Origin of the sequence: Pollutimonas bauzanensis, assembly GCF_040393045.1 — a bacterium.
Taxonomy (GTDB): Bacteria; Pseudomonadota; Gammaproteobacteria; order Burkholderiales; family Burkholderiaceae_B; genus Pollutimonas; species Pollutimonas bauzanensis_A.
Map to the genome: position 1 here is coordinate 1 of NZ_JBEBUX010000017.1, position 41656 is coordinate 41656.

General features: G+C 55.9%; 32 protein-coding genes and 1 pseudogene. 8 read left to right on the plus strand and 25 right to left on the minus strand.

Features of this window, described 5'->3' with window-relative positions; translation table 11 throughout:
• Positions 1–67: 67 nt before the first annotated feature.
• From ligA to smc, 3 genes are read right to left on the minus strand one after another with little or no spacing between them, the layout of a single operon-like run.
• Positions 68–2155, minus strand: coding sequence for an NAD-dependent DNA ligase LigA (gene ligA, locus ABWO67_RS04455; protein WP_353148100.1), 2088 nt, complete (start codon positions 2153–2155; stop codon positions 68–70).
• The gene (locus ABWO67_RS04460; protein ID WP_353148103.1) at positions 2152–3168 is read right to left on the minus strand and encodes a cell division protein ZipA C-terminal FtsZ-binding domain-containing protein; all 1017 of its coding nucleotides are present in this window, start codon (positions 3166–3168) and stop codon (positions 2152–2154) included. Before ABWO67_RS04460 ends, ligA begins: the two co-directional genes overlap by 4 nt.
• A gap of 43 nt (positions 3169–3211) precedes the next feature.
• Positions 3212–6736 carry a chromosome segregation protein SMC gene (gene smc / locus ABWO67_RS04465; protein WP_353148175.1) on the minus strand — a complete coding sequence of 1175 codons (3525 nt, stop codon included), beginning with the start codon at positions 6734–6736 and terminating at the stop codon, positions 3212–3214.
• A gap of 259 nt (positions 6737–6995) precedes the next feature.
• On the opposite strand from smc, the gene lplT reads away from it, so the two are divergent.
• Positions 6996–8303 carry a lysophospholipid transporter LplT gene (lplT, locus tag ABWO67_RS04470; protein WP_353148105.1) on the plus strand — a complete coding sequence of 436 codons (1308 nt, stop codon included), beginning with the start codon at positions 6996–6998 and terminating at the stop codon, positions 8301–8303.
• A gap of 21 nt (positions 8304–8324) precedes the next feature.
• On the opposite strand, the gene ABWO67_RS04475 is transcribed toward lplT, so the two are convergent.
• Together ABWO67_RS04475 and tsaB are read right to left on the minus strand one after the other, a co-directional pair.
• Entirely contained in the window at positions 8325–9260 is a 936-nt protein-coding gene (locus tag ABWO67_RS04475) for a uracil-DNA glycosylase (RefSeq protein WP_353148108.1), read from the minus strand.
• Positions 9227–10471 carry a tRNA (adenosine(37)-N6)-threonylcarbamoyltransferase complex dimerization subunit type 1 TsaB gene (gene tsaB / locus ABWO67_RS04480; RefSeq protein ID WP_353148111.1) on the minus strand — a complete coding sequence of 415 codons (1245 nt, stop codon included), beginning with the start codon at positions 10469–10471 and terminating at the stop codon, positions 9227–9229. Before tsaB ends, ABWO67_RS04475 begins: the two co-directional genes overlap by 34 nt.
• Before the next feature lie 260 nt (positions 10472–10731).
• Here tsaB and ompR point away from each other — a divergent pair, with 260 nt between their 5' ends.
• The 4 genes from ompR to ABWO67_RS04500 all read left to right on the plus strand — a co-directional run bounded on the left by ompR (position 10732) and on the right by ABWO67_RS04500 (position 14113).
• Positions 10732–11466, plus strand: coding sequence for an osmolarity response regulator transcription factor OmpR (gene ompR / locus ABWO67_RS04485; protein ID WP_073106027.1), 735 nt, complete (start codon positions 10732–10734; stop codon positions 11464–11466).
• A 33-nt stretch (positions 11467–11499) separates the two neighbouring features.
• Entirely contained in the window at positions 11500–12894 is a 1395-nt protein-coding gene (locus ABWO67_RS04490) for a sensor histidine kinase family protein (protein WP_353148115.1), read from the plus strand.
• A 71-nt stretch (positions 12895–12965) separates the two neighbouring features.
• Positions 12966–13514: a peroxiredoxin gene (locus ABWO67_RS04495; protein WP_353148118.1), complete on the plus strand. Its 549-nt coding sequence runs from the start codon at positions 12966–12968 to the stop codon at positions 13512–13514.
• 80 nt (positions 13515–13594) lie between these two features.
• Positions 13595–14113 carry a carboxymuconolactone decarboxylase family protein gene (locus ABWO67_RS04500; protein ID WP_353148120.1) on the plus strand — a complete coding sequence of 173 codons (519 nt, stop codon included), beginning with the start codon at positions 13595–13597 and terminating at the stop codon, positions 14111–14113.
• Between the two features lie 59 nt (positions 14114–14172).
• Here the strand turns inward: ABWO67_RS04500 and ispF are convergent, their stop codons facing one another.
• Complete coding sequence (ispF, locus tag ABWO67_RS04505; protein WP_353148123.1) at positions 14173–14661, minus strand: 2-C-methyl-D-erythritol 2,4-cyclodiphosphate synthase; 489 nt, start codon at positions 14659–14661, stop codon at positions 14173–14175.
• A complete protein-coding gene (locus ABWO67_RS04510) occupies positions 14658–15407 on the minus strand; it encodes an IspD/TarI family cytidylyltransferase (RefSeq protein ID WP_353148126.1) in 750 nt (249 codons plus the stop codon). Before ABWO67_RS04510 ends, ispF begins: the two co-directional genes overlap by 4 nt.
• Before the next feature lie 29 nt (positions 15408–15436).
• Between ABWO67_RS04510 and mfd the strand changes: the two genes are divergently transcribed.
• A complete protein-coding gene (gene mfd, locus ABWO67_RS04515) occupies positions 15437–18895 on the plus strand; it encodes a transcription-repair coupling factor (protein WP_353148129.1) in 3459 nt (1152 codons plus the stop codon).
• Positions 18896–19070: 175 nt separating this feature from the next.
• Positions 19071–21317, plus strand: a complete 2247-nt coding sequence (locus ABWO67_RS04520; protein ID WP_353148132.1) for a TonB-dependent receptor — start codon at positions 19071–19073, stop codon at positions 21315–21317.
• Between the two features lie 20 nt (positions 21318–21337).
• Here ABWO67_RS04520 and serB read toward each other — a convergent pair whose 3' ends face one another.
• The gene (serB, locus tag ABWO67_RS04525; RefSeq protein ID WP_353148178.1) at positions 21338–22189 is read right to left on the minus strand and encodes a phosphoserine phosphatase SerB; all 852 of its coding nucleotides are present in this window, start codon (positions 22187–22189) and stop codon (positions 21338–21340) included.
• Positions 22190–22410: 221 nt separating this feature from the next.
• Between serB and ABWO67_RS04530 the strand changes: the two genes are divergently transcribed.
• A complete protein-coding gene (locus ABWO67_RS04530; protein WP_353148135.1) occupies positions 22411–24846 on the plus strand; it encodes a DUF3772 domain-containing protein in 2436 nt (811 codons plus the stop codon).
• Here the strand turns inward: ABWO67_RS04530 and ABWO67_RS04535 are convergent.
• From ABWO67_RS04535 to ABWO67_RS04615, 17 genes and pseudogenes are all read right to left on the minus strand, one after another.
• A complete protein-coding gene (locus ABWO67_RS04535) occupies positions 24843–25088 on the minus strand; it encodes a DUF2818 family protein (protein ID WP_353148180.1) in 246 nt (81 codons plus the stop codon). The genes ABWO67_RS04530 and ABWO67_RS04535 overlap by 4 nt on opposite strands.
• A 126-nt stretch (positions 25089–25214) precedes the next feature.
• Positions 25215–25376, minus strand: a pseudogene (locus ABWO67_RS04540) (DUF2818 family protein); the annotation flags it as partial.
• 8 nt (positions 25377–25384) lie between these two features.
• Complete coding sequence (gene nuoN, locus ABWO67_RS04545; RefSeq protein ID WP_353148183.1) at positions 25385–26872, minus strand: NADH-quinone oxidoreductase subunit NuoN; 1488 nt, start codon at positions 26870–26872, stop codon at positions 25385–25387.
• A 9-nt stretch (positions 26873–26881) separates the two neighbouring features.
• Positions 26882–28384 (minus strand): NADH-quinone oxidoreductase subunit M, encoded by a 1503-nt coding sequence (locus tag ABWO67_RS04550; protein WP_353148186.1) that lies wholly within the window; start codon positions 28382–28384, stop codon positions 26882–26884.
• The gene (gene nuoL / locus ABWO67_RS04555; RefSeq protein WP_353148138.1) at positions 28381–30384 is read right to left on the minus strand and encodes an NADH-quinone oxidoreductase subunit L; all 2004 of its coding nucleotides are present in this window, start codon (positions 30382–30384) and stop codon (positions 28381–28383) included. Before nuoL ends, ABWO67_RS04550 begins: the two co-directional genes overlap by 4 nt.
• A gap of 16 nt (positions 30385–30400) precedes the next feature.
• Positions 30401–30709 carry an NADH-quinone oxidoreductase subunit NuoK gene (gene nuoK, locus ABWO67_RS04560; RefSeq protein ID WP_353148140.1) on the minus strand — a complete coding sequence of 103 codons (309 nt, stop codon included), beginning with the start codon at positions 30707–30709 and terminating at the stop codon, positions 30401–30403.
• A complete protein-coding gene (locus ABWO67_RS04565) occupies positions 30706–31347 on the minus strand; it encodes an NADH-quinone oxidoreductase subunit J (protein ID WP_353148143.1) in 642 nt (213 codons plus the stop codon). Before ABWO67_RS04565 ends, nuoK begins: the two co-directional genes overlap by 4 nt.
• An 18-nt stretch (positions 31348–31365) precedes the next feature.
• A complete protein-coding gene (gene nuoI / locus ABWO67_RS04570; protein ID WP_353148146.1) occupies positions 31366–31854 on the minus strand; it encodes an NADH-quinone oxidoreductase subunit NuoI in 489 nt (162 codons plus the stop codon).
• Positions 31855–31871: 17 nt separating this feature from the next.
• Positions 31872–32945, minus strand: a complete 1074-nt coding sequence (gene nuoH, locus ABWO67_RS04575; protein ID WP_353148149.1) for an NADH-quinone oxidoreductase subunit NuoH — start codon at positions 32943–32945, stop codon at positions 31872–31874.
• The gene (gene nuoG / locus ABWO67_RS04580; protein ID WP_353148152.1) at positions 32945–35272 is read right to left on the minus strand and encodes an NADH-quinone oxidoreductase subunit NuoG; all 2328 of its coding nucleotides are present in this window, start codon (positions 35270–35272) and stop codon (positions 32945–32947) included. Before nuoG ends, nuoH begins: the two co-directional genes overlap by 1 nt.
• Before the next feature lie 15 nt (positions 35273–35287).
• Positions 35288–36655 carry an NADH-quinone oxidoreductase subunit NuoF gene (gene nuoF / locus ABWO67_RS04585; protein ID WP_353148155.1) on the minus strand — a complete coding sequence of 456 codons (1368 nt, stop codon included), beginning with the start codon at positions 36653–36655 and terminating at the stop codon, positions 35288–35290.
• Complete coding sequence (nuoE, locus tag ABWO67_RS04590) at positions 36652–37146, minus strand: NADH-quinone oxidoreductase subunit NuoE (protein ID WP_353148158.1); 495 nt, start codon at positions 37144–37146, stop codon at positions 36652–36654. The genes nuoF and nuoE overlap by 4 nt, the downstream gene beginning before the upstream one ends.
• 35 nt (positions 37147–37181) lie before the next feature.
• A complete protein-coding gene (locus ABWO67_RS04595) occupies positions 37182–38438 on the minus strand; it encodes an NADH-quinone oxidoreductase subunit D (protein WP_353148161.1) in 1257 nt (418 codons plus the stop codon).
• A gap of 2 nt (positions 38439–38440) precedes the next feature.
• Complete coding sequence (locus tag ABWO67_RS04600; RefSeq protein ID WP_353148164.1) at positions 38441–39052, minus strand: NADH-quinone oxidoreductase subunit C; 612 nt, start codon at positions 39050–39052, stop codon at positions 38441–38443.
• 41 nt (positions 39053–39093) lie between these two features.
• A complete protein-coding gene (locus tag ABWO67_RS04605) occupies positions 39094–39570 on the minus strand; it encodes a NuoB/complex I 20 kDa subunit family protein (protein ID WP_102072153.1) in 477 nt (158 codons plus the stop codon).
• A gap of 158 nt (positions 39571–39728) precedes the next feature.
• Positions 39729–40088 carry an NADH-quinone oxidoreductase subunit A gene (locus ABWO67_RS04610; protein ID WP_353148169.1) on the minus strand — a complete coding sequence of 120 codons (360 nt, stop codon included), beginning with the start codon at positions 40086–40088 and terminating at the stop codon, positions 39729–39731.
• 444 nt (positions 40089–40532) lie between these two features.
• Positions 40533–41633: a porin gene (locus ABWO67_RS04615; protein ID WP_353148172.1), complete on the minus strand. Its 1101-nt coding sequence runs from the start codon at positions 41631–41633 to the stop codon at positions 40533–40535.
• Between the last annotated feature and the right edge of the window lie 23 nt (positions 41634–41656).

A 41656-nucleotide genomic window follows, 5' to 3' on the forward strand; every position in this document is an offset into this window, starting at 1 on the left:
GAACTCGTCATAAATACGATGAACCCGTCACAAATACGAGAAAGCCGCAGCAAAAGCGGCTTAACACTCACATATCAAGCAGCGCCTTCAGCCCATCCTCATCAAGCACCGGCACCCCCAGTTCCTGAGCCTTGACCAACTTGCTGCCGGCATCTTCACCCGCCACCACATATGCCGTTTTCTTCGATACCGAGCCGCTTACCTTGCCGCCAGCCGCAAGAATATGGCGGGTAGCTTCATCGCGTGTCCAGGTAGGCATTGTTCCTGTCAAAACCAAGGTCTTTCCCGCCAAACGCTGCCTGCCTTCCGTTGCGACCACCTCGGCCTTGGCATGCACACCGGCGCGCGCCAACGCGGCAATGACCTCGCGATTATGCGCTTCCGCGAAAAACCTGACGATAGAACCCGCCACTACTGGCCCTACCTCGTTCACAGCCAGCAATGATTCTTCATCAGCCTGCACGACTGCATCCACCGTGCCGAAATGACGCGCCAGATCACGGGCGGTCGTTTCCCCTACATGACGGATACCCAGGGCATACAACAAGCGACCGAGCTCCGGTGTACGCGCCTGGTCCAGTGCCGCCACCAGGTTCTCTGCGGATTTTCGACCCATACGCTCGTAACCGATCAACTCAAGCACGTTTAGCGTAAATAAATCCGCCAATGACTTGATCCGCCCGCTTTCCACCAGTTGATCCACCAGCTTCTCGCCCAGGCCTTCGATATCAAGTGCCTTGCGGCCTGCAGCATGAATAATGCTTTGCTTGCGTTGGGCCGCGCAAAACAAGCCGCCGGAACATCGCGAAATAGCCTCGTCCTCGAGCCGCTCTACTGCCGACCCGCATACAGGACAATTCGCGGGTGTGATATATAAGCTGGTGCCTTCAGGCCGCAATTCCAACACAGGCCCAACCACTTCGGGAATGACGTCACCAGCCCGGCGTACGATGACTGTATCGCCCACCCGTACATCCTTGCGACGGATTTCATCTTCGTTGTGCAATGTGGCATTGGTAACCGTTACGCCGCCCACAAAAACGGGCTTGAGCCGAGCCACCGGCGTAATGGCGCCTGTGCGCCCCACCTGCACCTCTATGCCCAATAGTGTCGTCGTTTCTTCCTGAGCCGGAAACTTATGCGCAACGGCAAAACGCGGCGCACGCGCTACATAGCCCAGAACATCCTGGGCCGCCAGCGAATTCACCTTATAGACGACACCGTCAATATCAAACGGAAGTTGCGCGCGCTCGCTGCCTGTTTCAGCATAAAACGCTAACAATCCATCTGCGCCCTTTACCACTTGGCGGGCGCCATTGACCGGCAAGCCGAATTCCTCGAACCAATCCAGCATTTGCGCATGTGTCGGCCGCGGCATCGAAGGCAAGCCGGACTCCTGCTGGAAAAAATCAGTTTGCCCATCGTGCCGGATGCGGATTTCACCCCAACCATAGGCAAAGAAACGCAGCGGCCTCTGCTTGGTAATATTGGGATCAAGTTGACGCAGACTGCCCGCGGCAGCATTACGAGGATTCACAAAAATCTTTTCGCGACGGCGCTGCTGGGCCTGGTTCAACGCATCGAAATCGCTACGGTTCATCAGCACTTCGCCACGAACTTCCAGCACCTCGGGCGCATCGCCCCTTAAGCGCAACGGTACAGACCGAAGGGTACGGATATTACTGGTGATGTCTTCACCCGTTTGCCCATCGCCCCGGGTGGCCGCCTGGACCAGGCGCCCTTGTTCATAGCGCAGGCTGACCGCCAGGCCATCAAACTTAAGCTCTGCCACGTACTCGACTTGGCTATCGGTAGCCAAGCCAGCCCCGCGCAGCGTATCGGCCACCCGTTTATCAAATGCCACGACATCTTCAGGATCGAAGGCATTGCCCAGCGAGCGCATGGGCACCGCGTGTCGAACGCTTTTAAAGGCACCTGACGGCGCGCCCCCGACGCGCTGTGTCGGAGATTCTGGCGTAATCAGATCAGGATGTGACGCTTCCAGAGCCATAAGCTCTTGCATCAAGCGGTCGTACTCGGCGTCTGAAACGATAGGCGCGTCTTTTACATAATACTGATGATTATGCCGCTCGATTTCGGAGCGCAGAACGTCCAGCCGCTGCGCAACCGATCCGGCATGTGAACCAGTAGTCACGAAAATACCCTTACCGCCCGTTCAGTACCAGCCTCAAAACCTGCTTGGCCAAGCCGTGCGTATAAATCAAGAAGCTGTGCATCGATGGCATGATCGGTACCGTCGGGCAGCGGCCGACCCTGGTCATCGAGCAACACGGCGTTCAAGCGGCCTGCCAGGTCTCGGCCCACGCTCGCCATGCGGCTGAAAGCTTGTTCATCGGAGGGGCTATTAGGCAAATCCAGTAGCAAATCGATGCGATCCACACCTGCCGACTGCACGTCCTGAACAGGAACCCCATCGAACATGACTGTAAACCGGGGAATCCCAGTGTCAGCCATCCATGCTAACTGTGTGCCATAGGGCAAGAAACCCACCTCTTTAAGCACACGGGCGGCCTCGCTGACAGGCAGCGTCCCTTGCAATCTTAGTGTCAGGCCAACTTGCGCATCCAGTCCGGCGCATAGCGCGTCAAGCTGCTTGGCGTGCTGCATGACCTGTTCTTGCTCGGGGGCCTCGATGACGCCGTCAAAACGCTCTGCCAACCGTTGCGCCATAGACCACAAATGGGACCATTCAATATCCGTAAGCGGCCCGCTGCGATTAGCCAGCAATACCGACAACTGCATGGATACATAGTTTTCATTGGGCCGCAGGCGTGCCCGATGGCCGCCGCCCTCGCGTTCCGCAAAGATGCGCACGGGCTTGTTGCCCGCAGTATGTACGGACTGCACAGCGGCATGCAAAAGCTCTGAAGCCACAGGTTGCGCAAAACTGATGTCGATAACAACTTCAGAGCCGGGATCCACTTCGGCCGGATCATCCGCCGCCAACTCTTCCTCGGGATCGCGCAAGCCGAAACCCGGCTCACGCCTGCCGGGGGGTGCGGTCCCCATCAACGGGTCATGTTCCCGCTCGGGGAAGTGCTCTTGCATTTTTTGCCGTATGCGCCTGTCTTGCCACCAATTAAATAGCAGCACGACCAGGATCAATACAACGCCCAGCAGAATTAAACCGATTTGCAAATCACTCATTGTCAGTCCGCCGTATCACCAAATATTTATGCATAGTTTTTAATCAAACTTCGGCCAGCTGCAGGGCCGAGTCAATATCTACCGCCACAATGCGCGATACACCTTGTTCCTGCATGGTAACGCCTACGAGTTGCTTCGCCATCTGCATGGCAATTTTATTGTGAGAAATAAATAAAAACTGAGTCTGCTCGCTCATGTTGCTGACCAAATTGGCATACCGCTCGGTGTTTGCATCGTCAAGCGGCGCGTCGACCTCGTCGAGCAGGCAAAATGGAGCGGGATTCAACTTGAACAAGGCAAATACCAACGCAGTCGCAGTAAGCGCCTTTTCACCACCGGACAATAAGTGGATGGTGCTGTTGCGCTTGCCAGGCGGCTGGGCCATGACCTGCACGCCGGCATCAAGAATTTCGTCGCCAGTAATGGAAAGCTTGGCTTCGCCGCCCCCGAAAAGACGCGGAAACAGCTCACCGAAGTGGCCATTGACCTTATCGAACGTATCTTGCAATAGCTCACGCGTCTCGCGGTCTATTTTCCGAATGGCATCTTCCAGGGTTTCAATCGCTGTAGTCAGGTCCAGATGTTGTGCATCCAGAAAACCCTTGCGTTCCCGGGCGGTATTCAGTTCATCGAGCGCTGCCAAGTTGACTGACCCTAGTCCGTCGACCACGCGTGAAATTCGTTGCACTTCGGATTGCAGCCAATTTGCCCGCTGCCATTCATCAGGCTGCTCGGACAATAGTTGGCGCATCGCGTCGCGATCCACCTCGTGGGCATCCAGTTGCTCGGCGAACTGCTCTACCGCCAGGCGCGCCGCCTGCTCTTGCAGCTGTAATTCCATAATGCGGGCGCGACGTGGTTCAAGAGAGCGCTCCAGCGAGAGGCGCTCGTCATCGGCGCCTCGCAATAAGGCAGCCAGGTTATCCAGTTCAATACGCGCAAGATTCAGCGCTTCTTCACGTTCGGCACGAAGTTCCAGCGCATCTTGCAAGCCCGCCTGCGATGCAGATGCATCCAGTTCGAATAGTTCGCCCTGCAAGCCGTCCAATTCCGATCCGGCTCGGCCCGCCTGATCGGCAGCCAATTGCCAATTGCGTTTGAGCTCGGCGATGCGCGCCTGCAAGGTACGCTCGGCATACTCGGATTCATGTACGGTGCGCTCCAGATCGCGCAAATGCTGGCGCGCCTTTTCCGCTTGCAATGCCAGCTCTTCCCCCGAAATTTCGGCATCGGAAAATTGGGTTTGATGCTCGCCCAGACGGATATCGAACTCTTCGAAGCGCACTTCCGCTTCTTCTTTGCTTGCCAAGAGCTCTTCCGCCTGGAGCGCAATGTCAGCGAGATCTTCCCGAATACGTGCCGCACGCTCGCCGGACTGTTCAGCTTGCTGTTGCAAACGCGAGTGCTCTAGCTGGACGTCATGCAGACGCCGGGTCAGTTCCGATACCCGCATACGCGCCGGAGCCAACGCTTGGGAAACATGCTGCCAGGCAGATTCAGCGCGGCTTACGCCCGCCAGCGCCTGATCAGCAATCATTTGCCGGCCTTTCACTTCACGCTGCAGGTTCTCGATTTCTTGCTGCCGAGCCAACAAGCCCGCCTGCTCGGAATCGGGTGCGTAAAAACGTACGCTATGGGCGTCCACCACATGCCCTTCCTTAACGACGTAAAGGCCGCCAGGAGGCAGTTCGCCACGTTGGGACAGCGCCTTGGTCACGTCGGGGCAAACATAGACGTCTTGCAGCCAGTCGTTGAGCAAAGTGCGAAGATCGGGATCGGTAAGGCGTAGCAGCGCGCTCAATGGGCTCAGGCCGGGTGCCGGCGCACTGGCTGCTGCCGCAGGCGGGACCTGGTAAAACGCCAGCCGAGCCGGTGGCGCATCATTGACGAACGCACGGGCATGATCTAGCTGGCGGACCTCAAGCCCTGCCATACGCTCGCGAAGAACGGCTTCCAGCGCCGTTTCCCAGCCTGCATCGATATGCAGCTTTTGCCACAAGCGGCCTAAACGGGATAATTCGTGGCGAGCGAGCCATGGCTCCAGCGCGCCTTGCTTTTGCACGTCTTCTTGCAATTTGCTCAAGGCAGCCAGGCGCGCGTCCAGCCGTGACACCGCCTGCGACTCTTCCTGCGATGCGGCCTGCGCCTTACGGCGCTGCTCATCCAATTCAGGCAACTGGTCTTCCAGTTCGACCAGCTGACCCTGGGCTTCTTGCAGTTGTTCTTCCATGGCGGCGCTATCGCCGGCCAGACGGGCGATATTTTCCGGGTCTGGCGCATTCAGGCTACGCAATTCCTGTTCCAATCGCTCTTTACGCAATTCCAGTGCCTGCATCTGGCGATCCGCATCGCGCTGGGCCTGGGCGACCAGCGCCAATTCTTGTTCGACACGAGCCAGAACAGCGCGCATTTCATCGCGCGAGGCCGCAGCCAGCCGCAGTTTGCTCTCGACATCGGGCAAATGAGCCTGTGCGTCTTCGACGCTGGCGCGAGACTCTTCGGTGCGTGCGGTGGCGGCTTCCAGATCAGCCTCGGCCTGGGCTATTTGCTCGGTACAATGCGCTTGCTGATCGGCCCATTCCTGCATTTGCTCTTGCAATTGCGTCCGGCGGGACTGCACGCGATTGCGGGAATCCACCACATGGCGGATCTCTGCTTCCAATCGGCTGACCTGCGCCCCCGCCTCGAATAACAAGCCTTGCGCGGCATGCACCGCATCGCCCGCTGCATAATGCGCCTGACGCCGCGACTCTAGTGCCGACTCGCCAGCCCGCAGGCTGGCCGTGGCCGCCTCAAGCTCAGTCTGCGCCTGTTCTATGGCCAAAAATTTGCTTTGCTGATCTTGCCGCGCGTTGCTTTCTTTCAGCAACCAAAGGGCATGTTGTTTCAGTTCGCCCTCTTCCTGCAAGCCACGGTACTGGCGCGCAACTTCAGCCTGCGCCTCCAGCTTCTCAAGCTGGGTGGTCAGTTCTCGCAGAATATCTTCGACACGGGTCAGGTTTTCACGGGTATCGCCCAGACGACTTTCTGTCTCGCGGCGCCGTTCTTTATAGCGCGAGACGCCGGCAGCCTCTTCGAGGTATACACGCAGCTCTTCGGGACGCGCTTCGATCAGGCGGTTGATCATGCCCTGTCCGATAATGGCGTATCCCCGCGACCCCAGCCCCGTACCTAGAAAAATATCGTGGATATCGCGCCGACGCACCTGCTGACCGTTGACGTAATAGCTGCTGGCGCCATCGCGGGTCAGCACACGCCTTACAGCGATTTCCGCGTAAGTGCTCCATTGCCCGACGGCGCGGCCTTCGGTATTATCAAAAACCAGCTCGACCGACGCCCGGGCCGCCGGTTTGCGATGACCCGAGCCATTGAAAATGACGTCTTGCATGGATTCACCACGCAATTCCGAAGCCTTGGTTTCGCCCAACACCCAGCGAACGGCATCGATAATATTGGACTTGCCGCAACCATTGGGTCCGACCACGCCAACCAATTGGCTGGGCGTGGGTATTACTGTCGGCTCGACAAAGGATTTGAAACCGGCAAGTTTTATTTGGGTAAGACGCACAATAAGCGAGCAATAAAAAGGAAATAGCGCGACACGCCAAGCGTGCAAACGCGGCTACCAAAATGGCCCGGAAACCGGGCCTGACATTCTCACCTGCAATCGTCTCGTATGATAACGCACACTATGGGAGAATCGGGTCCCGGAAACAAATGCGCTATGATTTTCCGTTTGCACTGCGGCCCAAAGCTATACTCGTAGACATTTTTCGCAATCCGGCTGCCCCCTGGCTTTCCACTAACCATTCAATCGAGACTACACGTTGAAAAAAGGCTTTTATCTGGTCATGATAGCCCAGGCGCTTTCATCCGTGGCAGACAATGCGTTGCTTATTGCCGCCATAGCGCTCATAGCCGATTTACAAGGCCCCGACTGGATGGCCCCCATGATGAAATGGTGGTTTGCCCTGGCTTATGTCGCCCTTGCCGCCTTTGTCGGCGCCTTTGCCGATGCGTTCCCAAAAGGCAGGGTCATGTTCGCCACCAACGCGGTCAAGGTCTCTGGCTGCCTGCTGATGTTCAGTTGCCAAAGTCTTGGGCTGGACGATCAAGGGCAACTATTCATGGTGTTTTGCGCTTATACGCTGGTGGGCATCGGTGCCGCTGCGTACTCGCCTGCGAAGTATGGCATTGTCACCGAAATGTTGCCCCCAGAACTTTTGGTAAAAGGCAATAGCTGGATAGAAGGCCTGACCGTCTTATCGATCATTGCGGGCACCGTCCTGGGCGGCATACTCATCAATCCGGCAGTCTCGGATGTATTACTGTCCCATCTATGGATCAGTGCTTTGGTGCAGACACGCACAGAAGCCGCCATTCTTGTCATTGGCATGGTGTACTTGCTGGCGGCAACCACCAACTTGCTGATACCGCGCACCAATGTGCGCTACCCCAAGCAGCAAACCAACCCCGCCCGCCTGGTCTGTGACTTCATGGGCTATGTAAAAATACTTTGGCACGACAAGCTAGGCCAGATATCCCTGGCAGTCACCACATTGTTCTGGGGCGCGGGAGCTACGCTGCAATTCATTGTCATCGAATGGGGTGCGCGGCACCTGGGCTACCGTCTGGATCAGGCTTCGGTACTGATGGGCGTCGCCGCCGCAGGCACCGTTGCAGGTTCTATTCTGGCAGGCCGAGTACCACTAAAGCGCGCCTTGTCGGTGCTGCCCGTCGGCATCATCATGGGCTTCGCCGTCATGCTTATGCCGCTGGTCACAGAAGCCTGGGCGGTCTATACCGTCTTGCTGCTCATAGGCGGCTTATCGGGCTTCTTTGTCGTCCCAATGAATGCGATGCTGCAGCACCGCGGACACGTACTGCTTTCAGCCGGCCATTCCATTGCGGTGCAAAATTTCAACGAACAACTGAACATCCTGCTGATGTTGGCGCTTTATAGCCTGATGCTATGGCTTAACCTGTCCATCAACGCGATTATCATCATCTTTGGTTTGTCCGTATCGGCTTTGATGGTGGTCTTCATACACTGGAATAAGCTCAATCACCGTGCTAACCCGGGCCTGGAAAACACCATAGGCCAGCACGGCCACGGCCAGGCCCTCAAGCACTAAGAAAATGCAGCGGCGGGCCTGCTAATCCTGCAACATGGTGCGGGCAAGATTAAGATCTTGCCAGGCATCGGCCTTATGCTGCGGACGAAGCAATAACGACGCAGGATGGTAAGTGGCCACTAGCGGAATGTCTTGCCCCGCTTCGGTCTGCAGGTGGTGAACCTGACCGCGCAATTGATCCAGTTCGGTTTCGACGCCCAGCAGTGCCTGCGCCGCCAGATTACCCAAAGCCAGAATACGACGCGGCTTCAAGATCGCAATCTGGCGCTGTAGATAGGGCAGGCAGGCGGCGATCTCTGCCGGCTTGGGGGTGCGATTGCCCAGCGGCCTGCATTTGATCAAATTGGTCAAAAACACTGCCGAGTCCGGAAGAACGCCGATAGAAGCCAGCATTGCTTGCAACAACACGCCCGGCCGCCCTTGTAGCGGCAAGCCAACCTTGTCGTCGAGCTCGCCCGGCGCTTCCCCAATGACCATCCACTCTGGTGCCTGCACGGCGCCTGTGCCGAATACGGTCTGACTACGCCCCGCGTGGAGGTCACATGCCTGGCAAGCGGCGACATAGTCAGCCAGCGCATCCCAATCGTCCGGCATGGCTTCCGCCCGAACCGGCGTGTCGACCACTGTACTTTTTCCTTTGGCGCCTGCTGCGAGCCGCCCCGCGCCGGCACCCGGCTGCCGCTGGGCCAATACAGCGGCAACGTGCGTCAACCCCTGGGCCGCGTCCGCAGCAGCGGCTGGTGCCTCTGGACGAGGCTCAGGCGCAGATTCCGCCTGCCCCTGGAGCGCCGCCACTTGCGGCTTGGGAAAAGGCCCGCTCCCTGTCGCATAGCGAGCGAGCATACGTTTATCAATGCCAATTTCCTGCAACCAGGTAATTTGCAGCGCCGTCAGTTCAGGCGCCTTGGGCAGCAAGGTTTCCGTCATGTCGAACCCAGCTTTTTTTCCATTACGCAAGCATCTTCCCTTTTGCCATCGCTGCCCGGGTAGTAATCTTTGCGGACAGCAAGCTGCGCAAACCCGTGCCGCTGATAAAAACCAAGCGCGTTGATGTTGGATGGCCTGACTTCAAGCACAACCGCAGGCAAGCCGCGCGAACGGGCCTCGCTTTCGCAATGCCGCAGCATCAACGTACCGATGCCTTGTTTCTGGCAGGATGGCGCCACGGCTATCACCAGCAAATGGGCCACATCCGGCGCAAACATGACCATGCTAAAACCAACCACACGGCCCGACTGCCGCACCACCCAAGCCCCATAGCCGGCATTCAACCCATCGGCGAAATTACCGCGCGTCCAGGGGAATGCCTGTACCGATTGCTCGATATCGGCCACCTCGTCCAGATGCTCCGGCAACATTTTCACGACAGAGATGCCCGGTTCGGGCGCTTTGGGATTGCCGCCGAGGCCCCGCTCGCGCTCTAGTGTCGTGTATGCCACCTTATCCCGCACATACAAAGGCGCCGCCAGCTCGGGAGCAATGGCGGCCCCCGTATGCCAACCAATCAAAGCCAAACGGGCAATGGTTTCCGCATCCGGCCGCAATGGCTCGCCCAGTTCCACCCGCGCACCGCCGACCTCAACTTGCGACAGTGCGGGATATGCCAGCAAAGCGTCCCCCGTCAGACGAACCGTGAGTCCGTTGCCATAGGCAGCCTGCCAGCCTGGCAGCGCTTGCTGAAGCCACCGGCCGACATGCCCGGCGCTCAGCAAAACAGGATCCTGCAGTTCCCGCCAGCCAGATGCGGCATCCCCGTCCGCCACATAAGCGGCAAGATAGACTTCGCCCATGCGGGCATCCTGCACCACCACAGAAAGAGGCGCTGCCGCGACTGCCGCGTCATGACCCCGCACGGCCACGGCCAGCAAGGAAACGATAGGGATCACGGGAATATCCAAGGCGAATGCCATGCCCTGGGCCACGCCGCAAGCAACGCGCAAGCCGGTAAATCCGCCAGGCCCCTGCCCAAAAGCCACTGCGGCCAATTCGGACCGCGCTATGCCGGCCTGAGCCAGCAAGTCGTCAGCCATCGGCAGCAGGCGTTCAGCGTGCTCGCCGGTAGCGTCATGCTCCGCGGTACGGACATTCAACAGGCCATCGGCCTGGGTCAACAATGCCACGCCGCATAAGCTGGACGAGGTCTCAAGCGCAAGAATATGTAGAGTCATGCCATCATTTTAAACGCCGCAGCACAATCGTTGGGCACGCCGACAGTAGCGTAAGGCATTCGGCGGGCAGACAGCTGCATTTTCCAGTCTTAGACTAGTATCACAATATGCTACTTAAGGCTAGAATAGGCTATTAGTGTTAACTGCTGAGATGTGAAAGTTTGGCGGAAATTGTTAAGGCATTTTCAACCAAACACTTAATGTGTAATATCTTGCTACGAGGCCTATACGGGCAAACTCAGCCCTGTTACATTTTCCCCATGAACACACAAAACCAATCTCTCTCTCGCAAAATTCTCGTCGTGGACGACGATCCCCGACTGCGCGATCTCTTGCGCCGGTATTTGTCGGAACAAGGTTTTAATGTTTTCGTAGCCGAAGACGCCAAAGAAATGGGCAAGCTATGGCAGCGCGAACATTTTGACTTGCTCGTGCTTGATCTCATGCTGCCTGGTGAAGACGGGCTTTCGATCTGCCGGCGCCTTCGCGGCGGCCATGACAACACACCAATCATCATTCTTACTGCCAAGGCAGAAGAGATCGACCGTATCGTCGGTCTGGAAATGGGCGCCGACGACTATCTGTCCAAGCCATTCAACCCTCGCGAACTTCTTGCCCGTGTCAACGCCATCCTGCGTCGCCGCGGGACCGAAGAACACCCCGGTGCGCCAAGCCAGGAAAACGAATCCATCGAATTCGGCCCCTATGTGCTGAACCTTTCCACGCGTACGCTTACCCGCAATAACGAACAAGTACCCATCACTACCGGCGAATTCTCCGTCCTTAAAGTGTTTGCGCGCCATCCGAAAATTCCGCTCTCGCGCGACAAGCTCATGGAACTTGCCCGCGGACGCGAATACGAAGCTTTCGATCGCAGTCTCGACGTTCAAATTTCACGTTTGCGCAAACTGGTAGAACCCAATCCTTCAAAACCTGTTTTCATCCAGACAGTGTGGGGCTTGGGTTATGTTTTTGTTCCTGATGGCGGGCATTAACCCAAAGCAGGCATGACCACGCAGGAAGGGGTTATGGCTGTTTTACCCAAACAAAGACCAAAAAACAATTCGCGCTTCCGCCTTGGCCTGTTCAGCCGCTCATTCCTGCTTCTGGCAGGATTGATGCTGGTCAGCCTGGGCGCGTGGCTGCAGGTTTTCTTCAGCATGGAAGAAGGTCCGCGCGCCACGCAAATGGCGCAACGGGTAACCACCGCAGTCAGTATTACGCGCTCTGCCCTGGTCTATGCGCCGCGCAGCGTAAGACCTGCCCTGCTACTGGACTTGGCCACCAAGGAAAGCCTGCGCGTGCAGCCGCGCGAAGAAACCGACGTCCTGGAACCGCTGCCCAATTCCAACTACTGGAATCACGTTGCTGCTGAAATCAAAGACCGGCTGGGTTCCAACACCCACGTCATGTGGTCGGTCAACCAAGCTGCCGGCGTCTGGGTAAGCTTCGAAATCAATAATGATCAATACTGGCTGGTTTTCGACCGCGAGCAACTCGGCCTGACCGCCGGCGTCGAATGGTTCGGATGGGGCGCCACGGCGCTGTTGCTGGCCCTCATCGGCGCAGCGGTCAGCGTCCGCTTCGTGAACCGTCCACTGGCTCAATTGGCCAAAGTGGCGCAACAGGTTGCGCGCGGCGAAACGCCTTCGCCCCTGCCGGAAAAAGGGCCTGCTGAAATCCGCGACATGAACATTGCCTTCAATCGCATGGCGCGCGACATTCGCCAAACCGAAACTGACCGCGAAATTATGTTGGCGGGCATATCCCACGACTTGCGCACGCCGCTGGCCCGCATGCGCCTGGAAATAGAAATGAGCAATGTTACCGACGAGGCCCGCCAAGCCATCGACGAAGACCTGGGCCAAATCGACCACAGCATCGGCCAGCTCATGGAGTACGCACGGCCCGCGGCCGCCGTACCAGAACAAGGGATTGATGTGTCCTCGGTGCTGCGCGATTTGTATGAACGCGAACGCAGCCATACGGAATCTCTGGGCGGCATACTTACTGCCTCTATCGAACCCAATCTCTACGCCAAGATCAGCGCTCACGATCTTAAACGCATCGTCAGCAACCTGATAGAAAACGCCCGCCGCTATGGCCGAACGCCCACCGATGGCCGCGCCCATATCGAACTGGCTGCCAGACAACAAGGCAACATCCTGGCGATCGAAGTCAAAGATCACGGCACAGGCATTGCGCATTCCGATATACAGCGTCTGTTGCGGCCGTTCTCGCGTGGCGAATCGGCCCGTACCGGCGTAAGCGGAGCTGGCCTGGGCCTGGCCATCGTCGAACGTCTTCTGGGGCAGGTAGGCGGCCAACTAGAGCTGATTTCCCACCCGCCAGCCGGTCTGGTGGCGCGCATCGAAATACCTAAGGTTCGCGTTAGGAATTTTCAATTAGACACTAACACCTAATAGCGTAAAATTTGACCATCAGCGGCGTACGCATGCGTGTGCCTGTTTAGGACTCACTATTAGGAGCTCAGATGAAAACAGTAGGCGATAAACTCGAACCCTTCAAGGTTGCCGGCGTCAAGCCAGGATTCAATCAACATGAAGAAAACGGAGTGTCTGCATTCGAAGAGATCACCGAAAGTTCGTTTCCAGGCAAGTGGAAAGTCATTTATTTCTACCCTAAAGACTTTACTTTCGTGTGCCCCACGGAAATTGTCGGCTTCAACAATCTGGTCGATGACTTCGCCGACCGGGATGCCATTCTCATGGGCGGCTCAGTCGACAACGAATTCGTCAAGCTAGCCTGGCGCCGCGAACATACCGACCTCAGCAAGCTAGGCCACTATCAATTCGGCGACACCGCTGGCGCCCTTATTGACCAATTAGGCGTACGTGAAAAATCGGAAGGTGTCGCCCTTCGCGCCACCTTTATCGTCGATCCGGACAATGTGATTCAGCACGTTTCCGTCAACAATTTGAATGTCGGACGCAACCCGGAAGAAATCCTGCGCGTGCTCGATGGCCTGCAAACCGATGAACTCTGCCCCTGCAATCGCAAGGTAGGCGGCGATACGCTATAAACCGGCTCTTGGCACAAGCATTACCGTTTCAAGGCCCGGTCTTTTCCGGGCTTTTTTAATTCTACAAACAGGGTAACGCCATGGAATTCCTACCTAGCATAAAGGCTATGATCCCCGATTGGGCGAAAGACATTCGCCTGAATCTTGACGGCGCCATTGCCCGCTCCAGCCTGAAACCCGAAGATGCTGTTGGCGTCGCCTTGGCAGCAGCTTACGCGGCGCGCAACCCGACCCTGATCGCTGCATTCAAAACTGGCTTATCCGATGCCGACGTAACGGGTGTCTTGACCGCAGCGGCACTCATGGGCATGAACAACACCTATTATCCCTACGTAGAAATGTCGGGCGATGCGCAACTGAAAACGCTGCCCGCTCAACTTCGCATGAACGCCTATGCAACCCACGGCGGCATCGACGAGGCCCGCTTCGAACTCTTTGCCTTGGCCGCCTCAATCGTGGGGAAATGCCATTTCTGTGTCAGTTCGCACTACGGCAACTTGAAAAAGGCGGGCTACGCGTCTGAGCAATTACGCGACGTGGGCCGCATTGCCTCGGTAGTCAACGCGGCTTCGCTGGTGCTTGTTGCCGAAGGAAAATAAGCAGAAGTGGGGCACGACCCCCATTCGGGCTCAGACCATCCGCTGCAATACGAAGCTATCTACACTGTGGTCAACAATGCCACGACTGTCGCCGATATGCCTTCCTTGCGCCCTAGGTAACCCAGGCCCTCGTTGGTCTTGGCCTTGATATTGACATCTTGCGGCGACACAGCCAGATCGGCAGCGATATTGGCGGCCATACCAACTGCGTGAGGCCCTATTTTCGGGGCCTGAGCATGCACCGTTGCATCCACGTTCACCACCCTCCAGCCGGCATCCGTCACCTTCTTCATTGCCGCCCGCAACAAAACCCGACTATCGGCCCCTTTGTAATCCGGATCGGTATCCGGAAAATGCCGGCCGATGTCGCCCAGGCCTGCAGCGCCCAAAATAGCGTCCGTTACCGCATGCAGCAGTACGTCGGCATCTGAATGCCCCAGCAAGCCATGCGTATGCGGAATGACGACCCCGCCAATAATCAATGGCCGGCCTTCGACCAAAGCATGCACGTCGAAACCCTGCCCGATGCGGAACGGGAAATTATTCACAACCACTTCTCCATTAATTCGAAATCTTCTGGCCAGGTCACTTTGAAATTACGCACCGAGCCTGGAATCAGGCAAGGCGAATAGCCGGCAAGCTCCATAGCCGACGCCTCATCGGTAAGCACCGCATTGGATGCCCCCGCCATCAGCAAAGCCTGCTGCAGGCGGCCTGCCTGGAACATTTGCGGCGTTTGCGCCAGCCATAGCCGCTCGCGCGCAACCGACCTCCCCACCGACGCACACATTGCAGTCGATTCCTGCGCTTGCTTCACGGTATCGGCCACGGGCTGCGCAAGCAAGCCACCAACACCCAAATCCAGACAGTTATCGATAAGACGTCTCAAGGCCTGCAGCGGCAGACCCGGCCGCGCAGCGTCATGAACCAGCACCCAGTCGTCGTCATCCAGCCCCGCATCCAGCAAAGCAGCTGTCACGGTCTCGGCCCTGCTGGGCCCGCCGCAGGGCCGCCATACGGTTCTGGGCAGGCCGGTAAGCGCCTGCGCAGCCCACTGATCATGCGCGGCCACCGCCACCCTGACTTGAGCGATCCGTTCGTCAGCCAGCAAGGCTTTGACGGCCCAGCGCAGCATAGGCTCGCCATTCAGCATGCGGTACTGCTTGGGTAAAGGGCGCGCCGGGCTGACAGCCCCAAGCAACGCGCAGCCGCCGTCAGCCAAGGTAGAATCGGCATCCACGGCACGCGTGCCGATGCCGGCCGCGGGAACAATTGCAATCAGTTTCTTGTGCATACGAAAGACATTTTATAATGACAAGCTACATGGTCATAGAAACAACCCCTCCCCCGTCCCTTTCCTCCACCAAACTCGTGCTCGCCGCATTGAAACCCGGGCAGCGTCATACGCAACCTTGCCCCCCGGGATCAGGCGACGCCTGGATGCTGGCCGACTTGGCGCGCGCGTCGCGACAGACTCTGGTCGTACTCTGCGCCGAGCCCCTGGCCGCCCAGCGCCTGGCCGAGGAAATTTTATTATTCGCGCCCGAATTGCGGGTGCGGCAATTGCCCGACTGGGAAACTCTGCCGTACGACAGCTTTTCGCCGCACCAGGATTTAATTTCGGAACGCCTGCGAACCCTGCACGCCCTGATGCAGGAAAGCGTCGACATCCTGACCGTGCCCATCACGACGGCGCTATACCGGATTGCGCCGCCTGAATTTCTTGCTGCCTATACGTTTTCGTTCAAGCAGGGGGACAAGCTGGACGAAGAAGGCCTGCGCCGCCAATTGACGATGGCAAACTACAGCCATGTCACCCAGGTAACTGCACCCGGCGAATTCAGCATACGCGGCGGACTGATCGATTTGTTCCCCATGGGTTCGATCGTACCCTATAGGCTCGACCTGTTCGATAACGAAATCGAATCCATACGCAGTTTTGACATTGACACCCAGCGCAGCCTGTATCCGGTCAAAGACGTCCAACTATTGCCGGGACGTGAATTCCCTATGGATGAAACTGCGCGCAATCAGTTTCGTGCGCGGTTTCGGGAGTTATTCGAAGGCGACCCGTCACGTGCGCTACCGTACAAAGACATCGGCAACGGCATCGCATTTGCCGGCATCGAATATTACCTGCCTCTGTTTTTTACACACACGGCAACCCTGTTCGACTACCTGCCCGAGAAATCGCTAACGGTTACGCTCGGTGATATTAATCAGGCCGTGCAGCGTTTTGCCAATGACACCCACAGCCGTTATCAGTTCCTGAAAAGTGATCGCGAGCGTCCGGTACTGCCGCCGGGACAGTTGTTCCTGAATGAAGAAGACCTGTTTCTGCAGCTCAAGCCATTTGCCAGGCTCGCGCTGACTAGCGACAGCGCCCACCCTGACTTCCAGGCGGCTCCTGCGGTAGCGGTTAACAGACGCGCGGAAGACCCTGTCGCCAATTTACGCGCGCTGTTGAATAAACACCAGGGGCGTATTGCGCTATGCGCCGATTCCGCCGGACGGCGTGAAACACTGCTGCAAATGCTGGAAGAGTTCGGCATAAAGCCAGATTTCGCGAACGAAACTCTGGAAGAGTTCCTTGCTTCGGAAAGCCGCTTTGCCTTGGTGACTGCACCGCTGTCCAATGGCTTTAGCTTGACGGATCCAGCGCTCACGCTGCTCACCGAAAACGATTTATATCCAAGCCAGGTCAGGCCTGCCCGTCGCGGCAAGCGCGCACAAGAACATGCCAGCGATGTGGAAGCCATGGTGCGCGATCTGTCGGAGTTGCGCGAAGGCGACCCTGTCGTCCATGCACAGCACGGCATCGGACGCTATCGCGGCCTGATCGACATGGACTTGGGCGAAGGCTTAATAGAACTGCTGCACCTGGAGTATGCCAACGGCAGCACCTTATACGTACCCGTGGCACAGTTGCATGTCATCGCCCGCTACAGCGGATCCGATCCGGAACACGCACCGTTGCATCAACTCGGCTCCGGTCAATGGGACAAGGCACGGCGCAAAGCGGCCAAGCAGGTCCGCGACGCAGCGGCCGAGTTACTGGCCTTGTATGCCATGCGCGCAGCGCGCGAAGGCTATCGATTCAAGCTTCCCGTCAACGACTATCAGGCATTTGCTGAAGGCTTCGGCTTCGAAGAAACGCCCGACCAGGCCGCCGCCATAGAAGCCGTTATCGGCGACATGACCTCGGGCCGCCCCATGGACAGGCTGGTGTGCGGCGACGTCGGCTTCGGCAAGACGGAAGTAGCGCTGCGCGCTGCTTTCCTTTCCGTGCTTAACGGTAAACAGGTAGCACTGCTCTGCCCTACCACCTTGCTGGCCGAACAACACGCACAGACCTTTTCCGACCGCTTCGCCGACTGGCCCGTCAAAGTCGTAGAACTATCCCGCTTTCGTTCAAGCAAGGAAGTCAGCGCCGCCATTCAAGGCCTGAACGACGGCCGAGTCGATATCGTCATCGGCACACATAAAATCTTATCCAAAGACGTGGTATTCAAGCGCCTGGGGCTGGTCATCATCGATGAAGAGCATCGTTTCGGCGTGCGCCAGAAAGAGGCACTGAAAACCTTGCGCGCCGAGGTCGACGTCCTGACGCTTACCGCTACGCCCATACCCCGCACGCTGGGCATGTCGCTGGAAGGCATACGCGACTTTTCCGTGATCGCCACGGCGCCGCAAAAGCGGCTGGCCATCAAAACGTTTGTACGGCGCGAAGACAAAAGCACGATACGCGAAGCCCTGCTGCGCGAACTCAAACGCGGCGGCCAGATCTACTTCCTGCACAACGAAGTCGACACCATCCAGAACCGGCGTGCCAGCCTGGAAGAGCTGGTGCCGGAAGCGCGCATCGCGGTTGCCCACGGGCAAATGCCCGAGCGCGAACTCGAAGAGGTCATGAAAGGTTTTTATCAGCAGCGCTATAACGTTCTGCTGTGCACGACGATCATCGAGACCGGCATCGATGTGCCCACGGCCAACACCATTGTCATTCACCGCGCCGATCGGCTGGGCCTGGCCCAGCTGCATCAATTGCGCGGCCGCGTCGGTCGTTCCCACCACCAGGCCTATGCCTACCTGATGACACCCGGCGAAGACGCCATCACCGCCAATGCAAAAAAGCGGCTGGAGGCCATTCAAGCCATGGAAGAATTAGGCGCCGGTTTTTTCCTGGCCATGCACGACCTGGAAATACGGGGAACTGGCGAAGTACTGGGCGAATCGCAATCCGGCAACATTCAGGAAATCGGCTTCTCGATGTATTCCGACATGCTCAATGCTGCGGTACGCGCCTTGAAGTCGGGCGAAGAGCCCGATCTGGATTCGCCCTTTTCAGCACTGTGCGAAGTCAACTTGCACGCTTCAGCCCTGCTGCCTTCCGATTATTGTCCCGATGTGCACGCACGGCTGGGTCTATACAAGAAGTTGGCACATGCCAAGCACGAGGATGACCTCATCCTGATCCAGGAAGAACTGATCGATCGCTATGGAAAATTGCCCGAAGCCGCGCAAACACTGCTGGCGACACATCGTCTGCGATTGAATGCCGAGCCTTTGGGCGTGATCAAGATCGATGCCAGCGAGGCGCAGGCGATGATCCAGTTTTCAGCCAAGCCCAATGTCGAGCCAATGCGCATTATCGAGCTGGTGCAGAAGCAGCGTGAAGTCAAACTCGCCGGGCAGGATAAGTTGAAAATCGACATCAAGAATGGACAAAAAGTCAGCGCCCGCATCGATGCGGTACGCATGGTACTGCGGGCGTTGGCCTGAACTTCTCTATCCGCTGGTTGACAACAGTAGGCCAACCGCCACAGATATCCACCGTTTTACTAGAACGCTGAATTATTTAATCCTTAATTCAGCGTTCGTTCAGCTTCTGCCCCTTAGAATTTTGACTTCTAATGACAATCATTCTCATTTATATTCAAACTCCTGGGAGAAGCTGTTGGTTAACAAGATTCCGTCACCGCATACCTTATTGCGCTCATCTCTCGCGTTGGCGCTAGTCGGTCCGGGCACATTTTTTACTACCAGCGTCCAGGCCCAAGCTGCCACAGACAACGCCACTACCCTCGCCCCAGTACGGGTCACAGGCACAGCAACTGACAATTCATATAACGTGCCCGATTCGGCTCAAACAAAGTTTACAGCCCCTCTGCTTGACACCCCAAAAACAATACAAATCATTCCCAAAGCCGTCATACAAGATAGCGCGGCGACTTCATTGCAAGATGTCCTGCGGAATACACCGGGCATTACTTTCGGAGCCGGAGAAGGCGGTCAACCTCTCGCCGACCGGCCGGTGATCCGCGGCAGTGCATCGGGTAATAATGTGTATGTCGATGGTGTACGCGACCCAGGCGGCCAGACACGCGAAATCTTCAACCTTGAAAGCGTCGAGGTTATCAAAGGCGCGGATTCAGCCTTTGGCGGCCGCGGCTCCGGTGGTGGCAGCATCAACCTGGTCAGCAAACGAGCTAAGTTGGGTAATTTCGCCGAAGGCAGCTTAGGGTATGGCAACGACGGGTACTTGCGCGGAACAGCCGACGGCAATTGGCAATTCAATGAGAGCTCCGCATTTCGCTTGAACGTACTGGAAGCCAAGGGAAACATACCTGGACGCAACCAAGTCGATTACAAGAAGTTCGGCATCGCGCCATCTCTGTCGCTAGGGATAGGCACCCCTACTCGCATAACGCTGAGCTATTATCATTTGAATACCGATGGAATGTCGGACTACGGCGTACCTCTGGCTGCGAAGATTCCCGGCTTGCACACGGATAGTGGTATTGCAGACGTAGACCGCGATACCTTCTATGGCTTATACGATCGCGACTACCAAAAAACCAAGGCTGATATAGGTACGATTGAAGTTGAACATGATTTCAATGACCGGCTTACGCTGCGCAACGCCACTCGTTATGGCGAAACGCTCAATGATTACGTCGTCACCAATCCAGGCGACGGAAAAGTTCTCTTCGATCCGCTAAGCAGTCAATACTGGATGCAGCGCGGCACCAAGTCGCGCTGGCAAAAAAGCACGATGTTGACCAATGTGACCGAACTGTATGGGCAACTGGATACCGGCAGTCTTAAACATCGCTTTAATTTTGGTGTGGAATTAACGCGCGAAACCAACAAGAATGCCAGCTACAGCGTAAAGACCTCGAACGGCACGGCATGTCCTACTGTTTATGGAGCAAGCCAGTTTGACTGCACCCCCTTCTATCAGCCCAACCCCAGCGACTCCTGGATGGGATCAGTCACACGCGGCCCTTTGAGCGTCGATTCAACATCGACCACACGCGCCGCCTATCTCTTCGATACTATCGAATTTTCCGAACAGTTCCAAGCCAATCTTGGTGTGCGCTTCGATAATTACCGCGTATCCGGAGGATTTTTACCGCGTGGCGCGACCGTATCGCAAAGTGAGAGCGGCGAGTGGAATATGTTCAATTACCAGTTAGGCTTGGTCTATAAACCCAGCAAGAACGGGAGCATCTACATTTCCTACGCAACTGCCTCCACGCCACCCAGCATAAGCGGCGGAGATCAGGAATCCATTTCGGCGGGAATGGGTGCGCTCGACCCTGAACAAAGCCGTACGATAGAACTGGGCACGAAATGGAACGTGCTCAATGATCGTTTAGGTTTGACAGCAGCCATTTTCCAGAATGAACGGCGCGATGCCCAAATCGAAGTGGATCAGGGTGTTTTCGCACAGGCCGGAAAGACCAGAGTGCAAGGCTTCGAATTGGGCATATCAGGGGAATTGACACCGCAATGGAATGTTTACGGCGGCTATTCCTATATGGACAGCGAACTCGTACAAGGCGCATATAGCAGTGTCAATGAAGGGGATCCGCTGGCAAATACCCCTAAGCACAGTTTCAGCTTATGGACGACCTACAAAGTATCTGCCCCATTGACCATCGGAGGAGGCGCCTATTATGTGGGCAAAACTTTCGGCGGAAATCAGGGTGGAGCAGGCGGCGGTACCAATGCAGTCTATATGCCTTCATACTGGCGATTCGATGCAATGGCGGCCTACCAGGTGAACAAAAACCTGGGCTTCCAACTTAATGCTCTCAATCTGACGGACAAAAGCTACTACACGCACACCAACGGCGTGCATCACGCCGACTTCGGTGCGGGCCGGCAGGTTATCTTGAGCGCCAACTTGAAGTACTAATCTAAAGACGGCATCTGCCGTCAATGGCTCAAGCGAAACCAATTCAAGATCGCGTCCAGCGGGCTGACATTCAGCGCAAAATTAGCCTGCTGGCGCACGACAGGCTTGGCACGATAAGCCACCGAAAACCGGGCCAACGCCATCATTTTCAAATCGTTGGCCCCATCTCCCACCGCGATTATCTGCTCTGCATCGGCCTCCAACTGTTCAGCCAAGGCCTGCAGACGGTCGGCCTTGCCTTGCGCATCCACGATTTCTCCGACCACCTTGCCCGTCAGTTTGCCGTTATTGACGTCCAGCACATTGGCATGCGCGACATCCAACCCCAACCGCTCTTTCAGACGCTCGGTAAAAAAGGTGAATCCCCCCGACACCAGCAAGGTTTTCAAGCCAGTCTTCCTGGCCACTGAAATCAGGTTCTCCGCGCCTGGATTAAGTCGCAAGCGCTCGTTATAGACTTGCTCCAAGGCCGTGACAGGCACGCCTTCCAGCAAAGCGACGCGTCGCGTCAAGCTTTCTGCGAAATCCGTGATTTCGCCCCGCATGGCCGCCTCGGTAATCGCCGATACTTCAGCTTTTCGCCCTGCCATATCGGCGATTTCGTCGATGCATTCAATATTGACCAACGTCGAATCCATGTCCATGGCCAGGATCTTGCAATCGCGCAGCCGTGCAATCTGTTCAAAAAAGGCGTAATCCATGCCGAACTCTGCGCAGCATGTCTCGACGGCGGCGCGTTCGGCGCTATCTACGTCAAGCAGGCGCACAGCTGTGCTGCCCAGTTCCTGAACTCCGCCCGCGTTCGCGATGGCGGCTACCTTTTCAATATTGGCAGCGACAAGATTTGGAGCTTGAAGAATAAGATGGGTCATAACCGTGTTTAATAAAATAGTGGATCGCCACGCATGAAACGAACAAGCCTGTCCCGGCTTGATGGAAATATAAATGTTGCCGGCCATTTTAACTGCTTACGAATCAGCCCCGATTCAGAGCCAATTCGGCGTTATGATTAGCGGCACAGTCATAGGCGCGTCTCGTAAATAACGTTGGAGCCGCCAATGGCTCCAACCGTGTTTTTTCTAAAATAGACCCGATGCCCTTGCTACATCGCCTGGACTACCCCACCCCGTATCACTCAGTCGGCTATTGGCTGCGCGCCTTGCTGCCACTCCTGGCGTTCGTGGCCTTGATGGCGCTTGCACCGGTCCGCGCCGCCGGCTCAGACACAAAAATCGACACCGATGTAGTCCTGGATACGGTACGCACGGAAATAGCCTCCCTGCAAAAAAAGCTCGCTGCATTTCCTAAAGAACCGCTGGATGACACGCAACTGGTGCAATTGCGCACCAAAGCGCTAGATGCCCAAGCCAAAGCTGAAGCCGCCGGAACCGCTATTGAGCCCGAACTGACAAGTGTACAGGCTCGCCTTGCAGAGTTGGGCACGCCTACCGACAGTGCGCCCGACGCGCCTGACATCGCGGTACAACGCAAACAGCTTACAAAAAGCAGCAGCACCCTGGATGCCCAGATAAAACTAGCGCGACTAATCAGCGTCGAGGCAGGGCAAGCAGCCGAGCAAATCCTGAAGTTCAGGCGCGCCCAGTTCCAGGAACAACTAGGCCAACGTACCTCTTCGATCCTGGTGCCCACGTTCTGGGAAGAATTAGCAGACGAATCCGAACGAGACCTGGAACGTCTGGAGCCTCTGCGCACTGAGCTGAACACCGCTTTTAAGGCTGGCGTAGGTGGTGTATGGCTCGTCGCACTGTTGGGCACGGCCCTGGTGATTGCGTTACGCTTGCTGGCTGGGCGCATCCTCTTCAAGATCAGTACGACGCGTGTAGCGCCGGGAAGACTACGCCGATCCCTATATGCTGTCTCGCGAGTCATTCTGGCCGCGGCTGTTCCAGCGCTCATCGCCCAAATCTTCAGCCTGGCGATAGGCTGGAACAGCGCGTTATCCGACACCATGGAATCAGTGCTGGACCAATTGGTCGGCATTGCCTGTTTTGGCGGTTTCGTAGCGGGTTTGGGCAATGCCTTGCTGGCGCCTGATCGGCCTTCGTGGCGCCTGCCATCCATGGACGATGCACAGGCACTGAAGCTACGCTGGTTTCCATTGCTCCTGGCAATCGTCCTCTGTGCTGACTGGGGCGCCCAACGGCTAGCCACTTTGATCAATGCCAGTCTTATCGTCACCGTGGCGATTGACTGCATCATGGCGCTGACGATAAGCCTTATGCTGGGCATGGCCATGCAACGAGCACGCCGCACGGCGATTGCAGCACAAGATACTGCTGCTAAAGGGACCCCGGCCCTGGCCTCGCCTTGGTTAAACCTGCTGCTGAATGTGATATGGGCGGCGATAACGGTCGCTATAGTCAGCCTGTTGCTGGGTTACGTCGCCCTGGGCAGCTTTATTACCAAGCAAGTGGTGTGGATAGGCCTCGTTGTTGGCACGACCTATCTGATCACTGGCCTGATAGAAGACGGGGGCAATAGCTTGCTGGCATCAGCCAAGCGCGCGGGCACAGACGACCACAATACGTCACCCATGTCGCGTGCCCGCAATCAGGCCATCGTGCTGCTGTCGGGCATTACACGCGTACTGGTCGTGCTCTTTGCCTTTATGCTGCTGCTATCGCCCTTCGGTGGCGGACCCACAGAATGGCTGCGGCAAATCGATCACCTGCATTCCGGCATTGCCATCGGCGAAATACAAGTCCGCCCTACTTCCGTTATCTTGGCGATCCTGGTTCTGCTGCTAGGCTTCGGAGCGGTCAAATTATTGCAACGCTGGCTGGCGGCTCAATACTTGCCGACAACTAGCCTAGATCCCGGCATGCGCCTTTCTGCCGCTACATTGTTTGGCTATGCCGGATATGTGATCGTGGCTTCGTTTTCGCTCTCGGCGGTCGGTATCGGCCTGGAGCGGGTGGCGTGGATCGCCAGCGCACTTTCTGTAGGGATAGGTTTTGGCTTGCAGGCAGTCGTCCAGAACTTTGTATCCGGCCTGATTTTGTTGGCGGAACGGCCGGTCAAAGTGGGTGACTGGGTATCGTTGGGCGGAGTCGAAGGCGACATTCGCCGCATTAATGTGCGTGCTACCGAAATCCAGATGAGTGATCGGTCTACCGTGATCGTGCCAAATTCGGAATTCATCACTAAAGTCGTGCGCAATGTCACCCATGGCTCACCTTTAGGACGGGTTCAAATAAAGCTGGCTTTGCCTATCGACACCCACGCAGAACGAGTGCATGACCTGATGCTGGCGGTTTTTCAGGAAAATGCCGAGATACTCGACGAACCCATGCCCGACGTCATGCTGGACGGCATAGATGCCACCGGTCTAATATTTAGCGCTACAGGCTATGTGGGTTCACCGCGATCCGCCTATCGGGTGCGCAGCGCCGTCTTGTTCGAAATACTGAAGCAACTGCACGAGGCCAAGCTGCCGTTGGTCAGCCCGCCTACGATGATATTGAAAGAATCAGCCCCCAGCCAACCCGGCCTGCCGACTAATGATTAATGCTTGCGACGACGCAGCAAATAGCGGTACACAAACCCCGGGTAACCCAGCACAACGAAAAGACTGAGCGTAATGGCATAAAACTCCCAGGTCTGGGTGAAACTGTTGCCGATATTGACTTCGAAAGCAAAGCCAAGGACGCCGACCAATGCGTAAAACACCAGCATTTCCAACAGTCGCACCAGGAAAGACTTTTCTATGACGCGAGTGCGATTGCGCCATCCGGGGTAGGTCAGCAACAAGGCCGCCACGAATGCAATACCGACTATCTTGAGCAGAAAGAACGCGACAGACGCCAAGTCCGATGCCACGACAAATGCGCCGCCAATAAGCCCAAAGGCGAAATAAGTCACACCCGCCAACAGGCACAGAAACAGCAAAGAAAATATCCACTGCATCCATGCCGGGGCAACGGGTTCGCCTTTTTGCGCCCAAGGCAAAACCAGAAAGGGGCGCTCAAGGACAAAAGGAAGATTAGCCGTTATCAGGGATAGCCCGATAAGAATCCAAACGGCAAATGACTGATTCATGTACTTCCTTAAAACTTCAAAGAACCTTCGATCACGCTGACACACAACGCCATCAGGCCGCCAGGCAGTATGCCAAGGACAATGATAAGCAAGCCATTGATCGACATCAGGCCGCTGGTGATCACGCCATTATTGATGGGCTCGACTTCGCCTTCAGGTTCGTCGAAGTAAGCCATTTTTACTACGCGCAAGTAATAGAAAGCGCCAATCAGCGAGAACATGACAGCTACCACAGCGATTGCAAGGTAGCCTGCCCCCACCAGAGCCTGCAATACCGCCAGCTTGGCATAGAAGCCAGCCATAGGCGGAATGCCGGTCAGCGAGAACATGGAAAGGAGCAAAATACCTGCCAGAATAGGATTGCGGCGGTTCAGCCCTTTCATGTCGGCGATTTCTTCGCACTCAAAGCCCTTGCGGCTTAACAAGAGTATGAGCCCGAAAGTGGACAATGTGGTCAAAACATAGATGACCATGTAGAACAGCGCCGAGCCGTAGGCGGCGCCGGTGGCTGCTGCCTGATCCTCGACCACGCCCGAGAGCAGCCCCAGAAATACAAAGCCCATATGCGAAATGGTCGAATACGCCAGCATGCGCTTGAAATTGGTTTGCGCAATGGCAGCGATATTACCGATGGCAAGCGAAAGCACCGCCAGCACCAGCAGCATAGGCTGCCAATCAATGGCTATGCCATGCAAGCCTTCGATCAGCAAGCGCAAAGTAATCGCAAATGCTGCCAGCTTGGGTGCGGCGCCCAATATCAGCGTGACGGAAGTAGGCGCTCCTTGGTAGACATCGGGTGTCCACATATGGAATGGCGCCGCCGCCAGCTTGAATGCCAGGCCGGCCACAATGAACACCACGCCAAAGACCAGAGGCAGGCGCTCTGCTTTGCCGCTGCCGATTACCTGCGCAATCTGCGTCAAATCGAGCTGGCCGGTCGCGCCGTAGATCATCGACATGCCATACAGCAGCACGCCGGAAGCCAAAGCGCCCAGGACGAAATACTTCATGGCCGCTTCAGTCGCCTTGATATCGTCGCGGCGCAAGGCCACCAACGCATACAGCGCGAAGGACATCAGTTCGACGCCGAGGTAAACGGTAAGCATGCTACCTGCGGAAATCATCACCATCTGGCCCAGCAGCGCGAACATCGCCAGCGAATACATTTCGCCGCCGCTCTTCATCATGTCGCGCTGTTCAGCATACTCCCTGCCGTAAATCAGCGTCGCGCCGACTGTCAGGTAGGAAAGCACCTTCAGGAAGTGAGATAACGAATCCACTACATACAGGCCGCCAAACGAGCTGCCCTGCACGCCTTCGTTCCATTGCCACAGCGACGTGGCGGTCAAGATCAACAGCGTGACGATACTGATCGAAAACGTGACATGACGCGATTCGGATTTGGCAAAGGCATCGATAAGCAGCGTCACTGCAGCCAAAATCAAAAGCAGAATCTCGGGCGTAGCCAAGGCGAAGTCAAAAGGATTTTGCATAATATTTCTGGTCTACAGTTTCGAGATAGAGACGTGCTGCAACAAGGCTTCCACCGACACGTGCATGACATCTGTAAACGGTTTGGGATAAATACCCATGAACAACACCGCGATCGCCATGATTCCCAAAATGAAGAATTCACGCGAACTCAGGTCGGTCATGGCGCGTACGTTGTCGTTGGCAATTTCGCCGAACGCCACGCGTTTGAGCATCCACAAGGAATAAGCGGCGCCCCAGATCAATGCCGATGCAGTCAACAAGCCTACCCAGAAGTTGTATTCGACAGCGCCCATGATGACCGTGAATTCACCCACGAATCCACTGGTCGCTGGCAACCCGGCGTTGGCCATGGAAAACAACACAAAGAAGGTGACAAAACGAGGCATCACATTGATTACGCCACCGTAGGCGTCGATGCGCCGAGTGTGCAGGCGATCGTACAGTACGCCAATACACAGGAACATCGCGCCCGACACAAAACCGTGCGAAATCATTTGCACGATCGCGCCTTCCAGGCCTGCCGTATTGAATACGAAGAAACCCAATGTCACGAAACCCATGTGGGCTACCGATGAATAGGCCACCAGCTTTTTCATGTCATCCTGGATGATCGCAACCAAACCGATATAAATAACGGCGATCAGCGACAAGGCAATCATCATGCCGGCCAGGCTTTGCGACGCGTCCGGCGCGATAGGAAGCGAAAAACGCAGGAAACCGTAAGCCCCCAACTTAAGCATGATGGCCGCCAGTACCACCGAACCACCGGTAGGCGCTTCGACGTGGGCATCCGGCAACCAAGTATGCACCGGCCACATCGGCACTTTGACAGCGAAAGCAGCCAGGAAGGCGACGAAAACGAAGATCTGAGGCGTATAGCCCAGCTTCAAGTCATGCCAAGTCTGGATATCGAACGAACCACCTGAGGCATGCCACAGATAGATGAAAGCTACTAGCGTGAGCAAGGAGCCCATCAGGGTATACAGAAAGAACTTGAACGCTGCATAGACCCGGTTAGGCCCACCCCACACGCCGATAATCAAATACATCGGTATCAGGGTAGCTTCGAAGAAGACATAGAACAGCATGCCGTCCAACGATGCGAATACACCGACCATCAAGCCCGACAAAATCAGGAAAGACGCCATGTATTGCGCAACGCGGCTGGTAATGACTTGCCAGCCGGCCAATACGACGATGACCGTAATAAAAGCCGTCAACAGAACAAACCAGATGGAGATACCATCGATGCCCAAGTGGTAGTTCACTGCAAAGGTTTCGATCCAGCTGGTCTTTTCAACGAACTGCATGTCGGCTGTATTGGGATTAAAGCCCATATACAACGGCAAGGTAACCAGGAAGCCGGCAACCGACCCGATCAGGGCCAACACCCGCGTAAAACCTGGCCGATCGTCGCGACCCAGCAGCAGCACAATCAGGCCCGCAATGATCGGTACAAAAATTGCCAGTGTTAACCAGGGAAAAGTAGAAGACGCCATATCGCTAGCCATCAGTGAACCGTCAGCACAAAAAAGGTTAATAAAGCCATGATCCCGATGATCATCGCGAAGGCATAGTGATAGATATAGCCAGACTGCAGATGCTTGCTGACAGCCGCCACCCAGCCCACCACGCGGGCGCTGCCGTTAACCAGCACACCATCGATCAAGCCTCGGTCGCCCGCCTGCCACAAACCATGCCCCAGGCAACGCACACCCCGGGAGATGACTTGCTCGTTGAACCAATCGGCATAGTACTTGTTGTCGAGTACACGATTGATCACCGACAGCTTGCTGTGTATTGCCGCAGGGACTTTGGGGTTGATGACGTAGCAGTACCAGGCAACGACCAGGCCTGCTATCACTAGCCAGAACGGCAAGGTAACAAAGCCGTGCAACGCGAACGCAACCCAGTCGTGCCAGTGTCCGGCCAGGTCTGCCATGGCGGGATGCGCAGGCAATACCGTGATGACGCCCTTAAAGAAGTCGCCGAAGAGCAAGGGGTCGATAAACCAGGCGCCTGCAATAACCGAAGGTATCGCCAACAGCACCAATGGCAGAGTCACGACCCACGGTGATTCGTGCGGCGTACCGCCATGATGCTCGTCGTGGCCGTCATGGTCATGGCCGGCATGTGCGTCGGTATTGAAACGCTCTTTACCGTGGAACACCAGGAAATAAACTCGGAACGAATACAAGGAGGTGACGAATACGCCGGTCAGGGTCGCGTAATAAGCGAAACTTGCGCCCCACACATTGGCCGCCCCGGCCGCTTCGATAATGTGCTCTTTGGAATAGAAGCCTGCGAAGAACGGTGTACCGACCAGTGCCAATGTACCGATCAGGAAGGTAATCCAGGTAATGGGCATGTACTTGCGCAGCCCGCCCATATTGCGGATGTCCTGGTCGTGGTGCATGCCGATAATGACCGAACCGGCGCCCAGGAACAACAAGGCCTTGAAGAACGCGTGCGTCATCAGGTGGAAAATCGCCACCGAATAGGCCGAAGCGCCCAACGCCACTGTCATGTAGCCCAGTTGGGACAGCGTGGAATAGGCAATAACGCGCTTGATATCGGTTTGCACTATACCCAGGATACCCAGGAACAAGGCGCCGATAGCCCCAATGACTATCATCACCGAAAGCACGGTCGTCGACTGTTCAAATATGGGCGAAAAGCGCGCCACCATGAAAATACCGGCAGTCACCATCGTTGCCGCGTGGATCAAGGCCGAAATAGGCGTAGGGCCTTCCATGGAATCAGGCAACCAGGTATGCAAAGGCACTTGTGCCGATTTACCCGCCGCCCCGATAAACAGGGAAATACAAGCCACCGTCAGCAATTGCCAATCGGTACCAGGAAAAGTCATGCCAGCCAATTTATCGGACTGCGAGAAGATCTCGGCATAATGCATGCTACCGGCGTAGGCAAACAACAGGCCTATTCCCAGCACGAAACCGAAGTCGCCTACACGGTTGACCAGAAAGGCCTTCATGTTGGCAAATATTGCAGTAGGACGCTTGTACCAGAAGCCGATCAACAGGTAGGAAACCAGCCCCACCGCTTCCCAGCCAAAGAACAACTGCACCATGTTGTTGGCCATGACCAAAAACAGCATGGAAAACGTAAACAACGAGATATAGGAAAAGAAACGCTGATAGCCGGGATCATCGACCATATAACCTATGGTGTAGATATGCACCATCAGCGAAACGCCGGTGACCACCACCATCATCAGGGCCGACAGCGAATCGATCAGGAAGCCCAGTTCAAGCTTGGTCGTGCCGATGACACTCCAGGTATAAAGCACACCGTCGTAGGTATGGCCGTCTAGCACCTGGAACAGGACAATGACAGACCCTATAAACGAAATCAGCACGCCCGCGATAGTGATCAGATGCGACGCTCGCCGGCCGATGAAGCTGCCCAGAAACCCCGTGCCGAACAACCCGACGATCAGGGCGCCAGCCAGCGGAGCTAATGCGATTAATAAATAAAGACTTGGTGAATTCATAGTATGTGCAATCCCATCAACCCTTGAGCTGGTCAAGTTCTTCAACGTTGATCGTATTCAGGTTGCGGAACAGCAACACCAAAATCGCCAGGCCGATAGCGGCTTCAGCGGCAGCCACCGTAAGAATGAAAAAGACGAAGACCTGACCGGCGGTATCACCGAACCAGGTCGAGAACGCCACGAAATTCATGTTGGCTGCCAACAGCATCAGCTCGATGGACATCAACAAGATAAGCAGGTTACGGCGGTTCAGGAAAAAACCGAAGATCCCCGTGGCGAACAGAATGGCGCCAAGTATCAGGTAGTGGGCAAGAGTCAATGTCATTTTTTGTCCCCTTGGGCTTGACTGGCATCCGTAGCCGTAGAAGGCAATTCGGTTTGCGAGGGAATGCTAACCATGCGTACACGATCTTTGGCGCGTACCCGGACTTGCGCCGACGGATCGGTGCGCTTGTAATCGGCGCGCCGGCGCATGGTCAGGGCGATAGCGGAAACCATGCCAACCAACAGGATCACACCGCCAACCTGCACGGCAAATACATAGTCGGTGTACATGGCCACGCCCAATGCGTGCGTATTGTTGTAGTCATCGGCGACTGGTGCCTGAGGACCGGCCTCGAACCAGGTCTTGGCAAGGACGAACGCCATCTCCAGCACCATGATAAGGCCGATAATCAAGCCCATTGGCAAATAGGTTTTCATGCCTGCGCGCAATGCGTCAGTGCGGACGTCGAGCATCATGACCACGAACAGGAACAGAACCATGACTGCGCCAACATAGACGACCACCAGCAACAACGAGACGAACTCGGCCCCCAGCAGCATCCATATCATTGAGGCCGTAAAAAACGTCAGGATCAGGTGCAGCACGCCGACAACCGGGCTGCTGGCCGTAATGACGCGAAACGCGGCGACGATCATCACCAGCGCTAACAAATAAAACAGGACAGTAGTAAAAATCATAAGTGTCAGGTCCCGGCATCAACGATAAGGGGCGTCTTCGGAACGACGACGTGCAATTTCAGGCTCGTAGCGATCACCGATAGCCAACAACATATCTTTGGTGTAGTACAGATCGCCGCGTTTTTCCCCGTGGTATTCAGAGATATGCGTTTCGACGATGGAGTCCACCGGACAGCTTTCCTCACAGAAGCCGCAAAATATGCATTTGGCCAAGTCGATATCGTAACGAGTGGTGCGGCGGGTGCCGTCATCGCGCTCTTCCGATTCAATGGAAATCGCCAGTGCCGGGCAAACTGCTTCGCACAGTTTGCATGCGATGCAGCGCTCTTCCCCATTCGGGTAGCGACGCAAAGCATGAAGCCCGCGAAAGCGCGGCGAGGCCGGCGTTTTCTCTTGGGGATAACGCAAAGTAACCTTGCGCTTGAAGAAATACTTGCCGGTCAGGCGCATACCCTGCAACATTTCGGTCAGCATCAGGCTGCCGAAGAAATCTTTAATAGCTTGCATAATCTAGCCCCTGTGTCCTATTGCCATATATTCCAGGGCGTTTTCATCCAGATCATCACCACCAGCAACCATATGCCGGTAAATGGAATGAATACTTTCCAGCCCAAACGCATAATTTGATCGTAGCGATAACGCGGGAATGTCGCACGGAACCACACAAACATCGAAACCACCACAAAGGTTTTCAGCCCCAGCCACAGCCATCCTGGGATCCAGGTAAGCGGTGCGATTTCCAAAGGAGGCATCCAGCCGCCCAGGAACATGATGGAAGCCATTGCCGACAGCAGAATCATGTTGGCATATTCGCCCAGGAAGAACAGCGCAAACCCCATGCCCGAATATTCGACCATGTGACCGGCCACGATTTCCGATTCGCCTTCGACGACGTCAAACGGGTGGCGGTTGGTTTCTGCTACAGCCGATACCACGTAGATAACAAACAGTGGCAGCAACGGCAACCAGTTCCAGGACATGAAGTTGATGCCTTTATCAGCGAACCAACCCGCGCCCTGCCCGTTGACAATACCGCTAAGGTTAAGCGTACCCGACACCAGCAAAACTGTGATGAACACAAAACCGATGGCCAACTCGTACGACACCATTTGCGCTGCACCGCGCAGTGCACCCAGCAACGCATACTTGGAGTTGGACGCCCAGCCAGCAACGATGACGCCGTATACACCTAGCGATGTAATCGCCATGACATACAACAAGCCGGCATTCACGTTGGCCAGAACGATTTCAGGGCCGAAAGGAATGACAGCCCAGGCTGCCAATGCGGGCATCAGGGTAACGACTGGCGCCAGCACGAACAAGACCTTATTGGACTTGGCCGGCATGATCACTTCTTTGGTAAGAAGTTTGAATACGTCAGCAAAGGGCTGCAACAAGCCCCGGTAACCCACCCGGTTCGGTCCTCGGCGCGCGTGCATCGCACCGATCATTTTGCGTTCCCAATAAGTCAGGTAGGCAACACACAAAATAATAGGTACTGCGATTACGACAATCTTGATCAGCAACCACACTACATACCAAGCTTCTGGACCGATAAGATCAGTGCCGAAAGTCTTTATGAATTCAAACCACTCCATTAGGCACGCTCCACCGTAAGTTGGCCAAAGCCGCTACCCAGCGCCAGCGTTTCATTGAACGCAGTGGCGATCCGCACACATCCATGCGCTACAGTATCGTCAAGCAATGACGCCAGGGTTGCCTGGCCTTGCGCTGAACCAATACGTACGGCGTCGCCCGATTCCAGGCCCAGGCCGGCAAGCGTGCTTGCCGACATGCGGGCGCGAGGCGACTGCGAAGCAGACGTTTCTTGTAAGGGCTGCGACCTGCGCACCAGGGCATCGCTACGATAGATCGGCACATCAGCAACGCGCTCCAGCCCTTGCGACGCCACTGTCAGACCTATGCCTGCTGTGATGTCGTTGGACAAGCGTCCGTCAATGCCGCCTACCATGACCGTATCGCGCACCGACTCGGAGGTTTCATCATCAAAACCTTGCAACTGGAAGAGATTGCCCAAAACGCGCAAAACCTTCCAGCCCGGGCGCGTATCGGCAAACGGCGCGGCGGCGCCCTTGAAGCTTTGAGCGCGACCTTCCGCGTTGACAAAGGTGCCGGACGTTTCGGTAAACGGCGAAATTGGGAGCATGACATCGGCCCAGTCCTGGGCTGCCGACTTGAAGGAAGTCAGCGCGACGGCAAAACCGGAGCCTTTTAGCGATTCAAGCGCACGCGCACCGTTATCGCTGTCCAGGGCCGGCTCGGCATGCAACACCAGATAAGCTTTCAGTGGCTGGCTAAGCATTTGCTCGGCGGTCAAGCCGCCTTGGCCAGGTATGGCGCCGGCCAGGTAGCCACCGACAGTATTGGCGCCCGGGGTAAGAAAGCCGAACTTCGCGCCAACTGCTTTGGCCAGCGCTGCAGCATTGGCGGCAATCAAACTGGCCTGGCCGGAGGCTACAGCCATGTTGCCCAGCATCACTGCCACGCGCTCACCGGACAACAGGCTTGCAGCAATTTGTTGAGCGGCCGGTGAAGCCTCTACCGAGGCAAAGGCTTCTGGAACCGGTAAAGATTTGGCGTTACTCAGCGCGACCAGGACTTCAGCCAATGCGTTGGGCAATACGCTTGGCGCAACCGTCATGCGCCCAGCTACCGGAAATAGCGGATCTTCAGCAGCCGAATCAATGAATGAAATTTGAGTACCGTGCTTGGCGGCCTGGCGCAGGCGCTGCGCCATCAGGGGATGGTCTTTGCGGATGAATGAGCCGACCACCAGCACACGGTCCAATTGACCGAGCTCGGCAACCGGCATGCCCAGCCATGGTATTCCTGCGATCGCCTGATCGAATGCAGGATCGATAGTGCGCAAGCGGAAATCCACGTTTTCCGAACCCAGGGCACGCATCAGGCGCGCCAGCAAGGCAAGCTCTTCGGTGGTGGCGCCATGGCTGCCGATACCGCCGATCTGCCCCGCGCCGAATTGCTCGCGGACATTATTGAAACCATGCACCACAACTTGGAGCGCATCGCTCCAGGAAGCCTCGCGCCATTGGCCGTCTTCACCCTTGATCATAGGATGGGCCAGGCGGTCTGCGGTATACAAGCCTTCATATGAAAAGCGGTCACGGTCGCTGATCCAGCACTCGTTGACCTCTTCATTTTCGAAAGGCACCACGCGCAAAACACGATCCATCTTGGCTTGCACCACGAGGTTGGCACCCAGGCTATCGTGCGGACTGACCGTACGACGTCGAGCCATTTCCCAGGTACGGGCGGTGAACTTGAAGGGCTTGGAGAGCAAGGCGCCCACCGGGCAGATGTCGATCATGTTGCCCGACAGCTCAGACTCTACGGCCTGGCCCACGAAGGTGGTGATCTCGGAAAACTCGCCACGGTTGACCATGCCGATTTCCATCACACCACCGATCTCCTGGCCAAAACGCACGCAACGTGTGCAATGGATGCAGCGTTGCATGGCGTCGGTGGAAATGAGCGGGCCCATGGATTTGCCGACCACAACCCGTTTTTCTTCCTGGTAGCGCGAAGCCGAAGCGCCGTAGCCTACGGCCAGATCCTGGAGCTGACACTCACCACCCTGGTCGCACACAGGGCAATCCAGAGGGTGATTGATCAACAGGAATTCCATGACGCTTTTTTGGGCGGCAACGGCTTTTTCGGAGCGCGTATGGACCACCATGCCATTGGTGACGGGAGTGGCACAGGCAGGCAATGCCTTAGGTGCTTTTTCGACGTCTACCAGGCACATGCGGCAATTGGCCGCGATGGAGAGTTTCTTGTGATAGCAGAAATGCGGCACGTAAACCCCAAGCTTATGCGCGGCCTGTATGACCATGCTGCCTTCGGGAGCTTCTACTTTAATGCCGTCGATGGTGAGTTCAACCATTAGCGTGTCCTGACCCTACAAATATTTGGGCACCACACAGCGTTTATGCTCGATGTGGTGTGCGAACTCGTCGCGGAAATGCTTGATAAAGCTGCGTACCGGCATGGCGGCAGCATCGCCCAGCGCACAAATCGTGCGGCCCATGATGTTATAGGCAACCGAATCCAGAACATCCAGGTCTTCCGGACGACCCTGGCCGTTTTCGATACGTTCTACGATGCGATACAACCAGCCAGTGCCCTCGCGGCAAGGCGTACATTGGCCGCAGCTTTCTTCGAAATAAAAATAAGACAAGCGCATCAGCGACTTGACCATGCAACGGGTTTCGTCCATCACGATGACGGCGCCAGAACCCAGCATGGAGCCGGCCTTGGCGATGGAATCGTAATCCATCGTGGTTTGCATCATGATGTCGGCTGGCAGTACTGGCGCACTGGAGCCGCCAGGGATCACAGCCTTCAATTTACGACCGCCGCGCATCCCGCCAGCCAGCTCCAGCAATTTGCTGAAAGGCGTGCCCAGGGGAATTTCATAGTTGCCGGGCAGTTCGACGTCGCCGGAAACCGAAAACAGCTTGGTGCCGCCATTGTTGGGCAAGCCGATTTCCAGGTATTCCTCGGCGCTGTTGCGAAATATCCAAGGCACCGCCGCAAAGGTTTCGGTGTTATTGATGGTGGTGGGTTTGCCATACAAGCCAAAGCTGGCGGGGAAAGGCGGCTTGAAGCGCGGCTGCCCCTTCTTGCCTTCCAGCGATTCCAGCAAGGCTGTTTCTTCGCCGCAAATGTAAGCGCCATAGCCGTGGAACGCGTGCAGTTGGAAATTGAATTCCGAACCCAGTATTTTGTCACCCAGGAAACCTGCGGCGCGAGCCTGTTCCAGTGCTTCCTCGAAACGGCTATACACGTCGAAAATTTCGCCGTGGATGTAGTTATAGCCAACGGTGATGCCCATTGCATATGCGGCAATGGCCATGCCTTCGATCACGATATGCGGATTAAAGCGCAGGATATCGCGGTCTTTGAAAGTGCCAGGCTCGCCTTCGTCAGAATTGCACACCAGGTATTTTTGGCCTGGCAAAGTACGCGGCATGAAGCTCCACTTCAAACCGGTTGGGAAGCCCGCACCGCCACGTCCACGCAGGCCTGAGGCCTTGACGGTGGCAATGACCTCGTCAGGCGTCATGCCCGTGGTCAAAATTTTGCGCAAGGCCTCGTAACCACCACGCTTGACGTAATCTTCAAGGCCCCAATTATCACCGTCCAGGCCCGCGATAATCTGCGGACTCAGGTGACGATCGTGGAAGATCATGCTGGTCGACAGGTCGCTGGCCGGATTCGGCGTCAGGCCTTGGGAAAACTGCTGCAATAGACCCGGCGCGTTCATGCCGATTCCCCGTGCTGTTTAAGTTCTTCAATCATGGCATCGATTTTTTCGGACGACATACGTACGCACATGTGCTTGTTGTTCATGAGCATGACCGGCGAATCGCCACAGGCACCCATGCACTCGCCTTCCGCCAGCGTAAACATGCCGTCGGGCGTGGTTTCGTGAAAGCCGATACCCAGCTTTTCTTTCAGGTAATCGGCCGCCTTGACCCCGTCGCGCAAGGCACAGGGCAGATTGGTGCATACCGTGATCTTGAAACGGCCGGTCGGATGCATGTTGAACATGTTGTAGAAAGTCGCGACCTCTTGCACCGCAATTGGCGGAACCTGCAGGTACTTGGCGACGTCGTTGACGACTTCCGTCGATACCCAACCTTTTTCATCTTGGGCGATAGTCAGTGCGGCCATTATGGCCGACTGTTTCTGATCGCCGGGGAACTTGGCGAGTTCCCGGTCGATTTTTTGATACGCTTGTTCAGAAAGCAGCATAGTTTGAATCCGGTATTTACCTTGGCTAACGCCGGTTAACGGTCGATTTCGCCAAACACAATGTCTTGAGTACCAATAATGGTAACGGCGTCGGCAATCATGTGGCCGCGCGACATTTCGTCTAGGAACTGCAAGTGCGCAAAGCCTGGCGCACGAATTTTCATGCGATAAGGCTTATTGGCGCCATCTGACACCATATAGATGCCGAACTCGCCCTTGGGATGCTCGACGGCGGCATAAGTTTCGCCAGCCGGTACGTGCATGCCTTCGGTAAAGAGCTTGAAATGGTGAATAAGGTCTTCCATGCCGGTTTTCATACGCTCGCGCGAAGGCGGCGCAACTTTGTGGTTGTCCACAATGACAGGACCGGGGTTGTTGCGCAGCCATTCCACGCACTGACGGATGATACGGTTACTTTCACGCATTTCGCCGATACGCACCAGATAGCGGTCGTAGCAGTCGCCATTCACGCCCACGGGAATATCGAAATCCAGGCGGTCGTAAACTTCGTAAGGCTGCATTTTACGCAAATCCCATTCCACGCCCGAGCCGCGCAGCATGGGACCGGTAAAGCCCAACGCTTTGGCACGATCGGGAGAGACCACGCCGACATCGACCAGGCGCTGCTTCCAGATACGGTTATCGGTCAGCAAGGTTTCGTATTCGTCGACGCAAGCAGGGAATCGATTGGTGAAGTCTTCGATAAAGTCCAGCAGCGAACCCGAGCGCGCGTCGTTCATCAGGCGCATTTCTTTTTCGCCACGATATTTGCTGGATTCGCCGTACTGGGGCATGGAATCAGGCAAGTCGCGGTACACGCCGCCCGGGCGGTAGTAGGCCGCGTGCATGCGTGCGCCCGACACCGCTTCGTAGCAATCCATCAAGTCTTCGCGTTCGCGGAACGCATACAAGAAGACCGCCATGGCGCCCACGTCAAGCGCATGCGAGCCCAACGACATGAGGTGATTCAGCACACGCGTGATCTCGTCGAACATGACGCGAATGTATTGCGCACGCAAAGGCACTTTGATGCCAACCAGGTTCTCGATCGCCATGACATACGCGTGTTCATTGCACATCATGGACACGTAGTCCAGGCGATCCATGTAAGGCAGTGCCTGCAAATAGGTTTTATGCTCGGCCAGCTTTTCTGTGGCTCGGTGCAACAAACCAATATGCGGATCGGCCCGTTGGATGACCTCGCCGTCCAGTTCCAGCACCAGGCGTAAAACGCCGTGAGCGGCCGGATGCTGAGGCCCGAAATTCAGTGTGTAGTTTTTAATGTCAGCCATAATTAGCGCCCTGCTCCGTAGCCTTTTTCACGCACGACGCGCGGAGTGATCTCGCGCGGCTCGATCGTAACGGGCTGGTAAATGACCCGTTGCTGTTCCGTGTCGTAGCGCATTTCAACATTACCGGACAAGGGAAAATCTTTGCGGAATGGATGACCGATAAAGCCGTAATCGGTAAGGATGCGACGCAGGTCGGGATGCCCTTCAAATACGATGCCATACAGGTCGAACGCTTCGCGCTCGTACCAATTGGCCGCAGGCCATACTTCGACCAGCGTGGGCAATACCGGAAATTCATCATTGGGAACATACGCACGGATACGCAAGCGCCAGTTGTGCTTGACCGACAGCAAATGCACCACCACAGCAAAACGCTGCGCATGCAAACCGGGCTCGACCGCAAATGTGGGAGCCCCCCATGCGGAATAATCAATTCCGCACAGGTCGATACACGTATCAAAGCCCAGCAGCGCGTTATCGCGCAAGGCGGTACAGGTATCGACCCAGTCCTTTGCTGGAACTTCGAGAGTAAGTTCATTCAGGGCCAACTTCAGCGAAGCATTTTCGCCAAAAGTAGCCAGTAAATTAGTTTGTAGCGTTTCGAGCCGAGTCATATTTCAAGCAGTTCAACGTTAAGGGTGACAGCCAAGCCGGCTTAGCGCGCGATGGTGTTCGTCAAACGAATCTTGTTCTGCATTTGCAACAAGCCATACACCAGTGCTTCGGCCGTAGGAGGGCACCCCGGCACGTATACATCGACAGGCACAATTCGGTCACAGCCGCGCACCACCGAATATGAATAGTGGTAATAGCCGCCACCGTTGGCACAGGAGCCCATGGAAACCACCCAGCGCGGCTCAGCCATTTGGTCGTACACCTTGCGCAGGGCGGGCGCCATTTTGTTGCACAGGGTGCCGGCCACGATCATCAAATCGGACTGGCGCGGGCTGGGGCGAAAAATAATACCGAACTGATCGAGGTCGTAACGAGCCGCCCCTGCGTGCATCATTTCGACCGCGCAACAGGCCAGGCCGAATGTCATGGGCCATAAAGAACCCGTTTTGGCCCAGTTCAGAAACTTGTCTGCGCTGGTGGTTACAAAACCTTCTTTCATAATGCCGTCGATAGCCATAATTTGCCTCTAATACCGAGCTGTCTTGATGCCAGGTTGCCGGACTTTTGCGGCGCCGCCGCCAAATCCAACGAATATTCTTGTGCCGAATTGCCGGATTACGCGCCTGGCGTCAAAGCCAGTCCGGCATACATCGACTGGGCCTGTGCCCAATCGATTTATTCCCAATCGAGTGCGCCTTTTTTCCACTCGTAGATAAAACCCACGGTGAGAATGGCCAGAAATACGATAGCCGTCCAGAAGCCGACCATGCCAATTTCACCATTGGCAATTGCCCACGGGAACAGGAAGGCGATTTCCAGGTCGAACATGATGAACAGGATCGCAACCAAGTAATAGCGCACATCGAACTTCATGCGCGAATCGCCAAAGGCTTCGAAACCGCACTCGTAAGGCGAGAGCTTTTCGGCATAAGGGCGATGGGGACCAAGCAGGCGTCCTGCGCCCAGCAGAGCGAAACCGATGACGGTCGCAAAGATAATAAACAGCAGGACGGGAAAGTATTCTTGCAGATTCATGCCAAGTAACCAATCACGATAAGTAAACCCTCGGATTGTAGCATTTTGAGAGCGTCATTCCGCTTAAGACCGCAAGCCTGAAACATGTTGATGACGCAGATCAAGCTCAAGAACCACAATAGCCATCACGAAGCCCCTGCGCAACGGCCTAAAGCTGCACAAACGGTGTGCAGCCAGACATATGCAGCGATGCGTTTGCACAACACATACGGCTCCATACGGCCTACCCAGCACCGACAAAAACGAACAACAAAGGCGTTAAAAATAACCGGGACGACAAAGACAACACTGCCAAATCCGATCGACACCAAGCCAAGCTAGTCGTGAAATACAAAAAGCCACTCCGAAGAGTGGCTTTTTGCTGCAAGCTTGCGCTTGCTTCAGTTCTGTTAGCTGCCCGGCAAGCCGGACTGCTACGGCGCATAGACTAGCTATGCATTCCGATTAGAACTGGTGACGCAGACCAACACCGACCAGAGTCGATTTTGCATCATCCAGGAAGTATGCGTTCTTAGCATACGAACCGATGGCGTAAACGTTGGTGCGCTTGGACAGACCGTATGTGTAACCCAAGCTGTAGATCTGGGTCTTTTCCAGATCGCCAACCAATGCATCTGGGTTGCTACGTGGGTCAGCCATCTGCCAGGAAGCCAGCAGCTTGCCGTTACCGATAGGTGCGCTCAGGCCAGCCATGTAGGAATTAACCTTCAAGCCATCCAGGTTCAAGCCAGTGAAAGGATTTGCACCCAGTTCGTCGGAGATACCTGTGGAGAACAAGCCGTTACGTGTTTGACCAAAAGCCAAGTGAGCTTTCACGACTTCGAAGTCGTACGCGCCACCGATGTTCCACTGTTTGATAGTAACGTCGTCAGCTTTAACTTTGGATTGGTCGTACGACAGCGCAACAGCGATAGGGCCGTTAGCGTAACGAATACCGGTGGTGATGCCACGGTTGTTTTCGTCGTTAGGATTTGCAACACCGGGAACGTCGATATCCCAACCTTGGCCGCCGTTTGTATTGAACGAGTAGCCAACGCCGAACTGGAAGCCGGAGAAGTTAGGGGTTTGATACATAACCATGTTGTCCCAACGCACGGTGTTGACCGAGCTGAAGGTTGTACCAAGGTTAGCCTGGTTGAAACCCAGAGCGAACGGATCGATGGCGCCGAAGTACTTGGAACCGATGTTGGTTTGACGACCTAGATCCAATTGACCCCAGGAATCGCCAGCCAAGCCCAAAGTAGCTTGACGACCGAACAGACGACCACCTTGGGCGCTGTTACCAGTACCCAGATCAAAGCCGCTTTCCAATTGGAATACAGCGCGCAGGCCGTTACCCAGATCTTCGGAACCTTTCAGGCCCCAACGATTGCCGGACTGAATGCCGTTGATCATGCCAGTTTTCTTGGCAGTTGCATCACCAACTTCAAGTTTTTGGTAGCCAATACCACCGTCCAGGATACCGTACAAAGTAACCGATGTTTCGGCTTGTGCAACACCGAAGAAGCCGACTGTTAGAGCAGCAGCGAGCAGAGTCTTTTTCATGTAAGAAATCTCCGTAGATTTGA

What these genes read in the sequence shown, in the direction of transcription:
- ABWO67_RS04495 (WP_353148118.1), top strand. Translation starts at nt 12,966, where the DNA reads ATGAAAACAGTAGGCGATAAACTCGAACCCTTCAAGGTTGCCGGCGTC.
- ABWO67_RS04610 (WP_353148169.1), bottom strand. Translation starts at nt 40,088, where the DNA reads ATGAATCTGCAAGAATACTTTCCCGTCCTGCTGTTTATTATCTTTGCG.
- mfd (WP_353148129.1), top strand. Translation starts at nt 15,437, where the DNA reads ATGGTCATAGAAACAACCCCTCCCCCGTCCCTTTCCTCCACCAAACTC.
- nuoL (WP_353148138.1), bottom strand. Translation starts at nt 30,384, where the DNA reads ATGAATTCACCAAGTCTTTATTTATTAATCGCATTAGCTCCGCTGGCT.
- ABWO67_RS04600 (WP_353148164.1), bottom strand. Translation starts at nt 39,052, where the DNA reads ATGACTCGGCTCGAAACGCTACAAACTAATTTACTGGCTACTTTTGGC.
- ompR (WP_073106027.1), top strand. Translation starts at nt 10,732, where the DNA reads ATGAACACACAAAACCAATCTCTCTCTCGCAAAATTCTCGTCGTGGAC.
- tsaB (WP_353148111.1), bottom strand. Translation starts at nt 10,471, where the DNA reads ATGACTCTACATATTCTTGCGCTTGAGACCTCGTCCAGCTTATGCGGC.
- nuoI (WP_353148146.1), bottom strand. Translation starts at nt 31,854, where the DNA reads ATGCAAGCTATTAAAGATTTCTTCGGCAGCCTGATGCTGACCGAAATG.
- ABWO67_RS04615 (WP_353148172.1), bottom strand. Translation starts at nt 41,633, where the DNA reads ATGAAAAAGACTCTGCTCGCTGCTGCTCTAACAGTCGGCTTCTTCGGT.
- ABWO67_RS04530 (WP_353148135.1), top strand. Translation starts at nt 22,411, where the DNA reads ATGCCCTTGCTACATCGCCTGGACTACCCCACCCCGTATCACTCAGTC.
- nuoG (WP_353148152.1), bottom strand. Translation starts at nt 35,272, where the DNA reads ATGGTTGAACTCACCATCGACGGCATTAAAGTAGAAGCTCCCGAAGGC.
- nuoH (WP_353148149.1), bottom strand. Translation starts at nt 32,945, where the DNA reads ATGGAGTGGTTTGAATTCATAAAGACTTTCGGCACTGATCTTATCGGT.
- ABWO67_RS04510 (WP_353148126.1), bottom strand. Translation starts at nt 15,407, where the DNA reads ATGCACAAGAAACTGATTGCAATTGTTCCCGCGGCCGGCATCGGCACG.
- nuoK (WP_353148140.1), bottom strand. Translation starts at nt 30,709, where the DNA reads ATGACATTGACTCTTGCCCACTACCTGATACTTGGCGCCATTCTGTTC.
- ABWO67_RS04595 (WP_353148161.1), bottom strand. Translation starts at nt 38,438, where the DNA reads ATGGCTGACATTAAAAACTACACACTGAATTTCGGGCCTCAGCATCCG.
- ABWO67_RS04460 (WP_353148103.1), bottom strand. Translation starts at nt 3,168, where the DNA reads ATGAGTGATTTGCAAATCGGTTTAATTCTGCTGGGCGTTGTATTGATC.
- ABWO67_RS04605 (WP_102072153.1), bottom strand. Translation starts at nt 39,570, where the DNA reads ATGGCTATCGACGGCATTATGAAAGAAGGTTTTGTAACCACCAGCGCA.
- ABWO67_RS04500 (WP_353148120.1), top strand. Translation starts at nt 13,595, where the DNA reads ATGGAATTCCTACCTAGCATAAAGGCTATGATCCCCGATTGGGCGAAA.
- nuoF (WP_353148155.1), bottom strand. Translation starts at nt 36,655, where the DNA reads ATGAACGCGCCGGGTCTATTGCAGCAGTTTTCCCAAGGCCTGACGCCG.
- ABWO67_RS04565 (WP_353148143.1), bottom strand. Translation starts at nt 31,347, where the DNA reads ATGATTTTTACTACTGTCCTGTTTTATTTGTTAGCGCTGGTGATGATC.
- serB (WP_353148178.1), bottom strand. Translation starts at nt 22,189, where the DNA reads ATGACCCATCTTATTCTTCAAGCTCCAAATCTTGTCGCTGCCAATATT.
- ABWO67_RS04490 (WP_353148115.1), top strand. Translation starts at nt 11,500, where the DNA reads ATGGCTGTTTTACCCAAACAAAGACCAAAAAACAATTCGCGCTTCCGC.
- nuoE (WP_353148158.1), bottom strand. Translation starts at nt 37,146, where the DNA reads ATGCTGCTTTCTGAACAAGCGTATCAAAAAATCGACCGGGAACTCGCC.